This is a genomic window from Streptomyces sp. NPDC052496 (assembly GCF_040679095.1).
GTDB lineage: Bacteria > Actinomycetota > Actinomycetes > Streptomycetales > Streptomycetaceae > Streptomyces.
On sequence record NZ_JBFAUH010000020.1, the window covers coordinates 114,125 to 171,795 of the forward strand.

44 protein-coding genes (2 of these 44 running past the window's edge) are annotated in these 57,671 nt (G+C 72.9%); 24 read left to right on the plus strand and 20 right to left on the minus strand.

Annotated features, from left to right (window positions below; all coding sequences use genetic code 11):
- Positions 1-1,018, minus strand: partial view of an ABC-F family ATP-binding cassette domain-containing protein gene (locus tag AB0L45_RS25725; RefSeq protein WP_365843787.1) — the 5' portion only. 686 nt of this gene lie to the left of the window's left edge; the window shows 1,018 of its 1,704 coding nt (coding positions 1-1,018); its start codon is at positions 1,016-1,018; its stop codon lies off the left edge, out of view.
- 78 nt (positions 1,019-1,096) lie between these two features.
- A complete protein-coding gene (abc-f, locus tag AB0L45_RS25730; RefSeq protein ID WP_365843789.1) occupies positions 1,097-2,731 on the minus strand; it encodes a ribosomal protection-like ABC-F family protein in 1,635 nt (544 codons plus the stop codon).
- A 260-nt stretch (positions 2,732-2,991) separates the two neighbouring features.
- Here abc-f and AB0L45_RS25735 point away from each other — a divergent pair, with 260 nt between their 5' ends.
- On the plus strand, positions 2,992-3,150 hold the full coding sequence (locus AB0L45_RS25735) for a hypothetical protein (protein ID WP_365843791.1): 159 nt from the start codon (positions 2,992-2,994) through the stop codon (positions 3,148-3,150).
- A gap of 156 nt (positions 3,151-3,306) precedes the next feature.
- Positions 3,307-3,552, plus strand: coding sequence for a zinc-binding dehydrogenase (locus tag AB0L45_RS25740; protein ID WP_365843793.1), 246 nt, complete (start codon positions 3,307-3,309; stop codon positions 3,550-3,552).
- A 174-nt stretch (positions 3,553-3,726) separates the two neighbouring features.
- Here AB0L45_RS25740 and AB0L45_RS25745 read toward each other — a convergent pair whose 3' ends face one another.
- Entirely contained in the window at positions 3,727-4,095 is a 369-nt protein-coding gene (locus AB0L45_RS25745; protein ID WP_365843795.1) for a helix-turn-helix domain-containing protein, read from the minus strand.
- Positions 4,096-4,231: 136 nt separating this feature from the next.
- Here AB0L45_RS25745 and AB0L45_RS25750 point away from each other — a divergent pair, with 136 nt between their 5' ends.
- On the plus strand, positions 4,232-5,101 hold the full coding sequence (locus AB0L45_RS25750; RefSeq protein ID WP_365843797.1) for an ANTAR domain-containing protein: 870 nt from the start codon (positions 4,232-4,234) through the stop codon (positions 5,099-5,101).
- A 271-nt stretch (positions 5,102-5,372) separates the two neighbouring features.
- Entirely contained in the window at positions 5,373-8,015 is a 2,643-nt protein-coding gene (locus AB0L45_RS25755; protein ID WP_365843799.1) for a SpoIIE family protein phosphatase, read from the plus strand.
- A gap of 110 nt (positions 8,016-8,125) precedes the next feature.
- Here AB0L45_RS25755 and AB0L45_RS25760 read toward each other — a convergent pair whose 3' ends face one another.
- Positions 8,126-8,935 carry a helix-turn-helix transcriptional regulator gene (locus AB0L45_RS25760; RefSeq protein ID WP_365843801.1) on the minus strand — a complete coding sequence of 270 codons (810 nt, stop codon included), beginning with the start codon at positions 8,933-8,935 and terminating at the stop codon, positions 8,126-8,128.
- A 6-nt stretch (positions 8,936-8,941) separates the two neighbouring features.
- Here AB0L45_RS25760 and AB0L45_RS25765 point away from each other — a divergent pair, with 6 nt between their 5' ends.
- Positions 8,942-9,514: a class I SAM-dependent methyltransferase gene (locus tag AB0L45_RS25765; RefSeq protein ID WP_365843803.1), complete on the plus strand. Its 573-nt coding sequence runs from the start codon at positions 8,942-8,944 to the stop codon at positions 9,512-9,514.
- A 68-nt stretch (positions 9,515-9,582) separates the two neighbouring features.
- On the opposite strand, the gene AB0L45_RS25770 is transcribed toward AB0L45_RS25765, so the two are convergent.
- From AB0L45_RS25770 to AB0L45_RS25785, 4 genes are all read right to left on the minus strand, one after another.
- Entirely contained in the window at positions 9,583-10,056 is a 474-nt protein-coding gene (locus AB0L45_RS25770; RefSeq protein WP_365843804.1) for a hypothetical protein, read from the minus strand.
- Positions 10,057-10,197: 141 nt separating this feature from the next.
- Positions 10,198-11,466, minus strand: a complete 1,269-nt coding sequence (locus tag AB0L45_RS25775) for a hypothetical protein (protein ID WP_365843806.1) — start codon at positions 11,464-11,466, stop codon at positions 10,198-10,200.
- Positions 11,463-12,149 (minus strand): hypothetical protein, encoded by a 687-nt coding sequence (locus AB0L45_RS25780; protein WP_365843808.1) that lies wholly within the window; start codon positions 12,147-12,149, stop codon positions 11,463-11,465. Before AB0L45_RS25780 ends, AB0L45_RS25775 begins: the two co-directional genes overlap by 4 nt.
- Before the next feature lie 129 nt (positions 12,150-12,278).
- Positions 12,279-13,280 carry an NADP-dependent oxidoreductase gene (locus tag AB0L45_RS25785; RefSeq protein ID WP_365843810.1) on the minus strand — a complete coding sequence of 334 codons (1,002 nt, stop codon included), beginning with the start codon at positions 13,278-13,280 and terminating at the stop codon, positions 12,279-12,281.
- 159 nt (positions 13,281-13,439) lie between these two features.
- On the opposite strand from AB0L45_RS25785, the gene AB0L45_RS25790 reads away from it, so the two are divergent.
- Positions 13,440-14,345 carry a LysR family transcriptional regulator gene (locus AB0L45_RS25790; protein WP_365843812.1) on the plus strand — a complete coding sequence of 302 codons (906 nt, stop codon included), beginning with the start codon at positions 13,440-13,442 and terminating at the stop codon, positions 14,343-14,345.
- Between the two features lie 31 nt (positions 14,346-14,376).
- Here AB0L45_RS25790 and AB0L45_RS25795 read toward each other — a convergent pair whose 3' ends face one another.
- The 4 genes from AB0L45_RS25795 to AB0L45_RS25810 form a co-directional block, all read right to left on the minus strand.
- Entirely contained in the window at positions 14,377-15,009 is a 633-nt protein-coding gene (locus AB0L45_RS25795) for an isochorismatase family protein (protein WP_365843814.1), read from the minus strand.
- Positions 15,010-15,167: 158 nt separating this feature from the next.
- Positions 15,168-16,160 (minus strand): helix-turn-helix domain-containing protein, encoded by a 993-nt coding sequence (locus AB0L45_RS25800; RefSeq protein ID WP_365843816.1) that lies wholly within the window; start codon positions 16,158-16,160, stop codon positions 15,168-15,170.
- 125 nt (positions 16,161-16,285) lie between these two features.
- Complete coding sequence (locus AB0L45_RS25805; protein WP_365843818.1) at positions 16,286-17,017, minus strand: class I SAM-dependent methyltransferase; 732 nt, start codon at positions 17,015-17,017, stop codon at positions 16,286-16,288.
- Between the two features lie 4 nt (positions 17,018-17,021).
- On the minus strand, positions 17,022-17,858 hold the full coding sequence (locus AB0L45_RS25810; RefSeq protein ID WP_365843820.1) for an AraC family transcriptional regulator: 837 nt from the start codon (positions 17,856-17,858) through the stop codon (positions 17,022-17,024).
- 259 nt (positions 17,859-18,117) lie between these two features.
- On the opposite strand from AB0L45_RS25810, the gene AB0L45_RS25815 reads away from it, so the two are divergent.
- From AB0L45_RS25815 to AB0L45_RS25835, 5 genes are all read left to right on the plus strand, one after another.
- Positions 18,118-19,353, plus strand: a complete 1,236-nt coding sequence (locus tag AB0L45_RS25815) for a glycosyltransferase (protein WP_365843822.1) — start codon at positions 18,118-18,120, stop codon at positions 19,351-19,353.
- A gap of 237 nt (positions 19,354-19,590) precedes the next feature.
- Complete coding sequence (locus tag AB0L45_RS25820) at positions 19,591-20,286, plus strand: alpha/beta family hydrolase (RefSeq protein WP_365843823.1); 696 nt, start codon at positions 19,591-19,593, stop codon at positions 20,284-20,286.
- Entirely contained in the window at positions 20,273-21,625 is a 1,353-nt protein-coding gene (locus AB0L45_RS25825) for an erythromycin esterase family protein (RefSeq protein WP_365843825.1), read from the plus strand. The genes AB0L45_RS25820 and AB0L45_RS25825 overlap by 14 nt, the downstream gene beginning before the upstream one ends.
- A 47-nt stretch (positions 21,626-21,672) precedes the next feature.
- Complete coding sequence (locus AB0L45_RS25830) at positions 21,673-22,398, plus strand: phosphoribosyltransferase family protein (protein WP_365843827.1); 726 nt, start codon at positions 21,673-21,675, stop codon at positions 22,396-22,398.
- Positions 22,399-23,004: 606 nt separating this feature from the next.
- On the plus strand, positions 23,005-23,343 hold the full coding sequence (locus tag AB0L45_RS25835) for a hypothetical protein (RefSeq protein WP_365843829.1): 339 nt from the start codon (positions 23,005-23,007) through the stop codon (positions 23,341-23,343).
- Between the two features lie 65 nt (positions 23,344-23,408).
- Here the strand turns inward: AB0L45_RS25835 and AB0L45_RS25840 are convergent, their stop codons facing one another.
- From AB0L45_RS25840 to AB0L45_RS25850, 3 genes are all read right to left on the minus strand, one after another.
- Positions 23,409-23,819, minus strand: a complete 411-nt coding sequence (locus AB0L45_RS25840) for a DUF6010 family protein (RefSeq protein ID WP_365843831.1) — start codon at positions 23,817-23,819, stop codon at positions 23,409-23,411.
- A gap of 70 nt (positions 23,820-23,889) precedes the next feature.
- Entirely contained in the window at positions 23,890-24,183 is a 294-nt protein-coding gene (locus tag AB0L45_RS25845; protein WP_365843833.1) for a DUF3817 domain-containing protein, read from the minus strand.
- Positions 24,180-24,647 carry a DUF2269 family protein gene (locus tag AB0L45_RS25850; protein ID WP_365843835.1) on the minus strand — a complete coding sequence of 156 codons (468 nt, stop codon included), beginning with the start codon at positions 24,645-24,647 and terminating at the stop codon, positions 24,180-24,182. Before AB0L45_RS25850 ends, AB0L45_RS25845 begins: the two co-directional genes overlap by 4 nt.
- Before the next feature lie 301 nt (positions 24,648-24,948).
- Here AB0L45_RS25850 and AB0L45_RS25855 point away from each other — a divergent pair, with 301 nt between their 5' ends.
- On the plus strand, positions 24,949-25,899 hold the full coding sequence (locus AB0L45_RS25855) for an AraC family transcriptional regulator (RefSeq protein WP_365843837.1): 951 nt from the start codon (positions 24,949-24,951) through the stop codon (positions 25,897-25,899).
- Between the two features lie 74 nt (positions 25,900-25,973).
- On the opposite strand, the gene AB0L45_RS25860 is transcribed toward AB0L45_RS25855, so the two are convergent.
- Positions 25,974-26,822 (minus strand): class I SAM-dependent methyltransferase, encoded by an 849-nt coding sequence (locus AB0L45_RS25860; protein ID WP_365843839.1) that lies wholly within the window; start codon positions 26,820-26,822, stop codon positions 25,974-25,976.
- A 73-nt stretch (positions 26,823-26,895) separates the two neighbouring features.
- Here AB0L45_RS25860 and AB0L45_RS25865 point away from each other — a divergent pair, with 73 nt between their 5' ends.
- Positions 26,896-27,492 (plus strand): TetR family transcriptional regulator, encoded by a 597-nt coding sequence (locus AB0L45_RS25865; protein WP_365843841.1) that lies wholly within the window; start codon positions 26,896-26,898, stop codon positions 27,490-27,492.
- A gap of 129 nt (positions 27,493-27,621) precedes the next feature.
- Here the strand turns inward: AB0L45_RS25865 and AB0L45_RS25870 are convergent, their stop codons facing one another.
- Positions 27,622-28,653, minus strand: a complete 1,032-nt coding sequence (locus tag AB0L45_RS25870; protein ID WP_365843843.1) for a LacI family DNA-binding transcriptional regulator — start codon at positions 28,651-28,653, stop codon at positions 27,622-27,624.
- Between the two features lie 147 nt (positions 28,654-28,800).
- Between AB0L45_RS25870 and AB0L45_RS25875 the strand changes: the two genes are divergently transcribed.
- The 5 genes from AB0L45_RS25875 (at position 28,801) to AB0L45_RS25895 (ending at position 35,482) form a co-directional block, all read left to right on the plus strand.
- The gene (locus tag AB0L45_RS25875; protein ID WP_365843845.1) at positions 28,801-30,126 is read left to right on the plus strand and encodes an extracellular solute-binding protein; all 1,326 of its coding nucleotides are present in this window, start codon (positions 28,801-28,803) and stop codon (positions 30,124-30,126) included.
- Positions 30,127-30,131: 5 nt separating this feature from the next.
- Entirely contained in the window at positions 30,132-31,100 is a 969-nt protein-coding gene (locus tag AB0L45_RS25880; RefSeq protein ID WP_365843897.1) for a sugar ABC transporter permease, read from the plus strand.
- On the plus strand, positions 31,097-31,942 hold the full coding sequence (locus AB0L45_RS25885) for a carbohydrate ABC transporter permease (RefSeq protein ID WP_365843847.1): 846 nt from the start codon (positions 31,097-31,099) through the stop codon (positions 31,940-31,942). Before AB0L45_RS25880 ends, AB0L45_RS25885 begins: the two co-directional genes overlap by 4 nt.
- Before the next feature lie 76 nt (positions 31,943-32,018).
- The gene (locus tag AB0L45_RS25890) at positions 32,019-33,704 is read left to right on the plus strand and encodes a glycoside hydrolase family 13 protein (protein WP_365843849.1); all 1,686 of its coding nucleotides are present in this window, start codon (positions 32,019-32,021) and stop codon (positions 33,702-33,704) included.
- Between the two features lie 140 nt (positions 33,705-33,844).
- A complete protein-coding gene (locus AB0L45_RS25895; RefSeq protein WP_365843851.1) occupies positions 33,845-35,482 on the plus strand; it encodes a carboxylesterase family protein in 1,638 nt (545 codons plus the stop codon).
- A 99-nt stretch (positions 35,483-35,581) separates the two neighbouring features.
- Here AB0L45_RS25895 and AB0L45_RS25900 read toward each other — a convergent pair whose 3' ends face one another.
- Positions 35,582-37,972, minus strand: a complete 2,391-nt coding sequence (locus AB0L45_RS25900; RefSeq protein ID WP_365843853.1) for an excinuclease ABC subunit UvrA — start codon at positions 37,970-37,972, stop codon at positions 35,582-35,584.
- A 254-nt stretch (positions 37,973-38,226) separates the two neighbouring features.
- On the opposite strand from AB0L45_RS25900, the gene AB0L45_RS25905 reads away from it, so the two are divergent.
- Both AB0L45_RS25905 and AB0L45_RS25910 read left to right on the plus strand, forming a co-directional pair.
- Positions 38,227-39,357: an amidase domain-containing protein gene (locus tag AB0L45_RS25905; protein WP_365843855.1), complete on the plus strand. Its 1,131-nt coding sequence runs from the start codon at positions 38,227-38,229 to the stop codon at positions 39,355-39,357.
- Between the two features lie 145 nt (positions 39,358-39,502).
- Positions 39,503-40,777 (plus strand): hypothetical protein, encoded by a 1,275-nt coding sequence (locus tag AB0L45_RS25910; RefSeq protein WP_365843857.1) that lies wholly within the window; start codon positions 39,503-39,505, stop codon positions 40,775-40,777.
- Between the two features lie 101 nt (positions 40,778-40,878).
- Here the strand turns inward: AB0L45_RS25910 and AB0L45_RS25915 are convergent, their stop codons facing one another.
- Positions 40,879-42,927 carry a transglycosylase domain-containing protein gene (locus AB0L45_RS25915; RefSeq protein WP_365843859.1) on the minus strand — a complete coding sequence of 683 codons (2,049 nt, stop codon included), beginning with the start codon at positions 42,925-42,927 and terminating at the stop codon, positions 40,879-40,881.
- 382 nt (positions 42,928-43,309) lie between these two features.
- Positions 43,310-43,834, minus strand: a complete 525-nt coding sequence (locus AB0L45_RS25920; protein WP_365843861.1) for a hypothetical protein — start codon at positions 43,832-43,834, stop codon at positions 43,310-43,312.
- 169 nt (positions 43,835-44,003) lie between these two features.
- Here AB0L45_RS25920 and AB0L45_RS25925 point away from each other — a divergent pair, with 169 nt between their 5' ends.
- From AB0L45_RS25925 to AB0L45_RS25940, 4 genes are all read left to right on the plus strand, one after another.
- The gene (locus AB0L45_RS25925) at positions 44,004-44,657 is read left to right on the plus strand and encodes a response regulator transcription factor (RefSeq protein ID WP_365843863.1); all 654 of its coding nucleotides are present in this window, start codon (positions 44,004-44,006) and stop codon (positions 44,655-44,657) included.
- 13 nt (positions 44,658-44,670) lie between these two features.
- Positions 44,671-45,936 (plus strand): HAMP domain-containing sensor histidine kinase, encoded by a 1,266-nt coding sequence (locus AB0L45_RS25930; protein WP_365843865.1) that lies wholly within the window; start codon positions 44,671-44,673, stop codon positions 45,934-45,936.
- A gap of 214 nt (positions 45,937-46,150) precedes the next feature.
- Positions 46,151-57,142 (plus strand): amino acid adenylation domain-containing protein, encoded by a 10,992-nt coding sequence (locus AB0L45_RS25935; RefSeq protein ID WP_365843867.1) that lies wholly within the window; start codon positions 46,151-46,153, stop codon positions 57,140-57,142.
- Positions 57,143-57,144: 2 nt separating this feature from the next.
- Positions 57,145-57,671, plus strand: the beginning of a protein-coding gene (locus AB0L45_RS25940; protein ID WP_365843869.1) for an amino acid adenylation domain-containing protein. The gene runs 7,006 nt beyond the window's last position; 527 of the gene's 7,533 nt are visible here — the first part of the coding sequence; the start codon lies at positions 57,145-57,147; the stop codon falls past the right edge of the window.

Sequence of the window (57,671 nt, forward strand, 5' to 3'; positions counted from 1 at the left end):
GTCGCAACGGCTGCGGCGGTGCGCCGACCTGTGTCCGCTCCAGTTCGTCGAGCCGGCGGGTGGCGTTGCGTACCCGCCGGGAGATCTGCTGCTGCACCCGGCCGGCCCGGTGCCCGTACCCCATCTTCTCGTTGTCCCGCGGCCCGCGGTCCGGGGCGACCCGGCGCGCGGTCACCCCGGCCGAGCGGCGCAGCGCCTCCAACTCCTCCTGCTCCTCCGCGTACCGCCGCTCCCAGCGCTCCCGCTCCGCCCGCTTCTCGGCCAGATAGGCGCTGTAATGGCCACCGAAACGAACCGGGCCGTCCACGGCTGGATCGAGGTCGATCAGATCGGTGCAGACGGCGTCGAGGAACGCCCGGTCATGGCTGGCCGCCACCACCACACCGGGCAGTTCGCGGATCTGCTGCTCCACGAAGGCGGCCGCTTCGTCGTCCAGGTGGTTGGTCGGCTCGTCCAGCAGAAGGGCAGCCGGCCGGCGGACGAGGAGCGCGGCCAGGGCCAGCCGCCCGCGCTGCCCGCCGGACAGCGAACCCAGCGTCCGGTCGTGCGCGAAGCCGCCGAGGCCCAGCCCGTCGAGGACGATCGCGGCCCGCCGGTCGGCGTCCCAGGCCTCGCGCTCCTGGGCCTGTTCGAGCTGCTTGCCGTACGCCTCCAGCAGTGCGGTGTGCTCGGGGCGGTCGTCCGGGGTGTCGGCGAGCAGCCGGGTGAGCCGGTCGAGCTCGGCCAGGTCGGCCCGGGCCTCCCGCAGGGCGTCGTCCAGCACCCGCGCGATCGTCGTACCGCTGTCGAACGGCATCTCCTGGTGCAGGAAGCCCAGGTCGTCCGGGCGCGTGACCTGGCCGGAGTCGGGTTCGTCCACTCCCGCGAGCAGGCGCAGCAGTGTCGACTTGCCGACACCGTTCTCGCCGATCAGCCCGACGCACCGGCCGGGGGAGACGGTGAGGGAGACGCCGTCGAGGACCCGTCGAGTCCCCAGCGTACGGACGAGATCATGGGCGAGCAGAGCGGGTCGGGGCATGGTGGTCCTCCTGAAGTGAGCGCTGTACGCGGCCCGCCGGGTGCACACCTCGGACGCGGGCCAGGCCGGGGCCGGCCCTCACACCTCGGGAGCCGCCACCTCCCGCAGCTCGCCGCCGGCCAGCCGCAGCCACCGGTCGACGCCGATCCGGGCGAGGAAACGCTCGTCGTGGCTGACCACCACGAACGCGCCCTGGTAGGAGGCCAGCGCGCTCTCCAGCTGCCCGGCGCTGACCAGGTCGAGGTTGTTCGTCGGCTCGTCCAGCAACAGCAGTTGCGGGGCCGGCTCGGCGCAGAGCACACACGCCAGGGTGGCGCGCAGCCGCTCACCGCCGGACAGCACCCGCACCGGGAGGTGCGCCCGGGGCCCCCGGAAGAGGAAGCGCGCGAGCAGGTTCATCCGCTCCGCCTCCGTACGGTGCGGGGCGGACGCGGCGAAGTTCTCGGCCACGGTCCGGTCGAGGTCGAGCACGTCGAGACGCTGCGAGAGGTACGCGACCCGGCTGTCGGCCCGCTTGACCTGCCCCGCTTCGGGTTCGAGGCCGCCGTGCAGCAGGCGCAGCAGCGTGGTCTTGCCGGCGCCGTTGGGACCGGTCAGCGCGACGCGCTCGGGGCCCCGGATCGTCAGGTCGATCCCGTCGGCGGCGAACAGCGGCCGATCGCCGAGGCTGACCTGAAGGTTCTCGCCGAGGAAGAGGTTGCGGCCCGCGGGCACGTGGGTGTCCGGCAGATCCAGCGTGATGCGCTGCTCGTCGCGTACGGCGCGCCCCGCCTCGTCGAGACGTGCCTTGGCCTCGCTGACCCGGGAGGCGTGCAGCTGGCCCGCCCGGCCGGCCGACTCCTGGGCCCCGCGCTTCATGTTCCCGGCGAAGATGCGGGGCAGGCCCGCGTTCTTCAGGTTGCGGGAGGCGTTGCTCGCGCGGCGCTCGGCGCGCTCGCGGGCCTGCTGCAACTCCCGCTTCTCGCGCTTGAGTTCCTGCTCGGCGTTGCGGACGTTCTTCTCGGCCACCTCCTGCTCGGCCTGGACGGCCTCCTCGTATGCGGTGAAGTTGCCGCCGTACAGCCGCAGCGCGCCCGGATCCAGTTCGGCGATGCGGTCCATACGGTCCAGCAGCGCCCGGTCGTGGCTGACCAGGAGCAGACAGCCGTGCCAGTCCTCCAGCACGTCGTAGAGCTTGTGGCGCGCGTCGAGGTCCAGATTGTTCGTCGGCTCGTCGAGCAGCAGGACGTCGGGCCGCTTGAGCAACTGCGCCGCCAGGCCGAGCGAGACGATCTGGCCGCCGCTGAGCGTGCTCAGGCCGCGGTCGAGGGACAGCTCCGTGAGGCCGAGCCGGTCGAGCTGAGCGCGGGTGCGCTCCTCGATGTCCCAGTCGTCGCCGATGGTCGCGAAGTGCACCTCGCTCACATCGCCGGACTCCACGGCGTCCAGGGCGCGGATCACCTCGGCGACACCCAGCACCTCGGCGACGGTCAGGCCGGTGGCGAGCGGGAGGCTCTGCGGGAGGTAACCGAGGGAGCCGGCGACGGTGACGGAACCGGCGGTGGGGCGCAGCTCACCGGCGATCAGCTTGAGCAGGGTGCTCTTGCCGGAGCCGTTGGGCGCCACCAGCCCCGTACGGCCGGTGCCCACGGTGCAGGACAGGTCCTGGAAGACGGGGGTGTCGTCGGGCCAGGAGAAGGACAGGTTCGAGCAGACGACGGAAGCGTCGGACATGGGGATACCTCGGAGAGAACACCACGGGCACGGCAGACACCGGTGCCCGGAGACGGGCAGGAGGGCACGACGAGGCAGCCACCACGGCGGTGCGTCCGCGCACCGACCGGCGGCTGTCAGGTCCGGGTATCACCCGGAGATGTCGTCGTCACCCGCCACAGCTGCGTCTCCTCGATCCGAGATCAGGTCATCGCCAGGCTAACACCACCACTCGGCCGGCGTGTACGACCGGCCCCGGCCGTCGCTCCACCCGCCGGCCCATGCGCTGGTCCGAATTCCCCGATCCGACGCCCGGTAAAGGCGAGGTGCTGATGCGGCTCGCCGCCGCGGGAGTGAACTTCATGGATGCCGGGGCCCGGACGTCCGGCGGCCCCGGCTGGGCCGCGCCCACCCTTCTCGGAGTCGAGGGCATGGCCTGACGGCACATCACTTCACCACCGGGACCTACCCCGACGAGCCGGGGGACACCGCTGTCGTGCACGCCGCCGCGGGCGGTGCCGGAATGCTGCTCACGCAGATGACCAAAGCTCGCGGTGGCCGGGTGATCGGGCTGGTGTCACGGGAGGAGAAAGTGCATGAGCGTTCCGCCCCTCGCCCCGACCGGCCTCCCCGACAGCATCTTCCTGACGTACCCCGTGGTGCACCACCCTGCGCCCACCCGAGAGGCGCTGACCGCGCGCGCCGGAAAGGTTTTCGACCTGGTACGGAATGGACAGCTGACGCCGCGCATCGGCGGGCGTTACGCCCTGTCGGACGCCGCGCGGGCCCACGCGGACCTCGCATCCCGCAGGACCACGGGCAAACTCCTGCTCATACCCTGACCGTCGACCGTTATCGCTGTGGACGCGCAGCGCGTCCGCGAGCGCGGGCCAGCGTAGACCGCCGACTGCACGGCCACCGGGCCAGGCGAAGCGGACGGGCTCGGGCGTAGCGGCCTTTCCGGCCTCGCCGTTGGCCGGGGTTCCTCGGGGCGTCGGCGCTCAGGCCGTCGGTCGTCAGGCTGTGCTGTGATGGTGGCGGTCGTCGGGAAGTGTGCTGCGGTCCGCTTCGTCCTGGACGAGCAGGGAGAGCAAGGACGCGACGGTCAGGCCGGCTTCAGCGGGATGGCGCAGCACCTTGCTGGGGTCGATCCGGTAGGTGTTGCTGCGTCCTTCGCGGGTGTGGGAGAGGTAACCGTCGCGCTCCAGATCGGCGATGATCTTTTGAACGGCGCGTTCGGTCAACCGGCAGTGAGCGGCGATGTCGCGGATGCGGGCGTTGTGATTGTCGGCGATGGCCGCCAGCACCCGTGCGTGATTGGTCACAAATGTCCAGCCGGTGTGCGGTTCGGGCACCCCGTTGTTCGACTCGGTCAATCCATCCATGCTCCAACTCTACCGACCGAACATTCACGCGTCTCGATACACGCAACGATTTTCGTGTATTAGTTGACGTGTGTCTGTCGATGGGTGAGCCTGAGATGGACGGCGGACGAGCCGATGACGACGGGAGAGCAAGGCCATGCCGGAAGCTGCGCACTGGGCGCGCCTCCCCGCAGATCCTCCTGCAGGAGGCGGGGACGGCGGCACGCCGGCCGCCTCCTCGCCGGAGCTGCCGCGGATCGAGATCCTCCAGAACGGCGATCGCACCAGGGTGACGGTGCGCGGAGAACTGGACCTGGACGCCTGCGCGGGGATCGAGCACGAGCTGCGCGAAGCCCTCGGTCGCTCCCGCCGGGGTGTCGATCTCGACCTGGACGCGGTGCCGTTCTGCGACTGCTCCGGCCTCAACATGCTGCTACGCCTGCGGCTACGGGCGGTCGCGCAGGACAAGACCGTCGGCATCGTCACCGGCAGCCGAGCGGTCGAGCGGTTGCTGGCGCTGGCAGGGGCCCGTGAGCTGTTCCCGCCCGCAGAACCGAACCCGAACGGGCGCCCGGCGCCGGGCGCGTACCCGCCCCCGGACCTCCACCTGAACCACGCCCCACACGACGGCCACGTGACCTTCACCTCCGTCGACGGCTCGACCCCGGACGAAGACGCCTCCCGGGGGCTGCCGAGGGAGGTCGCCCAGCTCCGCCGCGCCATGCAGACCCGTCCGGCCATCGATCTGGCCCGCGGCATCCTGATGGCCACGTTCACGCTGACTCCGGAGGCCGCCTGGTCCGTTCTGGTCAGCGTTTCGCAGAACTCCAACACCAAGCTGCACCGGCTCGCTCAAAATCTGGTCGACAGCGTTCAGGGTTCCGCGCTGCCCGAAGCGATTCAGGAGCACCTGGGAGCAGCGGTCGCCAGGGCGAAGGCGGCTTCGACGGTCCCGGCGCAGCCGGGTGCGGCCGCCGACCGCCACACCGCGCCCGAGCCGTGGCGGGCGGCGCCCGGTGGTGAATAGCCACGGTCTGCGTGGCGTGATCGGCGTAAGCCGCACCGCTTGAGCGCTCGCAACCGGGTGCGTCCGTCCCACTCCGGCGGCCCCAGCGGACCCAGCGGCCCCAGTGGCCCTGGCAGCCCTGGCAGCCCCGGCGGCCTGGGCAGCCCCCACACTCCGGGCACCCCTTCAGCCCCACCCGGCCCTCGCCCACCTGATGGATTCCGGCGAGCGCATGGACGAGATACCTCGGGAGCGCGGCCCTCAGGGATGTCGCGTGCCGCACACTGACGGCATGGACCACATCAGTCAGCCGGAGGCTGTGTCCTCGCAGAGATTTCCGCCGCGGCCGGAGAGCGCGGGTCAGTCCCGGCGCTTCGTACGGACCGCTCTGGCCGACAGCGCGCCGGAGGCGGTGGAGACCGCTGAACTGCTGGTCAGTGAGCTGGTGACCAATGTGGTGCTGCATGCGCGTACGGAGGCCGAGGTGGCGGTCCGGCTGCTCGACGGCGCGGTGCGGGTACAGGTCGGCGACCACCGGCCGTGCCGCCGGCCGGTGCCGGGGGAGCCCGTCATGTACGCCGGTCTGGGCCAAGGGCAGGGGCTGGCGGTGGTCGAGCAGCTCGCCTCCCGGTACGGCGTCGACACCGACGGCGAACGCAAGACGGTGTGGTTCGAGCTGTGGCTCGACGAACGGCCGCCTCCGCCCTCCACCTGGGAGACCGCCGCACCGTCCTGCGGCCCGACCCGTACGGTGACCCTCGTCGACCTCCCCGGCACGCTGTACCTGGCGGCCCAGCACCACCAGCACGCCCTGCTGTGCGAACTGGTCCTCGCCGCGTACGCCGGAGAGGACACCGGCATGGCCCCGGAAGACCTCACCGTCGCGCTCGACACGCACAACGTGATCAGCGCGAGCATGTCGGCAGCGCTGGAGGGGCAGCCTTCGGTGGCCCACGTCCACTCCCTGGGCGTCCCCCTCCCGGCGGGCCTCGCGCGAGCCGTACGGACCCTGGGCCGCGTACTCGACACGGCCGAGGAAGCGGCCCGGGCCGAACGCCTCCTCACCTGGCCCTCGCTGCCCCAGAAACGCGTCTTCCGCCGCTGGCTCCTCGACCAGATCACCAGCCAGCTCTCCGGCGGTCCGCCCGCCGCGTGGACCATGGTTCCCCGTGAGCCGAGTGCCAGCCCTTCCGAGCTGGTGCCCTGGGACGCCAGCCACGTCTGGGCGAGCAGGGTGCCCACCATCGCGGCCGACGACGACAACCGGATCATCGTGGCGAACGGACCGGCCGCGGACATGCTCGGCTGGCAGGAGGGCGAGCTGGTTGGCCAGCGGCTCACCGCGCTGATCCCGGAGCACCTGAGGGAGCGCCACATGGCGGCGTTCACCCGCCTGCTGCTCACCGGTCAGCCCCACATCCTGGGCCGCTCGGTGCCCCTGCCGGCGCTGCACCGGGACGGCAGGCTGGTCCCCGTACGGCTGTTCATCCAGACCCAGGTGACGGCCGAGGGCCGTACCGTCTACGTCGCCCAGCTCGCCCCCAGGACCGCCCCTCCCGTCCCGGCCCCCCTGCCCGTCGGGGAGAGCCAGGCCATCCCCGCGCAGCAGCCCGGCGGGCCGGAGCTGCCCGACGACCCGGAGCGCGTCACGGGTACGGACAGCGACGGGGCCGACGGGCCGGCGCGGGAACGGCGGCTGCTGGCCGACATCGGCGAGTCGCTCAGCAGCACCGCGAACCTGGACGAGGGACTGCAGCGCGTCTGCAAGATCCTGACCCAGCGACTGGCCGGCTGGTGTGTGGTGGACCTGCTCGAAGACGGCGACCAGCTGGAGCGGTTCTGCGTCTCCCACCACAACTCCTCGGAGCTGCCGGCCGAGGCGTACGCGGGCCGGCTGCCCCCGGTGACCGGGGCGGCGCGCGGGCCGCTGGCCCGGGTGCTGCGCGGGGCCGGCCCGCTGCTGCTCACCGAGAGCCCGTCGCCGAGTGAGATCAAGAGCCCGCTGGACGCCCACGACCGCGAGCTGTTCGAACGGGTGGGGGCGAACAGCGCGGTCATCGCTCCGCTGCGGACCCGCGGAGCCGTCTTCGGCGCCCTGACCCTGATCCGTACCGGAGCGGAACGGCCCTTCACCGAGGAGTCGCTGCCCCTGATCGGCGACCTGGTCCGCAGCCTCGCCCTGGGGGTCGAGCACGCCCGCCTGTACCAGGAGACCCGCCACATCGCCGAGCGCCTCCAGCGCTCCCTGCTGCCCGTACTGCCCGAGATCGAGCACCTGCAGATGGCCGCCCGTTACGCGCCCTCCTCCACGACCGCGCAGATCGGCGGCGACTGGTACGACAGCTTCGTCGTGCCCGGCGGGCAGACCGCCGTGGTCATCGGTGACGTCACCGGGCACGACCTGGAGGCCGCGGTCGCCATGAGCCAGCTGCGCAGCATGCTGCGCGGTATCGCCATCGACCGCCAGGAACCGCCCGAAGAGGTACTGCGCCGGCTGGACATCGCCAACCACAGCCTGTCCCAGGAGGCCACCGCCACCTGCATCTACGGCCTGGTCACCGGCTCCGCGAGCGGGCCCTGGCGCCTGAATCACTCCTCCGCCGGGCACCTGCCGCCCCTGCTGACGACCAAGGAGGGCGAGACGTGCTACCTCGACGCGGGCTCAGGGCTGCTGCTGGGCATGGAACCCGACATGCCGCGCCCGGGAGCCGTCGATCCGATCCCGGCGCACGCGACCGTCCTGCTCTACACCGACGGCCTGATCGAACGCCGTGACGAGTCCCTCGACCACGCCATGGACAGACTCCGCCGGCACGCCGCCGCCCTGGCGAGCGAGCCCCTCGACGTCTTCTGCGACGAACTGCTCATCGCCCTGAGCGCCGACAGCGCCGACGACATCGCCCTCCTCGCCCTGCGGCCGGTGCCGCAGGACTGAACGCATGAGCCGGGGCCGGGGAGGAGGGCGGGGAGGGTCACGAGGCCACGACCTGAAGCCTCGCGGCTTCGCGACTCATGGCTCGCGACTCACGGCTCGCGGCTCGCGGCTCACGGCGAGAAGAACGCCCCGGGCGGTACGCCGACCACGCGCCGGAACGCCGCCACGAACGCGCTCGGTGACGCGTAACCGACCCGGGAAGCCACCGCCGCCACCGTCGCGCCGCCCGCCAGCAATGGCATCGCGGCCTGCAGGCGTAAGCGGGTGCGCCACTGCCCGAACGGCATCCCCGTCTCCGCGGCGAACGCGCGGGCCAGCGTCCGCGCGCTCGCTCCGACCTCCGCTCCCCACTGCGCCAGCGTCCGGTCGTCCGCCGGGCACGCGCGCAGGGCGTGGGCGACGCGGCGTGCCCGGTCGTCACGGGGCACGGGCGCCAGGACCGTCGTCACCGACACCGGACGCAACTGATCGAGTACGACCGCTTCCGCACGTTCCCGTGCGTTCGCCGGCAGGGCGGCGTCCGCCAAGTACGGGATCAGCTCGCGCAGCAGACGCGAGACGCCCACGACGGTGGGGACCGACCAGCGCACCGGGCAGCGGTCCGGCGCGTAGTACAGGCTCCGGCCCACGACCGGACCGGAGGCGCCCGTCGCGTGCTCGGTGCCGGCCGGTATCCACAGCGCCATGGTCGGCGGCAGGACCCAGGTGCTGCCCCGGGCGCGGACGGCGACGACGCCCTTCTCCGCCCAGGCGAGCTGGTGCGTCGTGTGCCAGTGCCGTCCGTACCACCGGCCGTCGTCGACCACGAAACTTCCCACGACCACGGCCGCTTCCGGGAACGGCCCCGGAACGAGGTGTCCGTACCGCGACAGGATGTGTCCCCCTACCTCGTGGTGGACGTCGTCCGCGCTTCTTAGCATCGCCGTATGGCCTCCATGAATCGCTTGCACCAGTGGGTGTGCAGTTCCGACAGGTGGGCACGGGGGGTGGAGCAGAAGCTGCTGCCCTGGGCCCTCGACGGAGTCGAACTCGGCACCGAGACCCTGGAGATCGGGCCCGGTTACGGCGCCACCACGCGCGTACTCGCGCGGCGCGCGCCGGGTCACCTCAGTGTCCTCGAAGTCGACGCGGAGTTCGCCAAGAAACTTCAGGACGCGTACGCGGGGCAGGCCGACGTCGTACACGGCGACGGCGCGGCGATGCCGTTCCCCGACGGCGGTTTCGACGCCGTCGTGTGCTTCACCATGCTGCACCACGTGCCGTCGCCGGAACAGCAGGACCGTCTCTTCGCGGAAGCCCGGCGGGTGCTGCGCCCCGGTGGCGTCTTCGCCGGCTGCGACGGCTGTGCGAGTACGGCCTTCCGCCTGCTGCACCTGGGCGACACGTACGTACCCGTGCCACCGGAAACCCTGCCGCGCCGGCTGCGCGCCGCCGGGTTCGGCCCGGCCGAGGTCACCCTCGGGAAGGGGAGGTTCCGTTTCCGTGCCGTACGGGCGTGAGGCGCGGCGGTCCGGCCGGGTGGTCACCCGAACGGGTGGTCAGGGGAGGGAGGGGGACGGCGGTGAACTCACTGATGCCGGACCGGCGGGCAGTAACCGGTCTCCTCGCCGAGGCTGTTGATCTCGGCGTTGGACCGCGGGTCGCTCGCGTAGTTGATCTGGTCGGTGCAGCTCATGTCGGGCTTCTTGGGGGTACCGGACGGCTTGGAGTCCCTCTGGGGCGCCGGGCAGCGGCCGGTGTCCTCGCCGATCGAGTTGATCTCGGCGTTGGACCGGGGGTCACCGGCGTAGTTGATCTGGTTGGTGCACTTGTCGGCGGTCTTCTTGACGGTCCCGGAAGGCGCGCTGCCGGCGGACTTCTTGACGGTCCCGGAAGGCGCGCTGCCGGCGGGCTTCCCGGCGGGCTGCTGGGTGCTCGTGGCGGCGGACGAGGACGAAGCCTTGCTGCCGGCGTCCTGACAGGCGGTGAGTCCGAGCGCGGCGACAGCGATCACCGTGGCGGCAGCGGCCTTGCGGGCGCGGAGAGTGATGCGGTGCGGCATGTTTTTCCCTGTCCTCTTCACGTGGCATTGCGGTTCGTACGGACAAGGCTGTCGGTCGCCGCTGATGATCCACCGCCGTGCGGCTAACGCTTCACTAACGGAGGCCGGGGTGGAGCGCGCGAGACGGCCTCCGCGCTTCTGTCATTCCTCGGTGCCGCCGTAGTCCGGGCTGGTGAGGTCCGGGCTGCTGAAGTCCGGGCTGGTGAAGTCGGGCCGTGAGTACCCCAGGAACGGGGTACGGCTGCCACCCTCGCCGTGCCGCGGTACGTGGGGAGCCGTGCCGCTTCGGTCGGTGTCGGCCGGACCGGTCATGGTCTCGCGGACCTCGCGCAGGAACGGCCGGATGCCGCGTTCCAGGAGCGCCTCCCGCCAGGCGTCCCGGGCGAGGTCCACCTCGCGGACCCGGTCGTCCCGGCCGTCACCGGAGCGTGGGGCGCGGAGCGAGGTGGAGCCGTTGCGCCAGGCCGCGTAGATCAAGCTCGCCATGGCGATGACAGCCCCCGCGGCGGTGATCGCCGCGCAGATGAAACCGGCGCTGATCACGGGCTGGGCGGTGGATGGGGCGACGCCCAGCGCGCGCAGCGCGTATCCGAGGATCAGGAAGAGTACGGCGGCGATACCCGCCAGGACGGGCGCCAGCACCGCGGCCACCTGGACCGAACCGGCGCCGGCGGGCTCGGTGGCCTCCGACTCCGCCTGGCTCAGCGTGTCACCGCTGACCTGAGCCACAGCGGGTTCCGGTGCACGCAGCTCCTCGCGGAGCCGTACGTAGTGCTGGTACTCGGAAGCAGCGCATGCGGCGATGGCCGACGAAGCGCCGAGAGCCATGGTGCGCACCTGCTCGACGCCGAGACGCCGCCCCGGCACGGCAGCCCGGCGCGAGGGGAGCTCCGCGGTGCGCAACGCCTCGTCCAGGAGGCGTTCGAAATCCGCACGGTCCTCGGTGAGCAGGTGCGGAGCGCGCCGGGGCGCGGCCTGGATCTGTGGCGCGGGGGGCGGCGTCGGTGGAGCGTCGGCCGACCGGTCGGGCTTGCGCCTGGTCCTCTTCGCCCCTTCTCCGGGCGTGAGGATCGCACCCGTGGCGTGCGACAGGTGTACGGAGGCGGAGCGGGGACCGGGCTCCCGCCGGCCGGCGGGTGAGGCAGCCGGGTCCTGGGCCTGAGCCTGAGGCTGCTTCTGAGTTTGGATCTGGGCTTGGACCTGGGCTCGGTCCTGGTCCTGGGCAGACTCGGTGAGGGCGGCGGACTGGGGGCCGGGGCGGCGCAGCGGGACGCCCAGGACCGCCGCCGCTATGCGCCGGCCGAGCGAGGCATCCTTCGGGCGGACCCAGTGGGGATCCGGGACTGCCCTGTCGCGGAGGCCGAGCACCGCGGCGGCCACCCGGCGCCGCCCGTCACTTCGAGCCCTCATGCGGGTTCCTCCTGCCCTCCGGCGGCGTCCGGCGGCGTGACGGGGCGTGCTCTTCTGGGTGGACCACCGGGGCGCGGCCCAGGACGCCCTCCCGTGTGCCGAGGCTCCTCGGGAGCGGGTGCATGCGCCGGGCCCGCGGCCGAAGGCGCCTGGGCCTGCGGGGCGTTGACCGGGCCGGCTCCGGCGGCGGTGGCAGTTCCGGCCGCCCCCGCACCGGCCGGCTGCGGTGCCCCGGCAACCGCTTCACCCACCGGCTGCGGTGGCTCCGCGCCCACCTCACCGGCCGGCTGCGGCAGCCCCGTGACCACCCCGCCGGCCGGCTGCTGCGCCGGCCCCGCGACGGCCTCGCTCACGAAGCGCAGCTGAGCCAGCTGCGTCAGGAGCACCGGCGCCGACGCGCCCACGGCGAAGGTCGCGTACACGCCGCTGATCTGCCCCGTCATACCGAACAGCGCCGCGGCGCCGCCTCCCATCACCGCGTGCACCATCAGCGCGACGGGGTCGGCGACCGGGTCGAAGTAGTCACCGAACCGTGGCCTGCCGCGCTCAGGCTCCGTATCGTCCGGGCACTGCCGCTGGAGGCGGCGGGCGGCCTGCCACGTCAGGACACAGTTGTACGCGTCGATCAGTCCGCGCAGCGTGCCGCCCGCGGCGCCCACCGCAATCAGCAGCCCGGTGTTCACAACTGCCCCGGGAAGTAGGGGAGTTGCATGCTCAGCGGAACCATGGGACGAGCGTAGGGCCCCGCAGGCGCGCCGTGGAAGGCGTGGAAGGCGGCTGCCCGTCCCCGCCCTGGCCTCCTGCTCCGTCCCCTACTCCGCCCCCACCTGCACCACCATCTTCCCGCTGTTCGCACCGCCCAGCATGCCGAGGAAGGCGTCCACCACGCTGTCGAAACCGTGGACCACCGTCTGCGCGTCCACGACGCGGCCCGACTGGAGGTGGGGGACGAGGAAGTCCTCCAGTTCGCTCTGCACATCGCGGTGGTTGCGTACGAGAACGCCCTCCAGGCGCAGGCTCTTCTCGACGATGTCGAAAAGATTGCGGGGCGCGGCGGGCGGCTGGGCGCTGTGGTACTGGGCGATCGCGCCGATCCAGGCGATCCGGCCGAACTCGCGCAGGCCCTGGATGGCCCCTTCGAGATGGTCGCCGCCCACGTTGTCGAGGTAGACGTCCACCCCGTCCGGCGCGGCCTCGGCCAGCAGGTCACCCACCGGCCCGTCGTGGTAGTCGAAGGCCGCGTCGTAACCCAGCTCCTCGGTGAGACGCCGGACCTTGGCCGGTGAGCCGGCGCTGCCGACGACGCGGCCCGCGCCCAGCAGGCGGGCGAACTGCCCCGCCGCACTGCCCACTCCGCCCGCCGCCGCGGAGACGAAGACGCTCTCGCCGGGCTGCAGGCGCACCGTACGGGTGAGGGCGACGTAGGCGGTCAGCCCCGTACCGCCGAGGACGCCCAGGTAGGAGCGGGCCGGCACGCCACGGTGACGGGGCAGGACGCGTACCTCGTCCGGTGTGACCAGGGCGTGGGTGCGCCAGCCCTTGCGGTGGAAGACGAGCGTGCCTTCCGCCAGATCCGCCGTACGGGACGCGACGACGCGTCCGACGGACCGGCCCTCCAGCGGCGCGTGCAGGTCCCAGCCGCCGTCCATCAGCTCCCTCATATAGGGGTCGACGGAGAGGTGGAGGTTCTCCACCAGGGCCTGGCCGGGAGCGGGCGCGGGCAGCCGCTCCTCGACGAAGGCGAAGTCCGCGGCGGTGGGGAAGCCGTGGGGGCGGGAGATCTGGTGGACGAAGCGGGCTGCCGTGCCGGGCACAAGTACTCCTGGGCGTGCGGGAAGGGGTGGCGCGGCGGTCCGCAGGTGACCACCGGCCGCGATGTGATCACCGTAGGAGGCGCCCGGCGGCCCGGGCAGGGGCTGCCGTCGATGGAAGCGCGCTTTCCATGAATGCCGCTCATGGAATACTTCCGTCGCATGAGCGACCTCGCGCCGCACGAACTGCGCATCCTGATCGCCGTCGAACGGGAACGTGGTTTCACCGCGGCGGCCACGAGCCTGGGCATGACCCAGTCCGCCGTCTCCCACGCCGTACGCACCTGCGAACGCAAGCTCGGCGCCGTGCTCTTCGACCGCGGCCGGCACGGCGCCCGGCCGACGGCCGCGGGCGAGCGGGCGGTCGCCTACGCCCGGCGGATCGTACGGCTCACGGAGACGATGGCGGCGGAGGTGCGCGGCGCGCGGGACGGAGCGGTCACCGGCCCGTTGCGCATCGCGGCGTTCCGCAGCGCGGCGGCCCATCTGCTGCCCGCCGTCCTGGAGCGGCTGACCGCCCGGCACCCCGGCCTCTCGCCCGAGGTGCGGATCGTACGGGAGATCGGCCGGGGCACGGCCGGCGAGGTCGCCGACGGGCGGGCCGACCTGGGCATCGCCACCCTGGACGCGGCGGGCCCGCCGCCGGGCCTGACCGGCGCCCGCCTCTTCGAGGAGCCGTACGCGCTGGCGCACCCCGAGGACCGCCCGGACACCGACCCCAGGACGCTCCCGCTGATCGACTGGGACGAGAACTGCGGCTCCTACACCCGTGAGTGGTGGGCGGGCCAGGACTGGATCCCGTCGGCCACGCTCCGCGTGGAGGACGACACCGTGGTGCTGTCGATGATCGCCCGCGGGATGGGCATGTCGATCATGCCGATGCTGACCCTGGCGGGCGCACCGGCCGGCGTCGCCGTCACCTCCCTCGCGCCCCGGCCGCCCCGGCGGGGCGTCGGCTACGTGATGGCACCCGAATCGGCGGAGTCGGCGGCGGTACGGGCGCTCGTCCGCGAACTGCGGTCGGCCGGCGCGGCTGCTGCCTGGGGTTCCCCGGAGGCCGCGCGCTGAAGAGCGGCGCGGCCTCCGGCTCGTGGGCGGTTCAGCCGGGGAGACCGTCCACGGTGGGCACGACGAGGCCGAACAGGTCGCCGATGGTGGTCAGGGCGGCGGCATGCAGGGTGGTGGTCGGCAGTACGGTGCCGTCCGGTGCGGCGAGGGCCCGGGTGGCGGTGGTCTCCGCGACGACGGTGGGCCGGTACCCGAGGTTGAAGGCGCCCTGCGCGGTGAAGCTGACGCACATATGGGTCATGAAACCGGCCAGTACGAGGTCCTTGCCGCCACCGGGCTCGAAGCCCAGACCGGACAGGGTCTTCTCCAGCTCGGTGGCGTGGAAGGCGTTCGGGAACTGCTTGACCACGACCGGTTCCCCGTCGACGGGGGCGACCTGGTCGCTGATGGCGCCGATGTGGGCGCGGACGTCGTACGGCGTGCCCTCGCCACCGTCGTTGACGATGTGGACGAGCGGCGTGCCCGCGGCACGGGCACGCGCCAGCAGGCGGGCGGCGGCCGAGAGGGCTGCGTCGGCGCCCTCCAGGGCCATGACGCCGGTGCGGTAGGTGTTCTGGAAGTCCACCATGAGCAGGGCGGACTCACTCAGCCGCGGCAGCTGTTCGGGCAGGCCGATCACGTCGCGCAGGGTGGGGGAGGGGGTGGTGGGGCTGGAGGGGGTCATCGGAGGAACCTTTCGTCGTTGCGGGCGTGAGGGCATGGCGAGGTCGGCTGCCTCGCCGTGCGCCAGGGAAGAGATGCAGGCAAGAATGCGGAGCGGAAGGGGCAGAGAGTCGCGAGAACGGGAGAACGGGAGAACGGGAGAACGGGACGACGGTCGGGTCAGCCGACCCGGGTCCGAAAGCGACGGCGGTAGGCCGCCGGAGTGGTGGCGAGCTGCCGTCGGAACGCCCGGTGCAACGTCTCCGCCGAGCCGAGCCCGGCGGCGGCCGCGACCTGGTCGAGCGGGCAGTCGGTGGTCTCCAGCAGGCGCCGGGCCAGTTCGACGCGGGCCGCTTCGACGTACGCGGCGGGACTGCTGCCCGTCTCCTGTTTGAAGACCCGGGCGAAGTGCCGTTCGCTGAGGCACATCCGGGCGGCCAGGGCCGGCGCGGAGAGGTCCGCGTCGAGATGGTCGGAGATCCACAGCCGTAGCGCGTCGATGTCCCGGCGCTCGGCGGCCGGGCGGCTCAGCGGTACGGAGAACTGGCTCTGCCCGCCTTGCCGTTTGAGGTACATCACCAGCTGCCGGGCCACCGTCAGGGCGGTCTGCTCACCCAGGTCCTCCGCCACCAGGGCCAGCGCGAGATCCAGACACGCGCTGATCCCGGCCCCGGTCCACAGGCGGCCGCAGTCGGACCGGACGAAGATCGGGTCCGGGTCGACCGTGACGTCCGGGTGGTCGGCGGCGAGCTGGGCGGAGGTCGACCAGTGGGTGGTCGCCGTCTTCCCGCCCAACAGCCCCGCAGCGGCCAGCAGATGCGCGCCCACACACACCGACGCGATCCGCCGGGCGTGCGGGGCCGTCTCCTTCACCCACGCCACGACGCCGGGGTCGGTACGGGCCACCGGACCGTCGTCCGTCATGTCGACCGCGCCCGGCACCACCAGGGTGTCCACCTGCTCGCCGACGTCCTCGAAGGCCACGTCCGTGAACAGCCGCACGCCCGCCGACGTCCGGACCGCCCCCGCGACCGGCCCGGCGAGACGCACCTGGTAGCCGGCGCGGCCCCCGGTCTCCCGGTTGGCCAGCGCGAAGATCTCGGCCGGGCCGGTGACGTCGAGGAGATCGACATCGGGGAAGACCGCGATGACGACACGGTGCGCAGTGGGCATGAACCGATCCTCACCCGCTGCCGCGGTGACCGCAATGACGATTACCTGTCACATCCGGACATGGCGCCGTGGGTGTGCGGCCCTGGGGAGGGGGAGACCGGGGTGGATTCCCGTCTCGTACGGGCTCAAGGGTGACGCCACACGAGCGTGTAGCGCCAGAACAGCCGACGGCGCAGGCGGGCGCCGGGCAGGATGCGGTGGGCCTCGCGGAGGACGACGGAGAAGGGGAGGTCCGCCGGGCGGGCCGGGGCGGTCATGGCGACCGGCCGGCGCGCCGTACGGTCCCTGTCCGCACAGCTCCCGCCGGCACGGCCCCTGCCCGTACGGCTCCTGTCCGGACAACCCTCGCGCGTACGGCCCCTGTTCTTGAACCAGCCGGTGGCGACGTTGAGCGGGACGGACGCGGCGGCGAGCAAGCGGTCCGCCGGGGACTGTTCCCGGGCCAGGCCGACGATCACCAGGGTGCCGCCGGGGGCCAGGTGGCGGCGGAAGACGGTGAGGGCGTCGGCGAGCGGCAGGTGGTGGAGGACGGCGACGCAGGTGATGACGTCGTACGAGTCGCCCGGGATCCCGGTGAGCGCGTCCGCGACCGTGAACGTCACGGGGGCCGACCGAGGGACCGCCTCCCGTGCCCGGGCCGTGATCGCCGGGTCGGCGTCGATGCCGTGCACCGTGGCGGCGCGGGTGGCCAAAAGTGCGGCCAGGTCGCCGCTGCCGGAGCCGACGTCCAGGGCGCTGCCGAAACGCCGGGGCAGTTGCCGCAGGATCCATGGGTGGAAGTGGGCGTTGTGGTCCCAGGGATGCGCGGCGTTGAACCGGTCGAGCGCCCGGAGGAGGCGGTGCGGCAGTGCGGTCATGGCGTCAGGCATACCGGAAGGTACCCGGCGTGATGCCGTACACGCGATGGAACCAGCGGCTGAAGTGCGCCTGGTCGGCGAAGCCGGTGGCCGCGGCCGCGTCGGCCGGTGTGGCGCCGGAGACGAGCAGCGAACGCGCGTGACGCAGGCGCAGCTGCCGCTGGTAGTCGCTCGGCGCCAGGCCGAACTCGGCGCGAAAGGCCCGGTAGAGGGCGAACCGGCTGCACCCGGCGGCCGCTGCCAGCTGCTCCGCGGTCAGGGGCTCCAGGTAGGTGTCGTCGAGCAGTTGCCGCGCGCGACGGGCCGCCTGGCGGCGTGCGCGGTCGGTCGGTGTCCGGGCCCGTACCGGGGACGCCGTCGTGGACGCGCCGCGGCGCGTCATGGCGGTCACGGCGGCGGTCAGCCACTCGTCCCGTACGAGCGGATTCGGGGAACCGGTCAGCGCTGCGTGCAGCCCGGAGAGGGCGTCGGTGAGCGCTCGGTCGCTCAGTACGGGGGCCGTGAAGAGGGGCAGCGCGGCGGAACGGCCTTCGGTGGCGTCGCTGATCATGTCGCTGACCACGGACGGGCCGAGGTGCACGATGCGGTACAGGTACCCCGTGTCGGCCGCGGCCCAGCCGTCGTGCACCTCGTCCGGGTTGAAGGCCATCACCATTCCGGCGCCACTGGTGTGGGTGCCGCCCCGGCAGTGGAAGCTCTGCGCGCCGGCGACGGTGATGCCGAAGGAGTACGTGTCGTGACTGTGCGGCGGATAGACGTGGTCGAAGAAGTGCGCGTGCATGGCCTCCACGGGGCGGTCGCCGTCGCGCCAGTACCGCACCCAGCCTTCGGCGGTGGTCATGTCGGCATTATGCGCGGCGCACCGACGAGCAGGATCGATGGGGGCGGTGACCGCCGGGCCGCCCGCCCCTGGGCTGGTGGGCGTCGGCCAAAAAGCAAAGGCAAGGAGAACCCACTCCTCGCCACTCCTAACATATAGCGCACCAGGGGGCTTGCGGCAAGGCCCCTCCCACCCCGCAGAATCGGCGGCTGAAAGCCGGAAGACCTCCGGGAAACCTCCGGAAATCCTCCGGAAGACCTGCGGAAACGGGGATCGTGAGATGCGAGTGCTGCTGACGACGGTGGGATCGCGCGGAGATGTCGAGCCGCTGGCGGGACTGGCGGTGACACTGCGCGGACTCGGCGCGCAGGTACGGATGTGCGCGCCGCCGGACGAGGAGTTCGCGGCGCTGCTGGAGCGGGCCGGCGTACCGCTGGTGCCGCTCGGCCCGACCGTGCGCTCGGTGGTGGCCGGCGAGCGGCCGCCGACGGCGGCGGCCGCCTTCCGGCTCGCCACCGAGCTGGTCGACGCCCGGTTCGACACGCTCACCACGGCCGCCGAGGGATGTGACGTGCTGCTGGCGACCGGTCTGATGCCGGCCGGCGCCCGGGACGTGGCCGAGAGCCTGGGCCTGCGCTACGTGTACGGGTGCTTCCACATCTTCGGCCTGCCGTCCCGGCACTTCCGCCCCGGGGCGCGGCCGGGCACGCCGTCCCCGCGGGACGAGACCGACCACCGGGTGCTGTGGGAACAGGACGCGCAGAGGGTGAACGCGCTGTACGGCGAGGCGCTGAACCGCCGGCGGGCGGCCATCGGCCTGCCGCCGGTGGACAACGTCCGTGACCACGTCTTCACCGGCCGGCCGTGGCTGGCGGCGGACCCGACGCTGTGCCCGTCCCAGGGCATGACGGACCTCGACCTCGTGCAGACCGGACCGTGGATCCTGCCCGACGACCGCCCGCTGCCGGACGGGCTGGAGGCGTTCCTGGACGCGGGGGCGCCACCGGTGTACGTGGGCTTCGGCAGCATGGCCGCGTACGCCCCGAAGGACATCGCCCGGGTGGCCATCGAAGCGGTCCGCGCACAGGGCCGCCGCGTACTCCTCGCCCGCGGCTGGGCGGACCTGGCCCCGATCGACGACGGCGACGACTGCTTCGTCGTCGGCGAGGTCAACCAGCAGGCACTGTTCCGGCGGGTGGCGGCCGTCGTGCACCACGGCGGCGCCGGCACCACCACGACGGCGGCCCGGGCCGGTGCGCCCCAGGTGGTGGTCCCGCTGATCGCGGACCAGCCGTACTGGGCCGCCCGGGTGGCCGAGCTGGGCATCGGCGTGGCCCACGACGGTCCGGCGCCGACCTTCGCCTCCCTGACGGCCGCGCTCACCACGGTCCTGACACGCGGAACCCGTGCACGGGCGCGAGCCGTGGCCGGCGCCGTCCGTACCGACGGGGCGGCGGTGGCCGCGCAGCTGCTGCTGGACACCGTCAGTCAAGGAAAGCCGGCCCGGTCCGCGTGAGCGGCCGCGGGGCCGGCGCGCGCCTGCTGACACCTGCCTGCTGACACAAGCCCTCGCACCACGGTCAGCGCGGCGATCTTCCGACACACGCACCGGAGCGGTACCTCCGGCCGCGGTGCGGGACGCGTACGGTGTGGGCCGGAAAGGGTGTGTCCTGGGCGGTCGTGGTGCGGTGCGGCGGGCGGGGGCGCGGCGGTGCAGGCGCCCGGTCGGAGGATGGAACGAGGCGAGGACGCAGTGACGACGCACGAGACGGTGTCCGCACCCGGCGGGGTGGTGCTCGACAGCGACCTGGAACTGCCGGATTCACCGCGCGCCGTGGTGCTCTTCGCACACGGCAGCGGCAGTTCACGGCGCAGCCCGCGCAACCGCGCGGTCGCCCTCGCGCTGCGCCGTTCCGGTCTGGCCGCCTTGCTGCCGGACCTGCTCACCACGCAGGAGGCCGAGGAGGACGCCGTCTCCGAGCGGCACCGTTTCGACATTCCGCTGCTGGCCGAGCGGCTGGTCGCGGCGGTCGACTGGCTGTGCGAGCACCCGGCCACCCGGGACCTGCCGCTGCACCTGTTCGGCGCCAGTACGGGGGCGGCGGCCGCCCTGGTGGCGGCTGAACGGCGGCCCGCCCGGATCCGGTCCGTGGTGAGCCGGGGCGGCCGGCCCGATCTGGCGGGCGAGGCGCTGGAACACGTACGGGCCCCGGTGCTGTTGCTGGTCGGCGAGCTGGACACCGAGGTGTTGCGGCTGAACCGCGAGGCCGCCGCCGCGATGCAGGCGCCGTGCGAGGTGGAGGTGGTGCTCGGCGCGTCCCACCTGTTCGAGGAGCCCGGAACCCTGGAACAGGTGACGGAAGCGGCACGCGAATGGTTCCTGCACCCGCCGGCGCCCGCCGGGCCCGTCCGGCCGCCCGCTCCCGGAGGCGGCGATGGCCGCCGCTGAACCGCTGGATTCCGACCTGACGCACGTTCTCTCCACCGCCCTGCCGCTGGCGGACCCCGCCACGCTGGACCCGCTGATGGAACGGATCGGCGACGCCCGCTACGTCCTCCTGGGGGAGGCGTCGCACGGCACCGCGGAGTACTACTGGTGGCGCGCGCAACTGACCCAGCGGCTGATCGCGGAGAAGGGGTTCGCCTTCGTCGCTGTCGAGGGTGACTGGCCCGACTGCCTCGACCTGCACTGTTCGGTGACCGCGGCGCCCGGCGCGCCCGAGGACCCGCAGCAGGCGCTGGAAGGGTTCCGCCGCTGGCCGCGGTGGATGTGGGCCAATACGGACGTGGCACGCTTCGCCCGCCGGCTGCGCGCGCACAACACCGGCCTGCCGCCCGGTGAGCGGGTCGGCTTCTACGGCCTGGACGTCTACAGCATGTGGGAGTCGCTGGAGGCGGTGCTGTCCTACCTGGGTGAGCACCACCCGGACCAGGTGCGGCAGGCGGAGGAGGCGTACCGGTGCCTCGAACCGTACGGACCGGACCCGCAGACGTACGCCCTGGCCACCCGGATGCTGCCCTCCGGGTGCGAACCCGAGGTGGTCCGCCTCCTGGTGGCCCTGCGCGAACGCGCCCGGCAGCCGGCGGACACCTCGTCCGTGGCGGAGCTCGCCGCGCTGCAGAACGCCGAGACGCTGGCCGGCGCGGAACGTTACTACCGGGCGATGGTCCGCGGCGGGCCCGAGTCGTGGAACATCCGCGATCACCACATGGCCGACACCCTGGACCGCCTGACCGCGCACCACGGTCCGGGCGCGAAAGCGGTGGTGTGGGCCCACAACACGCACGTCGGTGACGCGCGGGCCACCGCCATGGGCCCGGCCGGGATGATCAACATCGGCCAGGTGGTACGGGAACGGCACGCCGCGGACGGTGTCGTGCTCGTCGGCTTCGGCTCGTACCAGGGGACGGTCGTCGCGGGCAGCCGCTGGGGAGCGGAGGCCCGTACGCTCCGCGTCCCCGAAGCACGCGCGGGCAGCGTGGAGGAACTGCTCCACCAGGCCCTGCCCGAGGAACGGGCCCTGTTCGTCTTCCCGCCCCGGGACAGCGGCACCGGCCTGCACCCGGAGGCCGCGGCACCGGCCGGCTGGGCCGGTGTGCGCCGGGACCACCGCGCCATCGGCGTCGTCTACCAGCCGGAGCGCGACGCGTACGCGAATTATGTACCCACCACCCTCGCCCAGCGTTACGACGCCTTCCTGTACCTGGACCGCACCCACGCCCTGACCCCGCTGCACCCCGAACCGCCCGCCACCGGCGAGGAGGAGACCTGGCCCACCGGCCAGTGACCCGCCCGCGGTCTTCCCGAGCAAGCCACCCAGGGCAAGGAGCATCCATGCGTTTCACCGACCGCCGGCACGCAGGCCGGGCCCTCGCCGAGTGGCTGCGCGCGCCCGCCGACGCCACGGACGACGCAGGCGGCACGGCCGGTACGTCCGGCGGCGCGCCCGGTACGTCCGGTGCCGCGGCCTGGCCGTACGGTGCGGCCGACCCGCTCGTCCTGGCGCTGCCGCGCGGCGGCGTGCCCGTGGCCGCGGAGGTCGCCCGGGAGTTCCGGGCGCCCCTCGACGTGCTGGTGGCCCGCAAGATCGGCGTACCCGGCTCGCCCGAGACGGGCATCGGCGCCCTCGTCGCCGAGGAGCAGCCCGTCTTCGACCACCGGGCCCTGCGGTTCCTGGGCCTGGCCGAGGACCGGCTCGCCCCCTCCGTGGCGCGCGAACGCGCCGAACTGCACCGGCGCGAAGACCTCTACCGGGAGGGCCGGCCCGAGCCCCGCATCACCGGGCGCACCGTACTCCTCGTCGACGACGGCCTCGCCACCGGCCTGACCGCCCTCGCGGCCCTGCGCCACCTGCGCCGCCGGCAGCCCGCGCACCTGGCACTCGCCGCACCGGTCGGCTCCCGCAGCGCCGTCACGGACCTGTCCGAGGAGGCCGACCGGGTGTTCGTCCTGCACCAGCCGGACCACTTCCGGGCGGTCGGCGAGTGGTACGACGACTTCGGCCAGGTCGGTGACGACGAGGTGATCGCCGTGCTGCGCGCCGCGTCCTCGCCGGCCTGAGCGGTCGTACCGAGCGGGCTGACGTGCAGGCCGATGGCCGGTCATGTGCCCATGGCGGCCACGCCGATGAACCGAGGAACGGCTGCTCGCGCTCTTCGGATCCGGTGAACGCTGCCCGCATGACGGCTGTGGCCGCGAGAGCCGAGAACCCGTCCCGCCTTCGGAGTCGGAGAGCCCGACCGGTCCTTCGTACGCTCGGAGGGCCCCGGGGGGCTCGGCGCGTGACCAGGAACCCATCACAGTTCGACGCCACCGAAACTTGACCGCCTGCGGCACGATGTGACACCTCGTACGCCTGCGCCGCGCCGGGCACCGAGCAGAGCCACGGAGGTGACGGAGACCCGTACCCGAGCGCGGGTCCTGCAGAGCGGACTGGTCAATGCACGCAGTGCCGGTACGGTCCGCGCGTAAGTCCGCCCCGGTGTCCCGGCGGCCTGCGGACCCACTGGTTCCGGAGCGAAGCCGCACGGAGAGTGCTTGTCCGGCTACGGCTGTGCTGTGAAGCTTCCGCCGTACGTTCCGCGGCGGGCCGGGGCACGGGGCAGCACCCGGCCGGACCCAGCCGCTGGTTCTGCCCCGTGGACCACCCCTCAGAAGGGCAATCTCATGGTGCGACCGAAACTGCGGCCCTTACTGCTCGGCTTGGGCACTGCGGCCGTCATGCTGGGCACCACTCCGGCAGCGGCCACAGCGGCCGAAGCCCCGGCTCCGAAGGGCGCGTCTGACGCCGCCTACTACTCCTGCACGGTTCCCCGCGGCTACACCTACAACCACGTCTCGCGCACCACGACCTGCTCCACCGGCGTGCTCTATCACGTGGTGAAGCCCAAGACGGGCCTGTGGGCCTGCACCGTTCCGGCGGGTTTCACCTGGACCCAGACCTCGACCACCATCGTCTGCACCACCAGCGGATTCGGCACGCTGTACCTCCTCCGGGCCAAGTGAGCCCGGCCGTGTCGGGTGCTCCGACGCGTGCTCGTCCATGACCGTGCGCGACTCCGGGCGGATCGTCAGGCGTGCGGGGTGCGTGCGGCAGAGCGCGTACGCATCCGGTCGACGACCGACGGTCCGCCCGCGAAGCACCACAGGGCCAGTACGGGGTCGCAGACCGCGCAGCCGAAGGAGGAGTACTCGGCGAGCGGGATGATGGGGCTGCCCTGGAGATGGTGCAGGACGTCCCAGGCGGTGTGGGCGAGCCAGCCGATGCCGATGAACGTCCAGTTGTCGAGCCCCCGGTAGGCGAGATACCAGAGGGCGACCGGGAGCACGAACTCCCACGGGCCGAGGCCGCCACCGCTGATGTAGGCGGCGCCCGCACCGGCGATGCCCAGCGCGTTGACGCGGCGTCGGTGCGGTTCGGGGATCAGGGACATGCAGACGATGGCGATCAGGGCTATCAGGATCGGCATGACCACGGACATGGTGCAGCGTTCCCTTCGGATGCGGAGGTGGGAGAAGAGGTAAAGGGAAAGGGAGCCGCCGGTACGTGTCTCAGCCGGCCTCAGCCGACCGGCCGCCCCGCTCCGTGGCCCGTGTCAGGCTCCGTAGAGCCAGGAGCCCGCCGACGCCCGGGAGCAGGGACAGGGCGACGGCCGCGGGGGAGCGGCGCGGATCGCGGGCGGTGGCGATGACGGTGAAGAGGTAGGCGCAGCCGTGCAGGGGGCCGGCCAGGGAGGAGACGGCGGGCAGGTGGGCGGTCACCAGGTTGGCCAGCAGGATGACCAGTGAGACGAGTTCGACGGTGGCGGCGGTACGGAGCGGCTGTCGGTCGCGGCGCACGGTCACGCCCCCGTGGTCGAGCCGGGACGGATGATCATGAGGACGGTCACCACGGCCCAGAGCAGGTTGAAGACGCCGGTGAGCATCGCCAGCCGGGCGGTGGCGCCGCGCTCCACCGGGGATCCGGCGCCGTCGAGCCGGCCGAGCAGCGCCTCCTGGCCCGGGAGGACGAGCAGCGCGAGGATGCCGGCCGCGGCGGCGGTGAGGATGATGGACGTGATCAGCCACGCGTCACCGAGGACGCCGAGGCTGCGGGCGGTCGCGAAGCCGAAGACCGGTACGGCCAGGCCGATGACGGCGTAGACACGGCAGATGCGGTGCAGCAGCCGGACGCCGGAGAGCGCGGCGGCGTCCGGTCCGGACGCCTGGGCCCGGCGTACCGCCGCGGGGAACATGCTGGCCGCCACGGTCACCGGACCGATGGCGATGATCGCGGCCAGGACGTGCACGGCGAGGAGGAACTTCGTCACCGGCCGGCTCCGGACTGCGCGTGCCGCAGGGCAGGGGGAGTGGTGGCAGCCGGGGCCGAAGTGGCTTCGTCGACAGGCATGACAGGGTGTTTCCTTCTTCCGCTCGGGGAGGGCGGCGTGCTCCCGCACCGCCGCCGGGATCGTGCAGCGTCAGGCTAGGCAGGCCACGCGTCGAGCCCCAGGGGCTGAAATGACAATTTCCAACGGGTTCCCGCCACCCGTGTCCTACTGCGAAGCATCCGGCCATGGCTATCTGACCTGGCTCTTTCGGCGCGGCGGGTTCTCGCTTACCGTGTCCCGCATGCATACGGTGGCGGTACTGGCGCTGGACCACGTGGTGGCGGGGGACTTGGCGACCCCGGTCGAGGTGTTCGGGCGGGCGCGGCTGGCGGACGAGCGCCGCCCGTACCAGGTGCGGGTCTGCGCACCACAGCCCCAGGTGATCACCGAGACCTTCACGCTCGTCGCGCCGCACGGCCTGGAGGCGCTGCGGGACGCGGACACGGTCGTCGTGCCGGGCTGTACCGAGGAAGCCGCCCCGCCGAGTGCGGAGGTGTGCGACGCCTTGCGCGCGGCAGCGGCCGCCGGCACCCGCATCGTCTCCATCTGCACGGGCGTGTTCACCCTCGCCGCCGCAGGGCTGCTGGACGGACTGCGCGCGACCACGCATTGGATCGCGGCCGACGTGCTGGCCGAGAGGTTCCCGCTCGTCGACGTACAGCCGGACGTGCTCTACGTGGACAACGGACAGATCCTGACCTCGGCCGGAGCCGCCGCCGGCATGGACCTGTGCCTGCACATCATCCGGCGGGACTTCGGTTCGGCGGTCGCGGCCGACTCGGCCCGGCTGTCGGTCATGCCGCTGGAACGCGAGGGCGGCCAGGCGCAGTTCATCGTGAACGCCCGGCCGCCCGTGCCCCAGGGCTCCCTGCTGGAGCCGGTGCTGACGTGGATCGAGGACCACCTCGCCCAGGACGTGACCCTCGCGGAGATGGCCGCGCGCTGTGGGCTGAGCGAGCGGACGTTCAGCCGCCGCTTCCGGGAGCAGACGGGCACCACACCGTTGCAGTGGCTGCTGCGGGCCCGGGTGCGGCGTGCGCAGTTCCTGCTGGAGACCACTGCGTACGGTGTCGAACGCATCGCGGCCCAGGCGGGTTTCGGCTCGCCCACCGCTTTCCGGGAACGGTTCAAACGCGTCGTCGGTGTCACGCCGCAGTCCTACCGATCGGCCTTTCGCGCCGAAGCCTCCTGAGGGCACCGCGGGAGGTGGCAGCGCGGTTGCCCGGGTGAGTGGCGGGCGGCTGCGCGGGTGCGGGCTGTGCCGGTTCAGGCGGTGTCCGTCCGTCTCGCGACCACCGCCACCGTGGCGTACCGCAGCGTGAAGCTGCCGCCCATCGCGTCGATGGCGGCGCCGATGCCGGACAGCAGCTCCTCCAGCTGGGCCGGGGGGAGCCGGGTGTGGTCGCCGGTGGTGGGCACCTGGTCCAGCCAGGCGTCTCGTGTGTACGTGTGCTCCCAGTCGAAGCGCCACCGCTCCGGAGCGTCGAAGGCGCCGCCTGTCGCGCGTATGCCGTGTGCTGCCTGATCGCACAGGGCTGCGTACGCGTCTCCGGTCGTCGGTGTCGTCCATTGGCGGGCGGCGAGCGAGTCGGGCAGCAGGCTGCGGTAGACCGCTGCGAAGGCCGCCGCCAGTTCGGGGGTGGGCTGGGCCGCGTTCCAGATCGTCGCCAGCAGGCCGCCGGGGCGCAGTACTCGGGCCGCTTTGCCCGCCCCTGCCGCCGGATCCACCCAGTGCCAGGCCTGCCCGGAGACGACGGCGTCGAAGGTCCGGCCGGCCGGATCCCAGGTCTCGAAGGCAGCCACTTCGGCTTCGAGCCCGAGCCGCCGTGCCGGACCGGTCATGCGCGCGTCGGTGTCGACGCCGAGTACGTCGCAGCCGGCCGCCGCGAACTGCCGGGCCAGGATGCCCGTTCCGCAGCCGACGTCGAGAACGGCGGTGCCGGCGGCGGCCGTACGGGGCAGGGCGGCGACCACGCGGTCGACCAAGGCCTGCGGGTAGCGGGGGCGGGCGCGGTCGTAGCGTTCGGCGTCGGTGCCGTACGACTCGGCCACCTGCCGGTGCCGGTGGGGTGCGGTGTCAGGGGCCGAGGGATGCTCCGGAGGTAAAGTGGGCATGCGCCCACTATGAGTGGGCGAGTGCCCACTCGTCAACGGGGCGAGTGGTGCGGACGAGAGAGGGGAAGGGCCCGTGCCGACTGGGGTGGCCATCCGAGACGTACGTGAGCAGCTGTTCGGCGCCGCCGAGCGCGTCCTGCTGCGGGACGGGCCGAGCGCGCTCACCAGCCGGGCGGTGACCACGGAAGCGGGCTGCGCCAAGGGCGTACTGCACCGGCACTTCGAGGACTTCGACGCCTTCCTCGCCGCTCTGGTGGAGGACCGCATCGCCCGGACCCACGGCTGGGCGGCCGCCCTGCGTGCCGCGGCCGGGACGGGCGCCGTCGCCGGTCATCTCGCCGACGCGCTGACGGAGCTGTTCGAGTCGGTGGCCGTGGCGGTCGTCGGCCTCGTCAGCTCGCGCGACGAACTGCGCGCACGGCTGCGCCGGACCACGCCGGCCGGCCTCCCGCTGCTCACCGAGGCCACGGCCGCGATCGCCGCCTACCTGGCCGCCGAGCAGGAACGGGGGCGGATCGCGGCGGACGCCGACATCGACACGCTCGCCCCCACACTGGTCGGCGCCGGGCACCTGCTCTTCGCCGACCGGAAGGCCGCCCCGCCGGAGCCCGAGGCCGTCCGCAAGGCCGTGGCCGCGGTGGTGGCCGGAGTCGTACGGGATACGCCCTGACCTGAATGCGGGGGCTTCCGTTCCCGGGTGTTCCTCCCGGGCGTCTCCCGGGCGTTCCACCCGGACGTCCCTGCCGGGTTCAGCAGAACCAGCCCCACAGTTGCTGTCCCGGCCCGCACAGCCACCGGCTCAACTCCCCACCCCCGGCGGCCCGGTGCTGCTCCGCAGGACGAGTTCGGTGGGCAGGACGATGTGACGGCCCTGGTCGGTCTCGGAGCCGTCGATCACCGCGCGGGCCAGCCGTACGGCGGCGCGGCCGATCTCCGCAGCGGGCTGGGCCAGGGTCGTCAGGCCCAGCGGCCCGGCCATGACGTGGTCGTCGAAGCCCAGCACCGACATCCGGCCCGGTACCGGGACGTTGGCCGCGCGCAACGTCGTCAGCAGGCGGAACGCCAGGTCGTCGGTCTCGGCGAACAGGGCGGTCGGCGGGGCCTGGAGGCTCAGCAGCCCGCCCACGGCCGCGGCCAGGCCGCCGCCCTTCCAGTCGGGCACGCTCAGGACCAGCGCCTCGTCGTGCTCCACGCCCGCCTCGGCGAGGGCGCGCAGATGGCCGGCCAGGCGGTCCTTGCTGCTCCAGGCGAAGCCCGTCTCGTCGGAGGTCTGGAGGAACCCGATCCGGCGGTGCCCGAGGTTGAGCAGGTGGCGGGTGCCGCGCAGGGCCGCGTCCTGGTCGTCCACGTAGACGCTCGGGCACCCGGCGGCGTGCTGGCTGACGAAGACCAGCGGCATGCCGAGGTCGTCGAGGCGGGCGCGTTCGGCGGGGGAGAGGGCGAAGCTCACCACCAGCAGGGCGTCGGCGTTGCGGCGGGCGGGCAGCCGGTCGAAGAAGTCGGCGCGTTCGTGGACGTCGGTGACGCTGTAGAGCAGCAGGTCCAGGCCCGCGTCGCGCAGGGCGGGGGCCATCCCGGACAGAGCCGCGCCCAGGAACCACGACTCCAGGTCCGGCAGCAGGACCGCGACCCGCCCCGTACGGCCGGTGACGAGGCTGGAGGCGCTGCGGGTGATGGCGAAGGACAGGTCACGGGCGGCCGCCTCGACCCGGGCGCGGGTGGCGTCCGAGACGGTCGGCAGGCCGCGCAGGGTGCGCGAGACGGTGGAGACCGACACCCCCGCCCGATCCGCGACATCGGCCATCGTGGCCGCGCTGCGAGCTGAGGACATGGCGGGACGCTAGCACAAATGGGTGATGACAGCGTTGCCAGGTGGACTGCCAAGAAATCTGTTGTTCACCGGCCGTTGACCCTGCGACGAGCGCACTCCTAGCCTGCAAGCGCTGTCATGGCGACAGCCAAGACGTGAGGAGCACTCATGGCCTTGAGCCGCAGGACCCTGCTCGCCGGCGGGCTCGCCGCCGGAGCCGGGCTCGCCGGCGGTTGCGCGGGAAAGCCCCTGGACACCTTGCTCACCCAGGCCGCCCAGACCCCGCGCACCCCGGCCACCCTCACCTGGTGGGTGTCCGAAATCCCCGCCCGGGACGGCACGGTGGTGGCCGACCTGGTCATCCGCGCCTTCCAGCGCCGCCACCCGCACCTGCGGGTACGCAAGTCCAACGCGCTCAGCACCACCGACGGCAACCGTGCCGCGGTCACCACCCAGCTCGCCGGCGCCTCCCCGACCCCCGACGTGTACCTGGGCGACACGACCTGGCCGGCCCAGTTCGGCACCCACTCCCTCGCGCTGCCGCTCCAGACGCTGCTGCCGAAGGACTTCTGGTCGGGCTATCCGGAGGCGCTGCGACGGGTCAGCGAATACCGCGGGTCCGTCTACGCGCTGCCCTTCTTCACCGACAGCTCCTTCCTGTACTACCGCAAGGACCTGCTGGCCAAGCACGGCCGGCCGGTACCCCGCACCTGGGAGGAACTGCTGCACACCGCGCGCACCGTCCAGCGGGCCGGCGACGCGGCGTACGGGTTCCTCTGGCAGGCGTCCGTGTCGGAGTCGCTGACCTGCAACGTCACCGAGTTCCTGGCCGACGCCGGGGCCCCCGTCCTGGATCCGGCGGGCCGCCTGGCGCTCCACGGGGCGGGCGCGGAACGGGCGTTCGCGCTGATGGCGGAGTTCACCGCGACCGGCGTCACGCCCCGTACCGTCACCACCTACGTGGAGGCCGACTCCCAGGACGCCTTCACCGGCGGCCGCGGTGTCTTCCTGCGCAACTGGTCCTACGCCTGGGGCAACGCCGCCGACCGCAGGTTCTCCAGAATCGCCGGCCGGGTCGGTGTCGCGCCGCGCCCCGGCTTCGAGGGCGGCGGACCGCCCGGCGTGAGCTGCGCCGGCGGCTGGAGCAACTTCGTCAACCCCAACTCCCGCAACCTCGCGGCCGCGGTCGCCTTCGCCCGCTTCTGCGCCGGCGAGGAGGTACAGATGATCCTGCTGAAGCACGCCGGGGTGATCCCCGCGCTCCACGACGTGCTGACCCGGCCGGCGGCCCGGGCCGTCGGCGACCCCACCCTCACCCGGGCGCGCGACCTGCGGCTGGTGGCCCGGCCGGTGCAGACCCCGCACTACCCCCAGGTCAGCAAGGCGCTCTACACCCAGGCCAACGCGGTGACCGGGGGCCGCGCCACACCCGCCGAGGCGGTCCGCGCCGTCCGCGCCGACGTGCGGGCCGCTCTGGAAGGCGAGGCGCTGTGAACGCGATGACCTCGACCGCGACCGAGGCGCGCCCCGTCGGGGCCGGGGCCCGGCGCGCCGCCACCGCCGGTGGCTCCGCCCGGCGGACCGGTCGCCACCAGGCCCGTACCGGCCGGTTCTTCGCCGCACCGGCGCTGCTCGTCGTCGCCGTCGGCACGGTCTTCCCGGTGCTCTTCTCCGTCCTGCTCAGCTTCGCCGACGTACGGCTGGAGTACGGCGGGTTCCGGATCGGCTCCCTGACGGGCGAGCACTACGCCGCGGTGCTCAGCAGCCCCGAATGGCGCCAGGCCCTGGTGTTCACCTTCGGGTTCACCGCCGTCACCGTCCTGCTGGAACTCGTCCTCGGCACCGCGGCCGCGCTGGTCCTGGAGCGGCTCGGGGCCGCCCGCGGCCGGCTGCTGGCCCTCCTGCTGCTGCCCTGGGCGCTGATCAACGTGGTGGCCGCGCAGCTGTTCGGCTATCTCTTCAACGGCACGTACGGCGGTCTGACCTGGCTCTTCGAGCAGGTCCTCGGCCATCAGCCGGACATCCTCGGCCAGCCCGCCTCCGCCATGGGCGCCATGGTGGTGGTCGACGTCTGGAAGACCACGCCCTTCGTCGCGATCGTCGTCCTCGCCGGGCTGATGCTGATTCCCGGCGACGTCTACGAGGCGGCGGAGGTGGACGGCGCGGGCGCCTGGACGACGTTCTGGAAGGTGACGCTGCCGCAGCTGCGCCCGATCATCGCCATCGCCGTCCTGTTCCGCATCCTCCAGGCGTTCGGCGTCTTCGACCTGCCGTTCGTGCTGACCCAGGGCGGACCCGGCACCGCCACCCAGTCCCTGGCCATGCTCGGGTACAAGACGCTCTTCCAGAACCTGGAGATCGGCCGGGGCGCCGCCGTCGCCACCACCACCGCCGTCATCGTCATCGGCTGCTGCCTGCTGTTCCTGCGCGTCTTCAAGGCGCAGGCCGACGAAGGGGGACGGGCATGAGGACCGGGCACCGTACCGGCCTGCGCCGCCACCTCACCGGCGTCAACCTCGGCGCCCTGGTCATCGTCGTCCTGACGACGCTCCCGCTGTACTGGATGATCACCGCGTCCTTCAAGGGCCCGGGCGAGATCAGCGCCGCGCCGCCGACCGCGTTCCCCGGGGAGCCCACCCTCTCCAACTACACGGAGGCCTTCGTCCGCAACGGCATCGGCCGCTACCTGCTCAACAGCGTGCTGGTCGCCTCGGTCTCGACGGCCGCCGTCCTGGGCCTGTCGTTCTTCGCCGGGTACGCCCTGGCCCGTACCCCGCTGCGCGGGCGCGGCGCCGTCATGACGGCGCTGCTGATGCTCTCCGTCTTCCCACCGGTCGCCCTGGTCGTACCGCTGTTCCTGCTGGAGCGGCAGGCCGGGCTGCTCAACTCGTACGCCGGGCTGATCATCCCCTACGTCGCGCTCAACCTGCCGTTCGCGATCTGGATCATGCGCAACTACCTGGCCGGCCTCCCGCGCGAACTGGAGGAGGCCGCCACCATGGACGGCGCCGGGCCGCTGCGCACCGTCCTGACCGTCATCGCCCCGCTGGCCCGGCCGGGCCTGTTCACCGCCGGGATCTTCACCTTCACCGCGACCTGGACGGAGTTCCTGCTGGCGCTGACCTTCAACAGCGAGGACGGCCACCGTACGGTCCCGGTCGGCATCGCCCTCTTCACGAGCCAGTACACGGTCCCGTACGGGACGCTGTTCGCGGGGGCCGTGGCGGCCACGCTGCCCATCGGCATCCTCGTCCTGATCTTCCGCCGTTCCCTCGTCTCGGGCATGACCTCCGGGGCGGTGAAGGGATGACGCCACGGGAACCGCGGCCGGCCGCCCCGCACCGAACGCCCCCTGACCTCCGTACCGCACACCGAAAGGCAGCCACGTGACCGCACAGCACTCCGCCGCCGGCCCCGCGACATCCGGCGGCGCACTCCGCGACTGGTGGCGGCAGGCCGTCGTCTACCAGGTCTACCCGCGCAGCTTCGCCGACTCCGACGGCGACGGCATCGGCGACCTGCCCGGCGTGACCTCCCGCCTCGGCCACCTCGCCGCCCTGGGCGTGGACGCCGTCTGGCTCAGCCCCTTCTACCCCTCCCAACTCGCCGACGGGGGCTACGACGTCGCCGATTACCGCGACGTCGACCCGCGCCTGGGCACCCTCGACGACTTCGACGCACTGGTGGACCAGGCGCACCGGCTGGGCCTGAAGGTCATGGTCGACATCGTGCCCAACCACTCCTCGGACCAGCACGTCTGGTTCCAGGAGGCGCTGCGCTCCGCCCCCGGCTCCGCCGCGCGGGAACGGTACGTCTTCCGCGAGGGCAAGGGCGAGCACGGCGAACTCCCGCCCACCGACTGGGCCTCCTGCTTCGGCGGCCCCGCCTGGACCCGGCTGCCCGACGGCTGGTGGTACCTCCACCTCTTCGCCCCGGAGCAGCCCGACTTCAACTGGGACAACCCCGAGGTACGCGCCGAGTTCCGCACCACGCTGCGCTTCTGGTCCGACCGCGGGGTGGACGGCTTCCGCGTCGACGTGGCGCACGGCCTGGCCAAGGATCTGGCCGCGCCGCTCCGCGACACCGGCGGCGTCGAGGCGTACGAGCCGGACGACCTGCCCGAGGACGGCAGCCACCCCTTCTGGGACCGCGACGAGGTGCACGAGATCTTCCGCGACTGGCGCAAGGTCTTCAACGAGTACGACCCGCCGCGCGTCGCGGTCGCCGAGGCGTGGGTACGCAACTCCCGCCGCACCGCCTACGCCACCCCGCAGGAACTGGGCCAGGCCTTCAACTTCGACTTCCTGAAGGCCTCCCTGCACGCCGGCGAACTGCGCGCCTCCATCGACACCGCGCTCGCCGACGCCCGCGCCGCCGGGGCCACCGCGACGTGGGTGCTCTCCAACCACGACGTGATCCGGCACGCCTCCCGGCACGGCCTGCCGGACGGCTGCGACGAGGAGGCGTGGCTGCTGGCCGACGGCCTGGCGCCCGCCCTCGACCGGGAGTACGGGCTGCGCCGGGCGCTCGCCGCCACCTTGCTGATGCTGGCGCTGCCCGGCTCCAGTTACCTCTACCAGGGCGAGGAACTGGGCCTGCCCGAGGTCGCCGACCTGGACCGGGCAGCCCTCCAGGACCCGGTGTGGTTCCGCAGCCAGGGCCGGTCGAAGGGCCGGGACGGCTGCCGGGTGCCCCTGCCCTGGAGGCGCGGCGGCAGCTCGTACGGCTTCGGCAGTGGCGGCTCCTGGCTGCCGCAGCCGCCGTACTGGGGCGACCTGTCCGTCGAGGCGCAGGAAGGAGACCCCGCCGCGCCCTTGGAGCTGTACCGCGCCGCACTGCGCCTGCGCCGCGAACTCCTCGCCGACGAGGCCCTGGAGTGGGCCGACGGGCCGGACGCGGCCGCCGAAGGGCTGCTGCACTTCCGCCGCTCGGGCGGCTGGCACTGCCTGGCGAACCTGTCCGGCACACCGAAGCCGCTGCCCGGCGGCACGCTGCTGCTGTCCTCCGCGCCTGTCCCGGGCGACGCGCTGCCGCCGTGGACCACGGTCTGGCTCCGTACGGCGACGGACTGAGCGGGCGAAGGACACCCCGGGGCCCCGGAGGAGAGGTGCGCGGGGCGGCCGTGTCCACCGGCCCGCCACCGCCGTTTCCTCCACGACCGGCGCACGCCGCGGCCGCGCGGCCCCGCGCCACTTCCGGGAGGAGACCGCTCATGAGGAGTCGCAGAGGACCGGGAAGGAAGACCGGCGTCGCGGCGGCCGTGGCCCTGCTGTGTGCGGGAGCAGCGGCCCCGGCCGCACCGGTCGACGTACGGCCGGGGCCCGGTGCCGGACAGGACCATGTCACCGTACGGACCGACACCGGCCGGGTACGGGGCGTCCGCACCGCCCGGCACCGGCTCTTCCAGGGCATCCCGTACGCCGGGCCGCCCAAGGGCGCGTACCGCTGGGCGGCTCCCCGCCCGGTGGCGCCCTGGCGCGGGGTCCGGGACACGACCCGGCCGGGACCGCTGTGCCCGCAAGTCCCCTCCCCGTACGCGCAGGTGGCCAGCGAGGAGGAGGACTGCCTGGTCCTCAACGTCACCACGCCCGCCCGCGTACGGCGCCCCGCTCCCGTGCTGGTGTGGATCCACGGCGACGGCTCGGTCGGCGGCGGCAGCTTCTTCGACGCCCGCCGGCTCGCGGACCGCGGTCTCGTCGTCGTCACGGTCAACTACCGGCTGGGAGTGTTCGGCGGCTTCGCCCACCCGGGCCTGAAAGGCTCGGGGACCTTCGCCCTCCAGGACCAGCAGGCCGCGCTGCGCTGGGTACGGCGCAACGCGGGCGCCTTCGGCGGGGACGCGGGCAACGTGACCGTGGCGGGCTCCTCGTACGGGGCCTCGGCCATCACCGCGCACCTCACCTCGCCGGGCGCCCGAGGGCTGTTCCACCGGGCCGTCCTGTCCAGCGGCGAGGGCATGATGGACATGCCGGCCGGGACCATGGGGCCCGGCGTGCCCGGCTACCCGTGGTTCGTGTGGCGCCAGGGCCGGGAGATGGCGGACATCAGCGCGGAGATGACCTCCTCGCTCGGCTGCGCGGCGGACGGTCCCGCACGGACCCTGCGGTGCCTGCGGGCCCTGCCGGTCAAGAAGATCCTCGAGGTGCCGTTCATCATGAACGCCTTCCAGGCCTTCGCCTACGGCAACGAGACCCTGCCGGACCTCCCGCCGCGAGCCCTGCGCGCGGGCCGCTTCCAGCACGTACCGGTGCTTTCCGGAGCGACCCGCGACGAACACCGGACGTTCGTGGGCCTGCAGTACGACGCCGTCGGCAAGCCCTTCACGCAGGCGCATTACGGTCAGAGCCTCGCGACCGCGTTCGGCGAGAACGCGGAGCGGGTGCGCGCGCGGTACCCGCTCTCGCAGTTCCCCTCCCCGGCCATCGCCTGGTCAGCGGTCGTCACCGACCGGATGTGGGCCCGCGGCACGCACGCGCAGCACACCGCGCTCGCACGCCGAGTCCCGCTGTACGCCTACGAGTTCGCCGACCGGAACGCCCCCATGTACCTGCCCCTGCCGGGCCGGTTCGACTTCGGCGCCTATCACGCGGGCGACACCCCCTACCTGTTCGAAGAGGCGGCGGCGCAGCAGCGCTTCACGGCGGCGCAGCGGTGGCTCTCGGCCACCATGACGAGCCAGTGGGCCGCCTTCGCCCGCACCGGAACGCCCAACGGGCCCCGCCTGCCCGCCTGGCGCCCGTACCGGAACGCCGACGCGCGTCCGTACACCCAGTCCCTGGCGCCGGACCGGATCGCCCCGGTCGATTACGCCGCGGAGCACGCGCTGGAGTTCTGGCACCGGCTGCCGTGACGCGACGTCACCGGAACACCGGGTACGCGGGGGAGCGGCGCGCCGGACGGAGAGGTGTACGTTCCGCCCGACGCGCCGCCGCATGTGCGAACTGCCCGGTCAGGCGCCGACGTACGCCGCCAGGTGCTCGCCGGTGAGGGTGGCACGGGTGGCGACGAGCTCGGCCGGGGTGCCCTCGAAGACGACCCGGCCGCCGTCGTGACCGGCACCGGGACCGAGGTCGATGATCCAGTCGGCGTGCGCCATGACCGCCTGGTGGTGCTCGACGACGATCACCGACTTGCCGGAGTCCACGAGCCGGTCCAGCAGACCGAGCAACTGCTCGACATCGGCGAGGTGCAGCCCGGCGGTCGGCTCGTCCAGGACGTACACGCCTTCCTTGTCGGCCATGTGCGTGGCGAGCTTGAGTCGCTGCCGCTCGCCGCCGGACAGGGTGGTCAGCGGCTGGCCGAGGCTGAGGTAACCGAGCCCGACGTCCGTGAGCCGGTCCAGAACGCGCTGGGCCGCCGGAGTCCGCGCCTCACCCGCGCCGAAGAACTCCGCGGCCTCGGCCACCGGCATCGCCAGCACCTCGCTGATGTCGCGGCCCGCGAGGCGGTATGCGAGCACCGACGGCTCGAAGCGCTTTCCCTCGCACTCCTCGCAGGTGGAGGCGGTACCGGCCATCATCGCCAGGTCGGTGTAGACGACGCCGGCGCCGTTGCAGTTGCCGCAGGCGCCCTCGGAGTTGGCGCTGAACAGCGCCGGCTTGACGCCGTTGGCCTTCGCGAACGCCTTGCGGACCGGGTCGAGCAGCCCGGTGTACGTCGCCGGGTTGCTCCGCCGTGAGCCGCGGATCGGTGTCTGGTCCACCGAGACCACCCCCGCGCCGGCCGGGACCGAGCCGTGCACCAGCGAACTCTTGCCGGAACCCGCCACACCGGTGACCACGCAGAGCACCCCCAGCGGGATGTCCACGTCGACGTTCCGCAGGTTGTGCCTGGTGGCGCCGCGGATCTCCAGCGCACCGGTGGCCTTGCGCACGGTCTCCTTGAGCGCGGCCCGGTCGTCGAAGTGGCGGCCGGTGACGGTGTCCGAGGCCCGCAGCCCCTCGACGGTGCCCTCGAAGCAGACCGCGCCGCCCGCCGTACCGGCACCGGGGCCCAGGTCGACCACATGGTCGGCGATCGCGATGGTCTCCGGCTTGTGCTCCACGACGAGCACGGTGTTGCCCTTGTCGCGCAGCCGCAGCAGCAGATCGTTCATCCGCTGGATGTCGTGGGGGTGCAGACCCGTCGTGGGCTCGTCGAAGACGTACGTCGTGTCGGTCAGCGAGGAGCCCAGGTGGCGGATCATCTTGACGCGCTGGGCCTCGCCGCCCGACAGCGTGCCCGACGGCCGGTCCAGCGAGAGATAGCCGAGACCGATCTCCACGAACGAGTCGAGGGTGTGCCCGAGAGCGGTGAGCAGCGGCGCCACCGAGGGCTTGTCGAGGCCGCGCACCCACCCGGCCAGATCGCTGATCTGCATCGCGCACGCGTCGGCGATGCTGGTCCCGTCGATCCGCGAGGACCGGGCCGCCTCGCTGAGCCGGGTACCGTCGCACTCGGGACAGGTCCGGAAGGTGACCGCCCGGTCCACGAACTCGCGGATGTGCGGCTGCATCGCCTCCCGGTCCTTGGCCAGGAACGACTTCTGGATCTTGGGGATCAGCCCCTCGTAGGTCAGGTTGACGCCCTCGACCTTGACCTTGGTCGGCTCCCGGTACAGGAAGTCCTGCATCTCCTTCTTCGTGAACGACCGGATCGGCTTGTGCGGGTCCAGGAAGCCCGACTCGGCGTAGACCCGCACGGTCCAGAAGCTGTCCGACTTCCAGCCGGGGATGGTGAACGCGCCCTCGGCGAGCGACTTGGAGTCGTCGTAGAGCTGGGTGAGGTCGATGTCGGAGACCGCGCCGCGGCCTTCGCAGCGCGGGCACATGCCGCCGGTCCGGCTGAAGGTCGCCTTCACCGCCTTCTTGCTGCCGCGCTCCACGGTGATCGCCCCGCTCGCCCGCACCGAGGGGACGTTGAAGGCGAACGCGCCGGGCGAGCCGATGTACGGCTGTCCGAGCCGGCTGAAGAGGATGCGCAGCATCGCGTTGGCGTCGGTGACGGTACCGACCGTGGAGCGCGGGTCGGCGCCCAGCCGCTGCTGGTCGACGATGATCGCGGTGGTCAGCCCGTCCAGTACGTCGACCTCGGGCCGCGTCTGCGTCGGCATGAAGCCCTGCACGAAGGCGCTGTACGTCTCGTTGATCATCCGCTGGGACTCCGCGGCGATCGTGTGGAAGACCAGCGAGCTCTTGCCCGAGCCGGAGACCCCGGTGAACACCGTCAGACGGCGCTTGGGGATCTCGATGCTGACGTCCTTGAGGTTGTTGACCCGCGCGCCGTGCACACGGATCAGGTCATGGCTGTCGGCGGGGTGCGGCGCAGGTGACCGGGGGGCGGGTCTCGCGGCCTTGCTCATCGTGCGTCTCCTTCGTCGGGCGGGGCCGGTGGCGCGGCTCCCGTTCGGCGTCACCTGGCGGTGAGGTCCATGGCGTCACGCTAGCTCCGGCACGGTGGCCGGCGCTTCTCGAATCCTGACCGGTCCGGCCGCGCGCGAGGTGCCGCGCAAGCGGTGACCTCGGCGTTCCCGCGGCCCAGTGATCCGCTGTCGGGCATTTCGTGTAAAGATTCCCTGCCCGGCCCGGGTGGGCCGGGGTGACAAGGGGAAATTTCGTGAAATCAACGATCCTCAGATCCGCCGTCGGCACGGTCCTCGCCGTGGCCGCGGCGGCCGTGTGCCTGCCTGCCTCGTCCGCCGCCGCGGCGCCGCGGACCGCCGGCGTGGACCAGGCGACGACGCAGACCTTCGGCCGTACCGCCGACGCCGTCCTGACACAGCGCACGGCGGCGCTGCTCGACAACCGCTCGGGCCGAATAGCCCCGCTGCCCCGCAAGCAGGTGCGCCTGTCGGCCCGCCTGGCACGCGCCGAGAACGCCGGGGTCTCCTCGCTGCGGGCCCGCAAGCAGCGGCTCGCCGGCCTGGGAGAGGCGTACACCGCCGCCGACACCCAGGTCACCGTGGACAGCACCCGGCTCACCGGCCGGCACGCCACGGTGGAGGTCACCGAGAGCACCACGCTCACCTACAAGAAGATCCGTGGTGACGAGCCGGCCACCACCGGCTTCAAGGCCCGCCACGAGCTGGACTTCACCGCGGTCCCGGGCGGCACCTGGGAGCTGACGGGCATCACGTCCAAGGACGACGGTCCCGGTGCGATCAACGCTCCCACGCTGCGGGCGGCGGTCGCGGACGCCGCGGACACCACGCCCAGCGCGCCGCCCGCCGACACCTCCCGGCCCTGGCGCGCGTACCCCCGCAAGCAGCTGACCGGCGGGTACGACTACGCCGCCATGGCCGCGTACTCGGAGAAGTACTGGCGGAACTACAACCCCGAGTACCGCGCGTTCAACGCGGCCGGCGGCGACTGCACCAACTTCCTGAGCCAGGCCCTGAAGGCGGGCGGCTGGAAGACCGAGGGCGGCGCGTCCTCGGACTACCGCACGTGGTGGTACGACGCCGCCCACCAGTCCGACAGCTGGGTGGGGGCCAACGAGTGGTCCTGGTACGCGCTGAACTCCAAGCGCGTGACCAGCCTGTCGAACGTCTACCAGATGGACGTCGGCGACGTCATGCAGATGGACTTCGACGGTGACGGGTCCAAGGACCACTCCATGATGACGACGTACCGCAGCAGCTACGGAGTGCCGTACCTGACGTACCACTCGACCAACACCTACCGGAAGTCGGTGGCGAGCATCATCGCGTCCTACCCGGACGCGGTGTACTACGCCTACCGCACCTGACGGCCGGGCCGGGCGGCCCTGAGGTGCCGCCCGGCCGCCGGGCCCCGGCGTGTGACGCGATACGGACGCCAGGGGTTGAGGAGCGGCATGACACCTCTGTGATACTTGGGCCAGAACACGTGTTTTGGTGCCAGGGGGTAGGGAAATGTCGAAGAGAAGTGCGCTCGGCGCGCCGGCTCTGGTCACCGTGGCGGCTCTCGCCCTCGGCCTGACGGCCTGCGGTTCCGACGACCAGGGCGAGGACAAGCAGGCGGCGGCGCCGTCGCAGGGCGCCGACCGGCCGCGGCCGGCACCGCCCGAGGGCGGCGCGGGCAAGGGCGGCGGGACACCGAAGCCCGAGGAGAAGTGGGACGGCAAGGTCAAGGTCCTCGGGGACGGTTCGACGTCCTACACCGGACCCCAGCCCAAGCAGCCCAAGCCCGCGAAGCTCAAGCCGGGCGAGAAGCCGCCGCAGTTCGTGGTGTTCTCCTGGGACGGCGCGCTGGAAGGCGACGACCACCTCTTCTCGCACTTCCGGGAAGTCGCCAAGGAGAACAACGCCAAGATGACGTTCTTCCTCACCGGCACCTATCTGCTGCCGAAGTCGAAGGCGACGCTGTACAAGCCGCCGCAGCACAAGCCGGGCGCTTCGGCCATTTCGTACGCGACGAACGAGCACATCAAGGACACCCTGCGACAGGTCCGGGGCGCCTGGCTCGAAGGAAACGAGATCGGCACCCACTTCAACGGCCATTTCTGCGGGGCCAAGGGCGGCGGCGACTGGAGCGTCGCGGAGTGGAAGAGCGAAATCCAGCAGTCGTACTCCTTCGTCCAGAACTGGAAGACGAACACCGGGTACACGAGCCTGCCCCCGCTGCCCTTCGACTACAAGAAGGAGCTGGTGGGAGGGCGCGCGCCCTGCCTGGAGGGGCAGGAGAACCTGCTCACGGCGGCCAAGGAGTTCAACTGGCGCTATGACGCCAGTTCGCCCGGTGACTTCCAGATATGGCCGTCGAAGAAGAACGGCATATGGAATTTCCCGTTGCAGCTGCTGCCCTACCCGCAGAGCGAGAAGCAGGTCCTGTCCATGGACTTCAACTTCCTCTACAACCAGTCCGGGGACAACACCAAGGGTGACCCGGCGAAGTACGCGCAGTGGCGCAAGCTGACCCGTGACGGATATCTCAACGGATTCAACCGCGTCTACCACGGGAGCCGGGCGCCGCTGTTCATCGGCAACCACTTCGAGGACTGGAACGGCGGCATCTACATGAAGGCCATCGAGGACGTCGTGAAGGCGGTGTGCACGAAGAAGGAAGTGCGCTGCGCCACGTTCAAGCAGGTGGCCGACTGGCTGGACGCCCAGGACCCGGCGGTGCTGGAGCGGATGCGCGGCCTCGACCCGGCGCAGATCACGGACTGGGCGTCGGTGGTGAAGTAGGCCCGGGCCGCCTGCGCGCCGGCGCGCGGAGAGCGGAAAGCCTCCGGCCCGCGACCCCTGACGCAGGGGACGCGGGCCGGAGGCTTCCGCGGTACCGGGGGCTACCGGGCGGCCATGTACCGCGTCCAGATGTCGATCGGGAGCGGGCTGCCGATCGCCTTCTTCGGCCGGCCGCCGATGCCGTCCAGCGGCATCAGCTCCTGGCTCTTGGGGTCGATGCGCGCGAGCGAGACGGCGGTCGACAGGGTGCCGCGGTAGCCGACGAACCACGCGGACTTGTTGTCCTGCTCGGTGCCGGTCTTGCCGGCCGCGTCGGGGCCCGCCCCCTTCGCCGCGGTGGCCGTGCCCCGGCGGACGGCCTCGCGCAGGGCGTCGTCCACCGCGCCCGCCACGCCCTGGGGCAGCACCTGCCGGGCGGTCGGCTTGCCGACCGGCACCTCGCTGCCGTTGCGCATGAGCTTGCCGACCGAGTACGGGTCGCTGTGCTTGCCCCGGCCCGCGAAGGTGGCGTACGCGTCGGCCATCCGGATCGCGCTGGGCGTGGCGGTGCCCAGCGCGAAGGACGGCAGCTTCTCGCCGAGGCTGCTCTCCAGCAGCCCGGTCTGCACACCGACCGTGCCGACCCGCTCCAGGCCCACGTCCATGCCCAGCTGCATGACCGTGGTGTTGACGGACTGCGCGACCGCGCTCTTCAGCGGGATCTTCCCCCAGGACCGGCCGCCGTCGTTCTCCGCCTTGGCGATCCTTCCCGCGCGGTCCCAGTACGGGCCTTCCGGCGTGCGCAGCGTGATCTTGTTGTCGCCGTCGTAGACCGTGGCCGGCGTGACCGGCGTCCGGGGCTTGCCGCGCTCGCGCTCGACGCCGTCGCGCAGCGCCGCCGCGTAGACGAACGGCGTGAAGGCGCTGCCCGCCGGCACCACCGAGGAGTTGGCGTCGTTGAACCCCTGCTTGAGGTAGTCCGGACCGCCGTACAGTGCCACGATCCGCCCATCCGTGGTCACCGAGGCCGCGCCGATGCGTACGTGCCGGTCGGCCGCCCGGCTGCCCGGGTCGAGCTTGGCCCGGGCGGACTCGACGGCCTTGGACAGCGCCGTCATCCGGGGCTTCTCGAACGTGGTGTGGATCTGGTAGCCGCCGAGCGCGAAGTCCTTCTCGGAGATGTCGGTGTGCGCGCCGACGTAGGCCCGGGCGGTCTCCACGAGGTAGCCGTTCTGGCCGGTCAGGCCGGCGGGCTTGGGCGGGGCCTGCGGCTCGGGGAAGCGGGTGTAACGGCCGCGCTCCTCCGGGGAGAGCTTGCCGATGGCCACCATCCGGTCCAGCACCCAGTTCCAGCGCTCCACCGCGCGCTTGCGGGGCTCGGCGCCGAGCGCCGGGTCGTACAGCGCGGCGCCCTTGAGGAGCGAGGCGAGGAACGCGCCCTCGCTGACGTTCAGCTGGGCGGCGTCCTTTCCGTAGTACGCGTGCGCGGCGCGCTGGATGCCGTAGGTGCCGCGCCCGAACCAGCTCGTGTTCAGATAACGCTCCAGGATCTCGTCCTTGGTCATCTTGTTGTCGAGCTTGATCGCGATGAACATCTCGCTGAGTTTGCGGGTGAAGGTCTGGTCCTGATTGAGATACGCGTTCTTCACGTACTGCTGGGTGATGGTGGAGCCGCCCTGGGTGTCGCCCCCGGTGATCATCCTGGTGGCGGCCCGGACGATACCGCTGGGGGAGATGCCGCTGTCCTCGTAGAACGTCTCGTTCTCGGCGGCCAGCGCGGCCCACCGGACCTTCTCCGGTACCGAGGCGAGGGGCATGTCCTGCCGGTTGATGTCTCCGGTACGGGCCATCTCGGTGCCGTCGGCCCAGTAGTAGACGTTGTCCTGCTGGGTGGCAAAGGCGTTGAGGTCGGCGGGTATCTCGGTACGCGCGAACATGATCGTCAGGAGGACGGCCAGTGCGCCGAAACAGGAGCCGGCCAGCCCCAGCGACTGGCGCCAGGACGGCACCCAGCGCCGGAAGCCGGTGCGCCCGGGGAGTGGGTAGGCCGGGCGGCGGAGCCGGAGTCTGCGGCGGTTCGCGGCCCACCACCGGCGGAGGACGGACCAGCGGCCGCCCGCTGCGGCGGTGGTGGCGGTCCGGGCGTGTGCCCCTTTTCGACGTTCGATCACCGCTCGACCCTATGGGATGACTCCCCGTACCTATGTTCTGCTCTGCCACGAAAACGTTACGTTTCCCCGGCGCGGGGGTGGCGGGCCGCCGGAGACCGGGCCGCGGCGCCCCGGCCGGGCGTCGTGCGCACGGGGGCGGCCGGGGCGGCCGCGCGGTCTCCGGCGGCCCTGGGGAGGACGCCGAATTCGGCCACCGTCAGGCTCGTTCAGCTGAAATGAGCCTGTTATTCGAACAGTGGCCGGAATTCCTGGATGGCGTGCGAAACTTCCATGATGACGGGCGTGCGGTTACGTCGCGGTTACAGGTCCGATTCTGTGGAATTGAGGCAGGCCGATAATGTCCAACCGCCCAATGGGGGCGGTTGGACGTGGTGCGGGAAGGTCAGAACTCGGAAGGCAGACTCGGCGCCTTGGGTGCCGCCGGGCAGTCCTCGGTGCAGGTGAAACCGAGCGCCGGAGTCTCCGGGGTCACCGCGGCGGGCTCCTTCGGCAGGCTGCTGTCGGCGGGCAGCTTCGACGCGCAGGCCTTGGCCGCGGTCCGGTACGCCTTGGAGACCGGGTTGATGTTGCCGCCCGACTTCAGCTGGAGCTGCCCGTTCTCCTTGATGGTGATGCCGGGGAAGTCCTTGACCCCGTTGTCCTTCATGCACTGCGTGAACGCCGCCGCCTGGCGTTCCCGGGTCGCGGAGTCCCCGGCGGCGGCCTTCCCCGTACTGTCCGAGGCCGACGCCGAGGACGTGGCCTGCGCCGCACGGGCGACGGACTGCGTCGATGCGGCCGGGGCCGCGGACGACGAGGTCTGGAGCGCCAGGACGGTCCCGCCGGCCGCCAGTGCCGCGACGAGCAGCGGGACGGCGAACAGCCTGCGCTTCTTACGTGGTGTTTCCTCTTCGGACGGTGCCGACATGTCAACTCCTCTGGGACGCTGGACGTCTGGAAGCCAGTTCAGCAACCGGGCGGTTACCGCGACGGAACATCGGGTGTTAAGCGCCTGTAACCCCGATCAGCCCTTACGCCGCTGTAACCGTCCCCCGCGCAAGATCACAGACAACGGTGACGGACCGACGGTGGGGGCCATGCGGATTCTGGTGGTGGAGGATCATCGCGATCTCGCGGAGACGCTGGCCGCGGGCCTGCGCCGGGAGGGCATGGCGGTCGACGTCGCCCTCGACGGCGCGGCCGCGCTGGAACGTACCGCGGTCAACCGGTACGAGGTCGTCGTCCTCGACCGCGACCTGCCCGGCCTGCACGGCGACGAGGTGTGCCAGACGCTGATCACCGAGGGCTACCCGGCGCGGGTGCTGATGCTGACGGCGGCGGCCACGATCGAGGACCGGGTCGTGGGCCTGACCAGCGGCGCCGACGATTACCTGCCCAAGCCGTTCGCCTTCGCCGAACTGGTCGCCCGGATCCGCGCCCTGGGGCGCCGCAGCCAGCCCGCGCTGCCCCCGGTGCTGTGCCACGCCGACCTCAAGCTGGACCCCGGCAAGCGCACCGCGCAGCGGGCGGGCACCCGGCTCGACCTCAGCCCCAAGGAGTTCGCGGTACTCGAACTGCTGCTGGCGGCGGGCGGCCGGGTCGTCTCCGCCGAGGAGCTGCTGGAGCGGGCCTGGGACGAGGCCGCCGACCCGTTCACCAACACGGTCAAGGTCACCGTGAGCCGGCTGCGGCGCAAGCTGGGCGACCCGCCGCTCATCGAGACCGTGGCCCAGGCCGGATACCGGATCTGAGGGGAGGCCGGGGATGCGCCGTACCCGCCGTCCGGACCGCCGCACGCCCGGCCGCCGCCCGTCCGGCCGTGCCGGGTCCGGCCGTCCCGCTCCCGGCCGCCCCGCACCCGGCCCCTTCGGCAGGATCCGCTGGACCATCCGGCTCCGGCTGACCCTGCTGTACGGGGCGCTCTTCCTGGTCACCGGCGTGCTCCTGCTCACCGTGGTCTACCTCCTGGTGGCCGGCCGGCCACCGTGGGCCGGTGTCGAGCCGCCCGCCCCGCCGGCCGCGTCCGTGAGCCCCAGCGGCCTCGGCGCCGCCGTCGGCGTACCGGCTCCGACGGTGGACCTGGAGACGCGGTTGCAGCAGCAGCGCAGCGACTACCTGGAGAAGCTGCTCACCTCGTCCGGGATCGCGCTGGCGCTGCTGACGCTCCTGTCGGTGTGGCTGGGCTGGCTGATGGCCGGCCGGGCGCTGCGGCCCCTGCGCACCATGGCCGACACCGCCAAGGCGATCTCGGCGAACGACCTGCACCGACGGCTCGGCGCGCCCGGCCCGGCCGACGAGATCAAGGACCTGGCCGACACGTTCGACGCGCTGCTCGACCACCTGGAGGGCGCGTTCGAGGCGCAGCGCAGATTCGTCGCCAACGCCTCGCACGAGCTGCGCACCCCGCTCACCTTCGAACGCAGCCTGCTGGAGATCACCCTCGCCGACCCGGACGCGAGCGCGGCCGAACTGCGCGAGACCTGCGTCCGGGTGCTCGGCAGCAACGCCCGGCAGGAGAAGCTGATCGAGGCGCTGCTGACGCTGGCCCGCAGCCAGCGCGGCCTGGACCGGCGGGTGCCGGTGGACCTGGCGGCGCTGGCCGCCGAATGCCTGGGCCGGCCGCGCGACGCCGACGGCCCGCCCGGCGTACGGATCGGCAGCGACCTGGCGCCGGCCGCGGTGCTCGGCGACCGGCCGCTGGTCGAGCGGCTGATCGTCAACCTGGTCGACAACGCGGTCCGGCACAACGTGCCCGACGGCCGGGTACAGGTGTGGACGGGCCGGCACCACGGCCGGCCGGCGCTGAGCGTGCGCAACACCGGGCCCGAGGTGCTCCCGTCCCAGCTCGAACTGATCTTCCAGCCGTTCCAGCGGCTCCGGGCGACCCGGCTCGGCGGCCACGACGGCCAGGGCATCGGCCTGTCGATCGTCGCCGCCATCGCGGCCGCCCACGACGCGGAGCTGCGTGCCGAGGCACTGCCGGAAGGCGGCCTCGAAATCCGCGTCGAATTCCCACCCGTCGCCCGCTGACGCAGCAGGGAATTCCCCTTCTTCTGGACGTCAATATTCCGCTGTCTGGACACTGCGCGGGTCCGCCGCGTTACGGGTATGTTCGCCGCAAGAGCTGCCGCCGCGCGCCCCGGATAACGGTGTGGCCGCGCGGCGTTGTAATTCACGGGGGGAGCTCGGCGTGCGTGGAAACGGGAATAACCGCGGTGACCGGACGGAACCGACGGGGATTCCGTTGTCGTTCGGTCAGCAGCGGATGTGGTTCGTCAACAGGCTGGAGAACGCGGGCACCGCGTACACGATGGCCATGGCGGTCCGGCTCGTCGGCGGGCTGGTCCGGCCGGCGCTGGAGGCGGCCTGGGCCGACGTCGTCGAGCGGCACGAAGCCCTGCGTACGGTCTTCCGCGAGGCGGACGGGGAGACGTGGCAGGAGGTACGCGACGAACCGCCGGCCGGGCTCGGGAACCACGCCGTCACCGAAGCGGAACTGGCCCCGGCTCTCGCCGCCGAGGCGGGCCGGGCATTCGACCTGCGGACCGAACCGCCGTGCCGGGCGACGCTGTACGCCCTGTCCCCGCGCGAGCACGTCCTGCTGCTCGTGGTGCACCACATAGCCGTCGACGGCCGGTCGCTGGAAATCCTGGCCCGGGACCTGTCGCGGGCGTACGCCGCCCGGTCGCAGGGCCGGGCACCGGACTGGCCGCCGCTGCCCGTCGCGTACACCGACTTCGCCCGGCGGCAGCAGGAACTCCTCGGAGAGGAGGGTGACCCGGAGAGTGTGTACGGGCGGCAGCTCGCCTACTGGCGCCAGGCCCTGGTGGGCCTGCCCGCCCAGCTGGACCTGCCCTGTGACCGGCCGCGCCCCGCCGAGCCCCGGCACGAGGGGAGTTCGGTGCCGGTCCATATCCCGCCGGACACCCACCGGGCGCTCCTGAAGATCGCGGACGACTGCGACGCCACCCCGCTGATGGTGGTGCGGGCCGCCCTCGCCGTCCTGCTCTCGCGGCTGGGCGCGGGCGACGACATCCCCATCGGCTCCCCGGCCGACGGGCGCACCGACAAGAGGCTCGACGGACTCGTGGGCTTCGTCGCCAACACCCTGGTCCTGCGGACGAACCTCACCGGCAACCCCGCCTTCACCGAACTGGTACGCCGGGTCCGTGCCACGGAGCTCACCGCCGAGGCACACCAGGACCTGCCCTTCGAACACCTCGTCGGGGTGCTGAACCCGGACCGCTCGCTGGCCCGCCACCCCCTGTTCCAGGTGCTGCTGGTGCTGGAGGACTCGCCCGGCTCCGCCTGGGACCTGCCGGGCCTGACCGCCGTACCGGAGCGGGTCGGCATCGAGGCCGGGCGCGACGACCTGACGTTCGGCCTCTTCGACCTCTACCTCAACCTGGCCGAACGCCATGACGCCGACGGGCGGCCCCGCGGCATCGACGGCGGGCTCTGGCACAACGCGGAGCTCTTCGACCGGGAGACGGCCACCCTGCTGGCCGCCCGGCTCACCGCGCTCCTCGCCCGGGTCACGGCGGACCCGGCGCTGCGGACCGGCGAGGTCGGTGTCCTGCTCGACGGTGAGGAGGAGCGGCTGCTCACCGAGGTGAACACCGGCCGGCCGGCCGCCCCGGACACGACCGTCCCGGCCCGGTTCGCGGAGATCGCCGCCCGCTTCCCGGACGCGGCCGCGGTCGTCTCCGACGCGGACAGCCTCACGTACGCGGACCTCGACGCCCGGGCGAACCGGTTCGCCCGGTACCTGCACGCCGGGGGAGTGGCACCGGGCCACCGCGTCGGCGTCGTGCTGCCCCGCTCCGCCGGGCTGGTCGTCGCGCTCCTCGGCATCGCCAAGGCCGGTGCGCTGGCCGTGCCGGTGGACCCGTCCTACCCGGCCGAGCGGGTGCGCCACCTCCTGGAGGACTCGGCCCCCACGCTGGTCGTCAGCGGGGAGGAAGCGACGCGGGAGGACACCCTGCGCGACTTCTCGGCCGCGCCGCTCCCGGTCCGGGTGTCGCCCCGGTCGGGCCTGTACGTGATGTACACCTCCGGTTCGACGGGCGTGCCCAAGGGCGTGACCGCCACCCACGGCAACGTCGCGGCCCTCGCCCGCGACACGTGCTGGGACGACATCGGCACCGGGCGCGTCCTCTTCCACGCGCCGCACGCCTTCGACGCCTCGACGTTCGAACTGTGGGTACCGCTGCTCAACGGCGGCTGCGTCGTGGTGGCGCCGGAGACGGACCTGACCGGCAGCGCCCTGGCCCGGCTGACCGCTGCGTACGCGCTGACGGCGGTGCACGTCACGGCCGGGCTGTTCCGGGTGCTGGCGCAGGAGACCCCGGAGTGCTTCGCGGGCCTGCGGCACGTCCTGACCGGTGGCGACGTGGTGCCCGCCGAAGCCGTCGCCCGGGTCGCCGCAGCGTGCCCGGACGCCACGCTGCACCACCTGTACGGGCCGACCGAGATCACCCTGTGCGCCACCACGTACACCGTCCCCCCGGGTACGCGGGCACCGGCGGTGCTCCCGATCGGCGGGCCGCGCGACGGCGTACGGGTCTTCGTCCTGGACCGGGCGCTGCGCCCCGTTCCGGCCGGTGTCACCGGTGAGCTGTACGTCGCGGGCGGGGGTGTGGCGCCCGGCTACTTGAACCGGCCCGCGCGTACCGCGGAACGTTTCGTCGCCTGCCCGTACGGCGGCGGACGGATGTACCGCACCGGCGACCTCGTACGGTGGGACCGCCACGGCCGCCTGGTGTTCCTGCGCCGCGCCGACGACCAGGTAAAGGTCCGAGGTTTCCGGATCGAGCCGGCCGAGGTCGAGTCCGTCCTCGCGCGCGCCCCCGGCGTGGAGCAGGCCGCCGTCGTCGTCCGCGAGGACCGCCCCGGCGACAAGCGCCTCGTCGCCTACGTCGTCGGCGACACCTCCGACGTACGGGACTTCGCCGCCGAGCGCCTGCCGGACTACATGGTCCCCGGCACCGTCGTCCCCCTGGACACCCTGCCGCTGACGGCCAACGGCAAGGTCGACCGGGCCGCGCTGCCCGCCCCCGACCACGCGGCGGCCACCTCGGACCGGCCGCCGCGCACCCCGCAGGAACAGCTCCTGTGCCGGCTGTTCGCCGAGGTCCTCGGCCTGGACCGGGTCGGTGTCGACGACCGGTTCTTCGACCTGGGCGGCGACTCCCTGCTCGCCATGCGGCTGACCAGCCGGGCCCGTACCGCCCTCGGCGTCGAGATCCCCATGACCGTGATGTTCGAGTCGCCCACGGTCGCGGGCCTGGCCGGGCGGCTGCACGAGCTGGGCGCCGGGCGCCCGCGCGTGGTCGCGGCGCAGCGGCCGGAGGTGCTGCCGCTGTCGTTCGGGCAGCAGCGCATGTGGTTCGCCAACCGGCTGGAGGACACCAGCGGCGCCTACAACATGGCGATGGCCGTCCGGCTGACCGGCAGCCTGGACCGGCCCGCGCTGCGCGCCGCCTGGGCCGACGTGATCGCCCGCCACGAACCGCTGCGCACGGTCTTCCCCGAGCGCGACGGCGTACCGCACCAACTGGTGCTGGACGCGGACCCGACCGGCCCGGACGCCCCGGAACTCCCGGTCGTCCCCACCACCGACGACGCGCTGGACACCGTGCTGGCCGAGCACATCGGGCGCCGGTTCGCGCTCGACACGGCACCGCCCCGGCGGGCGACCCTGTTCGCACTCTCCGCCGATGCCCACGTCCTCCTGGTCGTCGTGCACCACATCGCCGCCGACGGCGGATCGATGGGAATCCTCGCCCGCGACCTCTCCACGGCCTACACGGCGCGGAGCCTGGGCCGCGCGCCCGACTGGGCGCCGCTGCCCGTCCAGTACGCCGACTTCACCCTCTGGCAGCACGCGCTCCTCGACAGCGGCAACGGCCTGCTCGACACCCAGCTCGCCCACTGGACCGAGGCACTGGCCGGCCTGCCGGACCAGATCGAGCTGCCCACCGACCGGCCCCGCCCGGCCACGGCCAGCCACCGCGGCGCCGTCCTGCCGTTCACCGTCGACGCCCGGGTGCACCAGCGGCTGAGCGCCGTCGCCCGCGAGTGCGACACCACACTGTTCACGGTCGCGCAGGCCGCGGTCGTGCTGCTGCTGTCACGGCTCGGCGCGGGTGACGACATCCCGCTCGGCACGCCCGTCACCGACCGCACCGACGAGTCCCTGGAGGGCGTCGTCGGGTTCTTCCTCAACACCCTGGTGCTGCGCACCGACGCCGGGGGCGACCCGGCCTTCACCGAGCTGGTCGCGCGGGCCCGGGACGCCGACCTCGCCGCGTACGCCCACCAGGGCCTCCCGTTCGAGCACCTGGTGGAGGCGCTGAAGCCCGTCCGGTCGACCGCCCGGCACCCGCTCTTCCAGGTGCTGCTGGTGATGGAGGACGAGCTGAACCCCGCCTGGGACCTGCCGGGACTCTGCGCGGCACCGGTCCCGGTGCCGCCCGCCACGGTCGAGTTCGACCTGGTCTTCGGCCTGGGGGAGCGGCCCGGCGGCGCCGGCCTCGACGGCTACCTGGAGTTCGCCACCGACCTCTTCGACCCGGACGGCGTGCGGAGCCTGGTCACCCGACTGCTCGCGGTGCTCGACCAGGTCGCCGGCGACCCGGGGCTGCGGGCCGGCGAGGTCGAACTGCTGGCTCCCGAGGAGCGCCACCGGCTCGTCACCGGCGTCAACGTCGGAGCGGCGGACGCCGGCGACCGCACCCTCCTCGACCTGTTCGACGCCACCGTGCTGCGGTCCCGCGCCGACACCGCCGTGACGGCGGGCGCCATCTCGCTGACGTACGGCGAACTGGACGCGCGCGCCGACCGTTTCGCCCGGTACCTGCATTCCAAGGGCGTGACCCCCGGCGACCGGGTGGGTGTGACGCTGCCCCGCTCGGCGGAGCTCGTCGTCGTCCTGCTGGGCATCGCCAAGGCGGGCGCCGTCTTCGTACCGGTGGATCTGTCCTATCCGGCGGAGCGGGTGCGGTGGCTGCTGGCGGATGCGGCTCCGGTGCTGGTGGTGGGGGAGCGGGAGGTGCGCGAAGCCGCCGCGGGCCACTTCGCCACCACGCCACTGCCGGTGGCGGTGACGCCGGAATCGCCCCTCTACGTGATGTACACCTCCGGGTCGACAGGGGTGCCCAAGGGCGTGGTGGCCACCCACGGGGGCGTCGCGGGGCTGGCGCTGGACTCCTGCTGGGGTGACATCGGCACGGGCCGTGTCCTGTTCCACGCCCCGCACGCCTTCGACGCCTCGACGTTCGAACTGTGGGTGCCGCTGCTGAACGGCGGACGTGTGGTCGTGGCACCCGAGACGGTGGACCTGGACGGCACGGTCCTGGCCCGCCTGGTGGGCGAGCACGGGCTGACGGCCGTCCATGTGACCGCCGGCCTGTTCCGGGTGCTGGCGCAGGAGACGCCCGAGTGCTTCGCGGGCCTGCGGCACGTCCTGGCCGGCGGCGACGTGGTGCCCTCCGAAGCGGTCGCCCGGGTCGCCGAGGCGTGCCCCGGCGTCGAGATCCGCCACATGTACGGGCCGACGGAGACCACGCTGTGCGCCACCACGTTCGTCATCGCACCGGGGGCGAAGGTGCCGCAGGTGCTGCCGATCGGCTCTCCTCGGGACGGGCTGCGGGTCTTCGTCCTGGATACCTTTCTGCGGCCGGTTCCGGTGGGTGTCGCGGGGGAGCTGTACGTGGCCGGACGTGGTGTCGCGCACGGGTACCTGGGGCGGGCGGCGCTGACCGCGGAGCGGTTCGTGGCGTGCCCGTACGGGGGCGGGCGGATGTACCGGACCGGTGACCTGGTGCGCTGGGACCGGGACGGCCGTCTGGTCTTCCTGGGCCGCGCCGACGACCAGGTGAAGATCCGGGGCTTCCGGATCGAACTGGCCGAGGTCGAAGCCGTCCTCGGGCAGTGCCCCGGTGTCGCGCAGGTCGCGGCGTTCGTACGGGAGGACCAGCCGGGCGACAAGCGCCTGGTCGCCTACGTCGTCGGGGACGCCCCCGCCCTACGGGAGTTCGCGGCCGAACGGCTGCCGGACTACATGATCCCGTCGGCCACGGTCGTCCTGGACGAGCTGCCGCTGACGGCCAACGGAAAGGTCGACCGGGCCCTGCTGCCCGCCCCCGACCACGCGACGGCAGGGTCGCCGGGCCGCGCGCCCCGCACACCGCAGGAGCAGATCCTGGGCCGGCTGTTCGCCGAGGTGCTGGGCCTGGACCCGGCCCGGGTCGGCATCGACGACGGCTTCTTCGACCTGGGCGGGGACTCGCTGCTCGCCACCCGGCTGGCGAGCCGGGTCAAGGGGGCGCTGGGCGCGGAGATCTCGGTGCGGGCGCTGTTCGAGGCGCCCACGGTCGCGGGACTGGCGGGGCGGCTGGACGAGTTCGAGGCGGTGCGGCCGGTGCTCGTACCGGTGGACCGGCCCGACCCGCTGCCGCTGTCGTTCGGGCAGCAGCGCATGTGGTTCCTGCACAGCCTGGAGGGGCCCAGCGCGACCAACAACATCCCCCTGGCCGTGCGGCTGACCGGCGCGCTGGACGTCGCGGCGCTGGAGGCGGCCTGGGGCGACGTCGTGGCCCGCCACGAGACGCTGCGCACCCGCTACCCCGAACACGGCGGAGGCGCCCGCCAGGACGTCCTGGACGCGGCGCAGGCGCCCGTACACCTCACCACCGTCGGGATCGAGGCGGACGGCGTGGCGGCGGCGCTGGCCGCCGGCGTCGCGCAGGGCTTCCGGATCGAGCGCGAACTCCCCTGGCGCGTCACGCTGTTCGAGGTGACGCCGGCCGACCACGTGCTGCTGATCGTGGTGCACCACATTGCCGCCGACGGCTGGTCCATGGGCGTCCTGGCCGACGACCTCGCGACCGCCTACGCGGCCCGCACCGAAGGCCGCGCGCCCGGCTGGGCGCCCCCGGCCGTCCAGTACGCCGACTTCACCCTCTGGCAACGCGACCTGCTCACCCAGCACACCGAGAACGGCCTCTTCGCCCGGCAGGCCGCATTCTGGTCCGAGACCCTCGCGGGGCTGCCGGAACACCTGAAACTGCCCTTCGACCGGCCCCGCCCGCCGGTGGCGACCCACCGGGGGGCGTTCCTGCCCTTCGCGGTGGACGCCGCCGCGCACCGGCGCCTGGCGGAGATCGCGCGCGAGTGCGACGCCACGCTGTTCATGGTGGCGCAGGCCGCCGTCGTGGTGCTCCTCTCGCGGCTCGGCGCCGGCGAGGACATCCCGCTCGGCACGCCCGTCGCGGGCCGCACGGACGAGGCCGTGGACCAGCTGGTCGGCAACTTCCTCAACACGCTGGTGCTGCGTACGGACGTCAGCGGCAACCCGTCCTTCACCGAACTGGTCGGCCGCGTACGGGAGACCGACCTCGCCGCGTACGCCCACCAGGACCTGCCCTTCGAGCACCTGGTGGAAGTGCTGAACCCGGTCCGCTCGCTGGCCCGGCACCCGCTCTTCCAGGTCGCCTTCGCCCTCCAGAACGCACCCGAGACGCACTTCGACGTTCCGGGCCTGGAGTCCCGGCTGATCCCGGTGGAGATGTCCACCTCGAAGTTCGACCTGTCGGTCCTGATGTGGGAGCGCCGGGACGCCGACGGCGCCGCCGCGGGCCTGGACTGCTACCTGGAGTTCGCCACCGACCTCTTCGACCACGCCACGGCACAGCGCCTGGTGGCCCGGCTGCTGCGGGTGCTCGACCAGGTCACAGCGGACCCCGCCGTACGGGCCGGGGCGGTGGACGTGCTCGGCGAGGACGAGCGGACCCGGGCCGCGGCGGCCGCGCCACCGCACCGTGCGGAGACCCGGGACGAGACCGTGCCGCGGTGCTTCGGACGGGCCGTCGCGCGGTACGGCGACGAGGTGGCCGTGGAGTCCGCCGACGGCACGCTGACCTACCGGGAACTGGACGCGCGGGCCGACCGGTTCGCCCAGTACCTGCACGCGGAGGGCGTCACCGCCGGCGACCGGGTGGCGGTACTGCTGGACCGCTCGGCGGAGCTGGTCGCCGTGCTGGTCGGCATCGCCAAGGCGGGCGCGGTGGCCGTACCGGTCGACACGGCGTACCCGGTCGACCGGGTACGGCTTCTGCTGGAGGACGCCGCCCCCGTCCTGGTCATGACGCGTTCCGAAGTGACCGAGGCCCTGCGGTACTTCCCGGCCGTCCCGCCGCCCGCGCGGGTGGCGCCGGACTCCGGGCTGTACGTGATGTACACCTCCGGCTCGACCGGGACGCCCAAGGGCGTCCTCGCGACCCACGCGAACGTCACCGCGCTCGCCCTCGACCCCTGCTGGGACGGCATCGCCACCGGACGCGTCCTGTTCCACGCGCCGCACACCTTCGACGCGTCCACCCTGGAGCTGTGGGTGCCGCTGCTCAACGGCGGCCGCGTGGTCGTCGCGCCGCCGCTGGACCTGGACGGCGAGACGGTGGCCCGGCTGGCCGGCGAATACGCGCTGACGGCCGTGCACGTCACGGCCGGGCTGTTCCGGGTGCTGGCGCAGGAGACGCCCGAGTGCTTCGCGGGCCTGCGGCACGTCCTGACCGGCGGCGACGTGGTGCCCGCCGAAGCCGTCGCCCGCGTCACCGACGCCTGCCCCGGCGTCGCCGTCCACCACCTGTACGGGCCGACGGAGACCACCCTCTGCGCCACCACCCACCTCGTCGCACCCGGCACGCCGGCACCGGCGGTGCTCCCGATCGGCGGGCCGCGCGACGGCGTACGGGTCTTCGTCCTCGACACGCTGCTGCGGCCGGTGCCCACGGACGTGGCGGGTGAGCTGTACGTGGCCGGACGCGGTGTCGCGCACGGTTACCTGGGGCGGGCGGCGCTGACCGCGGAGCGGTTCGTGGCGTGCCCGTACGGGGGCGGGCGGATGTACCGGACCGGCGACCTGGTGCGCTGGGACCGGGACGGGCGCCTGGTCTTCCTGGGCCGCGCCGACGACCAGGTCAAGGTGCGGGGTTTCCGGATCGAGCCGGCCGAGGTCGAGTCCGTCCTCGGGCAGTGCCCGGGGGTGGAGCAGGCGGCGGTCGTCGTGCGCGAGGACCGGCCCGGCGACAAACGGCTGGTCGCCTACGTCGTGGGCGACGCCTCCGGAGTACGGGACTTCGCCGCCGGCCGGCTGCCGGACTACATGATCCCCGGCGCCGTCGTCACCCTCGACGCCCTGCCCATCACGGCCAACGGCAAGGTCGACCGGGCCGCGCTGCCCGCCCCCGACTACACGGCGGCCTCCGCCGGACGGGCGCCCCGCACACCGCTGGAGGAGCTGTTCTGCCGCTTCTTCGCGGAGGTGCTGGGGCTGGTGACGGCGGAGACCCGGGCGGCCGCCACGACAGAGGCGCCCAGGACGGACACGGCGGAGGCGACCGAGGCGACGGCTGCGACGGCCGTGACGGACGCGGCCCCGAACCCGGCGGCCCCGGACGCGCGTCCCGTCCCGCCCGTCCGGCCCCCGCTCGTCCCGCGTCCGGACGCCCTGGGCCCGCTCGTCCCGCGCCCCGACGTCCCCCGACCCGACATCCCGCACCCCGACACTCCGGCGGCCCCGGCCGCCCCCGCCGCCCCGCACGTCCCGCCCCCCACCATCGGCGCGGACGCGAACTTCTTCGAACTCGGCGGCGACAGCATCATCTCCCTGCAACTCGTCGCCCGCGCGGCCCGGGCCGGCTACCGGATCAGCGCGACCGACGTCTTCCAGCACAAGACCCCGGAGGCCCTGGCCCTCGCCGCCCGGCCCGTCACGGAGGAGGAGACACGGCACGACGACAGCGACGGGCCCGTACCCCTCACCCCGGTCATGCGGCAGCTCGCCGACCGGCAGGCCCTGGCCGGACCGCTGCATCAGACCGTCATGGTCTGGACGCCCACCGGCCTGACCGTCGCGGAACTGACCGCCGCTCTGCAGGCCGTCCTGGACCACCACGGCGCCCTGCGGCTGCGCCTCGGCCCCGACGACACGCTGCACGTCCGGCCGCCGGGCGCCGTACAGGCGGCGGGTCTGCTGCGGACGGTACGGCTGCCCGGGCCGGCCGAGCAGATCACGGCGGTGATCGTCCGGGAGCAGTGCGCCGCCGCGACCGGCCGCCTCGACCCGCGCTCCGGCGCCGTCCTGCAAGCCGTGTGGTTCGACGCGGACTCGCACCGGCCCGGCCGGCTCTTCCTCGCCGCGCACCACCTCTGCGTGGACAGTGCCTCCTGGCGCATCCTCCTCGACGACCTGGCCTTCGCCTGCGAGGCGGTCAAGGCCGGCACCACCCCGGCCCTGCCACCGGTCCGTACGTCCTTCCGCCGCTGGGCCGAACTGCTGCGCCAGGCCGCCCACGACCCCGCCCGGACCGCCGAACTGCCGCTGTGGCAACGGACCGGCGCACCCGTCGCGCCGTTGCTGCCCGCGGTGCCCACCGGACCGGGCGGGTCCGGGACGCTGAGCATGACCCTGGCGCCCGACACGTCGGCGGCCCTGCTCACCACCGTGCCGGCCGCCTTCCACGCCGAGGTCACCGAGGTGCTGCTCGCCGCGCTGGTGCTCGCGGTCGCCGACTGGCGCGGCCGGCCCGGCACCGTCCTGGTCGACCTCGAACGGCACGGCCGCGAGGCCGGTCTCGCGCCCGGCACCGATCTGTCCCGTACGGTCGGCTGGTTCACCAGCGTCCACCCGGTCCGGCTCGGCCCGGGCAGCACGCAGGCCGGGGGCCGTACCGGCACCGCCGACCCGGGAGCCGTACTCAAACACGTCAAGGAACAGCTCAGGGAAGTGCCCGCACACGGCATCGGCCACGGGCTGCTCCGCCACCTGAACGCGCGGACCGCCCCGGCCCTGGCCGGGCTCGCCGAACCGCCGCTGCTGTTCAACTACCTCGGCCGCGTCCCCGCCGCGGACGAGCGCCGGACCGCCACCGCATGGAGCGCCACCGGTGACGACCGGCCGCCCGAAGGTGTACGCACCCACCTGGTCGACCTCGACGCCGTCACCGTGGACACCGACGACGGCCCCCGGCTGACGGCGCACTGGGCCTGGGATCCGGCGCTGGTCTCCGAGGCCGACATGCGGCGGCTCGGCCAGGCGTGGTTCCGGGCCGCCGAGACCCTGGCGGCGTGTGCCGCCGAGGCGGACGCGGGCGGCCGTACGCCGTCGGACCTCGACCTCGTCTCCCTGACGCAGGACGACATCGACCAGCTCGAAACGGAATGGGGAAAGTAGCCGTGAGCAAGCCCGGACTGGCCGACATATGGCCGCTCGCGCCGATGCAGAAGGGCATGTTGTTCCACGCCCTGTACGACGCCGAGGCCACGGACATCTACCGGGGCCAGGTGGTCCTGGACCTGGACGGCCCCCTCGACACGGACGCCCTCAGGTCGGCGGGGCACGCGCTGCTGCGCCGGCACCCGACCCTCAGGGCCGGGTTCCGTACCCTGAAGTCCGGCGAGACGGTACAGGTCGTCCCGCAGCGCGTGGACCTCCCGTGGCAGGAACTGGACCTGCGGGACGTCCCGGCAGGCCGGCGCGCCGACGCCCTGGACGAGGCGGTCCGCGCCGAGTGGACCCGGCGCTTCGACCTCGCGGCACCGCCCCTGCTGCGCCTGACCGCCGTCCGCGTCGGCGACACCCGCACCCGCGTCGTGCTGACCGTGCACCACATCCTCTGCGACGGCTGGTCCACCTCGATCATCGCCGACGAACTGGTCGAGCTGTACCGCAACGGCGCCGACGAACACGCGCTGCCGCCGGT

Coding starts and splice junctions, on each gene's coding strand:
- abc-f (WP_365843789.1), bottom strand. CDS start 2,731: ATGTCCGACGCTTCCGTCGTCTGCTCGAACCTGTCCTTCTCCTGGCCC.
- AB0L45_RS25735 (WP_365843791.1), top strand. CDS start 2,992: ATGCGCTGGTCCGAATTCCCCGATCCGACGCCCGGTAAAGGCGAGGTG.
- AB0L45_RS25740 (WP_365843793.1), top strand. CDS start 3,307: ATGAGCGTTCCGCCCCTCGCCCCGACCGGCCTCCCCGACAGCATCTTC.
- AB0L45_RS25745 (WP_365843795.1), bottom strand. CDS start 4,095: ATGGATGGATTGACCGAGTCGAACAACGGGGTGCCCGAACCGCACACC.
- AB0L45_RS25750 (WP_365843797.1), top strand. CDS start 4,232: ATGCCGGAAGCTGCGCACTGGGCGCGCCTCCCCGCAGATCCTCCTGCA.
- AB0L45_RS25755 (WP_365843799.1), top strand. CDS start 5,373: ATGGACCACATCAGTCAGCCGGAGGCTGTGTCCTCGCAGAGATTTCCG.
- AB0L45_RS25760 (WP_365843801.1), bottom strand. CDS start 8,935: ATGCTAAGAAGCGCGGACGACGTCCACCACGAGGTAGGGGGACACATC.
- AB0L45_RS25765 (WP_365843803.1), top strand. CDS start 8,942: ATGGCCTCCATGAATCGCTTGCACCAGTGGGTGTGCAGTTCCGACAGG.
- AB0L45_RS25770 (WP_365843804.1), bottom strand. CDS start 10,056: ATGCCGCACCGCATCACTCTCCGCGCCCGCAAGGCCGCTGCCGCCACG.
- AB0L45_RS25775 (WP_365843806.1), bottom strand. CDS start 11,466: ATGAGGGCTCGAAGTGACGGGCGGCGCCGGGTGGCCGCCGCGGTGCTC.
- AB0L45_RS25790 (WP_365843812.1), top strand. CDS start 13,440: ATGAGCGACCTCGCGCCGCACGAACTGCGCATCCTGATCGCCGTCGAA.
- AB0L45_RS25795 (WP_365843814.1), bottom strand. CDS start 15,009: ATGACCCCCTCCAGCCCCACCACCCCCTCCCCCACCCTGCGCGACGTG.
- AB0L45_RS25800 (WP_365843816.1), bottom strand. CDS start 16,160: ATGCCCACTGCGCACCGTGTCGTCATCGCGGTCTTCCCCGATGTCGAT.
- AB0L45_RS25805 (WP_365843818.1), bottom strand. CDS start 17,017: ATGACCGCACTGCCGCACCGCCTCCTCCGGGCGCTCGACCGGTTCAAC.
- AB0L45_RS25810 (WP_365843820.1), bottom strand. CDS start 17,858: ATGACCACCGCCGAAGGCTGGGTGCGGTACTGGCGCGACGGCGACCGC.
- AB0L45_RS25815 (WP_365843822.1), top strand. CDS start 18,118: ATGCGAGTGCTGCTGACGACGGTGGGATCGCGCGGAGATGTCGAGCCG.
- AB0L45_RS25825 (WP_365843825.1), top strand. CDS start 20,273: ATGGCCGCCGCTGAACCGCTGGATTCCGACCTGACGCACGTTCTCTCC.
- AB0L45_RS25830 (WP_365843827.1), top strand. CDS start 21,673: ATGCGTTTCACCGACCGCCGGCACGCAGGCCGGGCCCTCGCCGAGTGG.
- AB0L45_RS25835 (WP_365843829.1), top strand. CDS start 23,005: ATGGTGCGACCGAAACTGCGGCCCTTACTGCTCGGCTTGGGCACTGCG.
- AB0L45_RS25840 (WP_365843831.1), bottom strand. CDS start 23,819: ATGTCCGTGGTCATGCCGATCCTGATAGCCCTGATCGCCATCGTCTGC.
- AB0L45_RS25855 (WP_365843837.1), top strand. CDS start 24,949: ATGCATACGGTGGCGGTACTGGCGCTGGACCACGTGGTGGCGGGGGAC.
- AB0L45_RS25860 (WP_365843839.1), bottom strand. CDS start 26,822: ATGCCCACTTTACCTCCGGAGCATCCCTCGGCCCCTGACACCGCACCC.
- AB0L45_RS25870 (WP_365843843.1), bottom strand. CDS start 28,653: ATGTCCTCAGCTCGCAGCGCGGCCACGATGGCCGATGTCGCGGATCGG.
- AB0L45_RS25875 (WP_365843845.1), top strand. CDS start 28,801: ATGGCCTTGAGCCGCAGGACCCTGCTCGCCGGCGGGCTCGCCGCCGGA.
- AB0L45_RS25880 (WP_365843897.1), top strand. CDS start 30,132: ATGACCTCGACCGCGACCGAGGCGCGCCCCGTCGGGGCCGGGGCCCGG.
- AB0L45_RS25885 (WP_365843847.1), top strand. CDS start 31,097: ATGAGGACCGGGCACCGTACCGGCCTGCGCCGCCACCTCACCGGCGTC.
- AB0L45_RS25895 (WP_365843851.1), top strand. CDS start 33,845: ATGAGGAGTCGCAGAGGACCGGGAAGGAAGACCGGCGTCGCGGCGGCC.
- AB0L45_RS25900 (WP_365843853.1), bottom strand. CDS start 37,972: ATGAGCAAGGCCGCGAGACCCGCCCCCCGGTCACCTGCGCCGCACCCC.
- AB0L45_RS25910 (WP_365843857.1), top strand. CDS start 39,503: ATGTCGAAGAGAAGTGCGCTCGGCGCGCCGGCTCTGGTCACCGTGGCG.
- AB0L45_RS25920 (WP_365843861.1), bottom strand. CDS start 43,834: ATGTCGGCACCGTCCGAAGAGGAAACACCACGTAAGAAGCGCAGGCTG.
- AB0L45_RS25925 (WP_365843863.1), top strand. CDS start 44,004: ATGCGGATTCTGGTGGTGGAGGATCATCGCGATCTCGCGGAGACGCTG.
- AB0L45_RS25930 (WP_365843865.1), top strand. CDS start 44,671: ATGCGCCGTACCCGCCGTCCGGACCGCCGCACGCCCGGCCGCCGCCCG.